The following is a 57,671-nucleotide window of genomic DNA, read 5'->3' on the forward strand; positions in this document are numbered from 1 at the left end:
GGTGTATGAAATAATGTTTTTAGACACAAAAATATCCCAGTGACTATGATATGATTGAAATACTTAACCAAGTTTACTCAATCATCCACCCTACAAGGAGGTCATAGTCAATGAGACTACTTAATAGTAAACAAGGTTTAAGAAGAAGTCAATTCGCAAAAGAACTTAAAGGTGCTGATTTAGAAAAGGTATTACTTGTTCCAATTGATGTTTCAAAGGTTTTACAGAAATCCATGATCTTAAATTACTTTGGTGAAGTGATTCAGACATCATTTTCCTTCATGGTTAATCATACTGGAATGAAGTATCTTATCCAAAAGATTGAAGATGCCAAACATTCATGCCGTGCTGAGAAAGTATTTGTTGGTATAGAAGCAACTGGCCACCACTTATCTTTCAAAAAAAACTAAAAACAGCACCCCGCGAGGTGCTGTTTTTATGTTTTCAAATGACTTGCTGATTAACGATCAACGACAACAATGAACTCATAAATCGTTTTGCTTGTTGTTGGGTCATTGTACACATTTAAGATATCGCCATCGCTTAGATCACTAAGTTTTAGAATCTTCTTCGCTGGATCTGCTAAATGGGAGATATCGATATCATAATAGTAGGAATCTGCACCATAACGGTCTACATTGATGAAGAAGGTTGGGTCAACATCCTCATCTCCACCAGCTGCCATTACTTCAATGACACCGTTCTTCGCATCAACACCACTGCTTACGATTTCTAACTTATCCCATGTAAATGTGACATCATATCCAGATGTTACTGCAAAATCTTGTTTAACAAGTTTACCAACTAATACGTTATCAATACCATCCGTAAACTTACCATCAGCATTTGCATCCACATATAATTCCATCGTGTCACTTGAAACCTCATTGGTAACAAAGTCTACATCACCATAAACATCACTGGTTACAGCAATGGAAGCATTGTTAAATGCAGCTGTGGTTAATTTAGATGGATTGACGGCATTAAAGGATTCTTTTGCAACCGGAGTTGCTTTGTCAATCTCATTACCACTAATTGTGATGATGAATAACTTGCCTTCTTTTAGATCATTTTTGTTTGATAGATCGCCAGCATATAGTTCAACAGCTTGATCCTCAATTGCCATCGTTACATATAAGCCATCACTCTTCACAGTACGTTTAAGTACTAAACCATAATCAGATTTGCCTAAGGAAACATCACCATCATGGATAACCACAAGTGCTTCTAATTCATTATCATCCACTTTGGCAACGACATCAAAGTCGCCACTAATGTCTTCTAAAGAGTTCCAATCAGTAGCTTCAAGGAACTTCTGATCGTAAATAGCTGTATCTTCTGTCACATAATAACCCTTACCATCGATTTCAATGATATCATAATCATCATCGATATCTGCTTGAGTTAAACCAGTATCTGCAACTGTACCAGATTGAGTTCCATCTAATACATCGATTGAAGCAACAGAGCCATCACTATTAAATTCAACATCAACCAATGTTCCTGGAGTTAATAGAGATTGAACTTCTGTCAAATCTGCTGCTTTATCTAGTTCTTTAAGAGCACCATTAAATTCAGTATCATCCTCAGTTAATTCATAGGCCACTTCTTCATTGTTTGCATTTACAAATTCAATATAGTATTCTGTTGAAGCGGTTCTGGATACCCATGGTGCTTCTGTCACCATTAATGGTATATCTTCGCTGCTTCCTACACCATTTACGATATGACGGCCATAGTTCCAACCATCTGTAGCATCTTGATATTTACCTAAGTAAACCGTAACCTCTGTTCCAACCATGTCCTCAAGATCCGTTAGGTTTGCACTTGGAACATCATCCTCAGGTGTACCTAACAAGGTAACCTCATCGTTTTCATCAAGGCTATAAGTAAAGTTAGGTCCTACATAGATTGTTTTGCCATCGACAACTAATGAGTAATCCCAGTATTTGTTCGAATCAGCATCAATGGATTCTAATTCACCAGTGATTTTGCCATTATAAGCAGCTAGGACATATTCTCCACCTTCTGCTTCCCAGAAGTATAGAACATCATCCTTGTCCAAATCTTCTAAACTAGCCATTTCATCATTTTTCATGATGACATAAGTTTCGCCATCAAGTCTCAATGTTGACTCATTTTCACTATCTCTGAAATACTTCACTTTCTCATCATCAACATTTACACTTGTAACTACAACTGGATCATCATAGTTTCTTTGATCCATAAAGACGATCTCATCGTCATCATTTAAGATTACGCGTCCGGCAACTTCTCCTAAATAACCATAGCCAACGCCTTTTTCGCTAGAAGCCATTCTTTCAAGATTACTAACTCGCTCGTAGTTGTAGTAAACAACCGCATTGTCGGCTAATTTGAACGTATCATCGGCTTCATCTAAGGAGACTTCGATGTCATCTTTACCAATGTCTAACCCTACACCGCCCTGAATATCAACGATATAATCCCACTCGATGATATCCTTCTTGTCAGTTGTTACGCCTACATAAAGAACGGTTTCGTCATCTTCTAATTTTCCATCATTGTCTAAATCCTTGACAAAGATTGTCGCTTCATATCCCAAGAATTGGTCAATTGCCAGTTTATCATTAACTGTGAAGGTGTATTCTTTTCCACCATCTTCTTCAGATAATTTTACAACGACTTCATCGTTGTCTAAATCAGTAAGGGAATAAGCTGGAGTTTCTGCAACAACCACTTCATCATACTCGAATACGTTTAAGTATTCGGAAAGTAAGGTTTCCCCTTTTTGCTCTTCAAATTCTAAATCGTCACCATATTTAACTCTTTCCATCAAATCGATATCTAAAGAGTTATTGATCAAAATGGCAACATCTCCGCGCAATGCAGGCTTACTTTGATTAAATTGAAGATTTCCTGTAATGCCGATCTCTGCGCCCTTTAATAAGTAATTAGAAGGCCAATTTGTTCCTTCAACAGCTGGCTCATAGCCTAATACGCGAACAAGCATGGTAATTGCTTCACCATAGGTTACTTTATCCGTTGGCTTAAATGTACCATCGCCATGTCCCTTAATAATTCCCTTTGCCGTTGCAAGGTTGATATAGCCACTATACCATTGGTTAGCCGCTACATCAGGGAACTTGGTTGCGCCACCTGAAGACTTGGCTGTAGCATCAAGGCCAATTGCTCGAATCGCCATCGCTGCAAATTCAGCTCTCGTAATATCTTGTTCTGGTTTGAATGTTCCATCATTGAATCCTGTCATAATACCTAATGCAACTAATCTGTCAACCGCTTCAGCATATTGTGTTCCTTCTACATCACTAAGTTCAGCAGCAAAGGTTGGTGTCACTATAGAGAATATCATCATCAGTGATAAAACTAGTGACAAAACTTTTTTTCTACTCATCCATTGTTTCCTCCTCTTTAATTCTTCTTTCTTGTGTTCAGTTGAATCGACTTTTGAAATAGAATCACCCCCAAAAAATTTCTTTTATATAAACACTTGGTCTTTTAAAGAATCCAAGATGTTTGAAAGGGAATCGGGTAACGTTTTACTCCTCTATCGAATAAATCATGAAAAGAAAGCATTGCTTTCTTCTTTAGCTTTTAAAAAGCCCCCCCTTTAGGTTTAAAGGGGGATTAAAGAGGAGAAACAAAGGTCACGAAAGCAAATACCAAGGTTATGAGTAAGCACTTACTTATTTGTGACCGTTGTTTAAAGCAATCACCGTAGTGATTACTTACTACTATAAAATACCACTATTTTCTTCTTGCTGTCAATCTAAAAAATAATCTTTTTCTAAACTTTTTAAAAGATGTAGGGTAACCCCTTCAAAATCCTTTAAATCGTCCCATTCATCAAAGAACTGCGCTAGATCATCAAATAGCAAATCAGAGACTTTTAAAGTATGAATAAATAGAAAAGTTACTAGAATTGAAATCGCTAGACTGATTTGTTCCTGATCTAGCTGTTTTTTTACGTCTGAGTGAAAAAATCTTTTTTCAAGCATGACCTTCAACATTTGATAATTGAGTCCTATTTCTTGATTGACCATCGAATTTCTCCTCTATTTTTGTTCTCTCAAATAATGAATAGATCACAGGGATGACAATCAGTGTTAACAAGGTGGATACAGTTAATCCACCAACTACCACTGTCGCCATCGGCGCATGGGTTTCCGCCCCTTCCCCAATCCCTAATGCCAATGGAAACAACCCTAGTACAGTTGTCAATGTCGTCATTAAGATCGGGTGTAATCGAGTTGGGCCGGCCTTTAATAAGGCTTCATAGACAGACATTCCCTCTTTTCGAAGCTGATTAGTATATTCAATCAGTACAATCGCATTACTCACTACAATTCCAACCAGCATAATAATCCCTAGTAAAGCGGGAACACTGATTGCCCTTCCTGTAAGCACTAAGCTTAGGGATACACCAAATAAGGTTAATGGCAATGTGAACATAATGACAAAAGGATGCTTGTATGATTCAAATTCTGCAGCCATAACCATATAGATTAAGACGACAGCTAAGATAAAGGCGAACCCTAAATCCCCAAAGGACTCTTCCATGTCCTTACTTTCCCCACCAAATTCAATTGAAAAGTCAGAAGGAATATTTAATGAGTCAATTTTTGCCATAATGTCACTGTTGATGCCTTTTAAATCTCGGCCATAAATGGCAGCCGTAATGTAAGACATCCTTACCTTATCCTCACGATTGATTGAGGTTGGCCCTTGTGATTTTTCAATATCGACTAATTCACTTAATGGGATTTGCCGTCCTACCTTCGGTGAGAATACATAGATTTGGTTTAAGTCATTTAACCTCTGAATGTCGTTTTCACGATATTGGACGCGAATATCCATCTCTTGCCCATTAGAGCGATAAACACTTACCACTTCCCCATTCACCGCTGTTCTTAACGTTTTGCTGATACTAAATATATCAAGCCCGTAATCCTTTAATTTTTCCCGTTGGAAAGTTAATTGAGCTTCCGGTTTCCCTTGACTAAAGCTGCTTTTTGCATCCCTTGTACCAGGTACGCTTCTCACGATTCCTAATACATCATCGGTTATCCTTTTTAAGGTTTCTTGATCATTTCCTTTAATCGAAATAAAAACAGGATCGGCAGAAAATAAACTTGATGCAATAAAGCCTTTTTCTTGCACCTTAATATCGACACCAGGAAGATTAAATTTGGCGCGTAGACCATCAACAATTTCTGCAGTCGATTGTGTTCGCTCTGCCATATCAACCAAGGTTACATCGATGATTGCATAATCTGGTAAATCAATTTGCACATTGGCATTTTTACTCGTTCCCATCGTAACAAGGGTCATGTCTACCTCTGGGATTTCCTCTAACTGGCTTAGGATTCCTTTCACCACTTGATCGGTTTCCTCTACTTGAGAGCCACTAGGCATTTCGATTTCAATACTAAACTCCCCACTATCCATTTTAGGCATAAACTCCCCGCCAACAAATGGAACTAACGCTACCCCGAGTAAGAAGGTAATGAGGGCCACCGCTAATACCGATTTTCGATGGTGTAAAGACCATTTTAGTAGCCGTAGATAACCTTTTTCTAAGCGAGTAACATATTTGTTTACTATCTTAGCCATTCCTTCTAATCCATTTAACAGTCGTTTCCCTTTCCCTTGACTACCAGCCTTTTGTTTTAATAAAATTGATGAAAGCATTGGTGTCACGGTCAAGCTAACGGCTAAGGAGGATAAAAGAGCAAAAGTTACCGTTAATGCCAATGGATTAAAAATCTGTGCGGCAAGTCCTTCAACAAACATCATCGGTAAAAAGACGATTACCTTTGTAATGGTCGCAGCTATTACAGCCGTTCCAACTTCTTGAACCCCCAGCTTGGCTGCCTCAATAATTCCCCGCTTTTCTTCATGATAATGGCGATAGATATTTTGCATGACCACAACTGCATCATCCACCATCATCCCGATTCCCAAACCTAATGCACCTAATGTGATTAAGTTGATCGTAATTCCACTAAAGTACATCAGAGAAAAAGTGGTCACAATACTAATTGGAATCGCAATCGAAACAACCAATGTAGACGATATCTTTCCTAAAAATAGATAAAGAATCATAACCGCCAAAGTCGCACCAATCAAACCATCCTTTATTAGGTTTTTAATCGAGGCATTGATAAATTCAGCAGAATCGATGATTTTATTGATCGAAATATTTTCGGGTAATTCCTGCTTGAGCTCTTCCATTTTTGAATTGATCTGTTTAGAAATCTCTACTGTGTTGGCATCTTTCTGTTTATAAACAAAGATGCCGACAGCAGGTTTTCCATTAAAATAGGTTTGTTCACTGGTTTCAATATAGCCTACATCAACCGTTGCGAAATCCTTTAAATAAATCCGTCCGCCACTTGGGATCGTAAAGGTTAAATTTTTCAGTTCATCTAGGCTATTGATTTCTCCCTTGGCTCGAACAGATAATTCTCTACTACCTTCATCCAGTTTTCCTAATGCATAATTTCGGCTATCTTTAGAGATCGTTTCTAGGACAGCAGGAACAGATAAACCATAAGCTTTCATCTTTTCTGGATCTAGCTGAACCTTGATTTCATTCTCTCTTCCTCCAATGATCTCAACCTTGGAAACCCCTTTGATTTTTTCCAGCTCCGGTTTTAAATCGATTTCAGCGGTTTGATAAAGTGTTCCTAACAATTCTTCCCCAGAAAGAGAGTATTGTAGAACCGGTGTGGCAGTGGGGTCCATTTTTTCAACGATTGGATCCTCCAATAGGTCAGTTGGCAAATCATTTCGTACCAAGGCTACTTTATCCTTCACATCAATCGCCGCAATATCTAGGTCGGTTCCCCATTTAAATTGAATCATGATGGTAGATACATCCTGTGAGCTAGTAGATGAAATCGTATCAAGGTTATCTAATGATGCAAATTCATCCTCCAATATTTTTGTAATCTGTGTTTCGATTTCTTGCGGAGAAGCCCCTACGTATTTAGTGGTAACCGTCACAACAGGCATATCCATATCGGGAAAAAGATCAACAGGTAAGCGAAACAACATGGTGATTCCCAGAACGATGCTAATCATCATCACCATCGTGATGGCAACAGGGCGGTCAATGGACACATTGGCTATTTTCACAATGCTTCCCCACCTTTATTTACAAGATCACCGTTCTTCACCATATTCTGTCCTTTAATGATCAGTGAATCACCTTCTTTTAGCCCTTCTATGATCTCGACTTGTTTCCCATCTGTAATTCCTGTTTGAACCTGTGTCTTTACTGCCTTCCCATCTTTCACAAGATAGACATAATGCTCTCCCAATTCCTCAAAGGTAGCATCGACAGGAATCGCGATAATCTTTTCCTTTCGTTCCATTGTGAATAAAACATTAGCTGTCATCCCTGATTTGATCTTTCCATCCAGGTTATTGATTAGAATTTTGATTGGATAGACCTTTGTTTGTGGATCGATCGTTGGACTCACCTCTGTCACAACGCCAGTATAAGGCTCTATAGCAGCAGAAGGGATTTCAACCTGAACCTGAGCTTGAGGATGAACCGAGGAAATTTCCTTTTCAGAAACATCAACTAATGCTGTTACCATTTGGTCATCTAGCACTTGGACTACTGGATTTCCTTGCATCACGAATTCACCAGAATCGAATTTAACAAATCCCACTCTCCCATCAATCGGTGAATGGATCCGTGTATCATTTAGCTTGGCTTGTGCCATCTTCAAATTGGCTTGGGCTAAACCGACCTGTGCTTCAGCAGCACGGATCGTATCCTGACTTGCACCTTCTTCAACCAAGGAGAGTTTTTCAACCGCTGACTTATACGCAGCTTCAGCAAGCTGTAACCCGGAAAGAGCCTGATCATATTGCTGCTTAGAAACCGCATCTGCTTCAAATAATTCCTTCATCCGCTCAAAATTCGTCGTAGCTAGATCAAGCTGGATTTTGGCTTGATTTACCGCTTGGTTTGTTTGTTCTCTTTCTTGTGGCCTTGCCCCATTACGTATATTGGCTAAATTCGCTTGAGCAATCGATAAACTTTTTTGGGCTTGCTCTACTGCTGCTTTTAAATCTTGATTTTCCAATTCAAAAAGCAAGTCTCCTGCTTTCACTGAATCCCCTACATTTACATACACTTTACTTATTTTCCCAGGAATTTTGGTGGATACCAAAACTTCATCGTTTGAGGTAATTTCGCCAACAAGCTTTGTTTGATTTGCCATGGTAGTTGGCTTAATCGTTACCGTTTGAACAGGTATAGCCTGTTGTTGAACGACCTCTTCCTTTGAACAACCAACTGTTGTGAAAAGAAGAGCAGGAATAACCATCATCATCAATAAACCTTTTAATTTTTGCATTTCTTCCCCACCCTAAGCTTATTTGTTACCAATCATATATCCGTACTCATATAGTGCTCGATTGTAATCTAGCTTTGCTTGAAGCTCATCAAGACTTGTTTGCTTCCATAATTGATCCGTATTGGCTAAATCTTGATAGGAAATCATTCCTGCTTTATATTGCTCCAGCATGATCCGATAGGTTTCCTCTACCTTTTCCACCTGCTGTTGCATGACCTGTACTTTTTCAAACAACGAATTGATTTTAATCTGTTGGCTTCGTATCCCTACCTCGACCTTTGACTTGGTTTCTTCAAGCATCGATTGTTTCACTAATTTGCTTGAATAGACCGACTGATAAGCATATGTATTCTCTGGGGAGTATCTTTTTGTCACCTCTAACAGTTTGTCAATCGATTGCAATTCCAAATCTAGCTTTTTAAGAGAAGGGCTATAGGCTAGTCCTTTTGTTAGTTCCTCTTCGTTTAGATTCGCTTTCACTTCGATCTCTTCATTAACAATCGTTAAAGGATTAAGTGGTGGCCGGTTCATCACTTGGTTAAGCTGCATTTTTTTCATTTCAAGATTATTCCTTACTTGTTCTAATTCGCTTTTTACCATCTCTAGCTGAACCTCTGATGATAAGACATCCACTTTTGTGATCGTTCCTACCTTATAATTGAGCTTTGCAATTTTCACTTGTTCTTCTGCCCGTTTGACACCACTTTCTAAAACCTGAATTGCTTGCTGCAAATATAGCGCATCTAAATAGGCATTCGTCGTCATGAGGGCAACATTGTTTTCTTGCTCCTCTTTATCTAATTTGGCAATCTCAAGTTGGATCTTTGCATCAAAGGGAAGAAAATATTTTGCCTTTCCCCCCTCGATAAAGCTTTCTTGTTTACTTGAAATTTGCTTTGAAGAATCCTGCCTTTCCCTAAGTTGAATCTGTTTGCTCTGAATCACATAATCCAATGATTTCAACAAACTATTGTTGGCGATCGATTCATTAATCGCTTCCTCTAATTGCATTTCCCGATCTTCCTTTACGGCCGCTGAAAAAGAATAACTACCCATTGCGAATTGAAGGATGATCATAATGGAAAGAATAATGAGTCCATTCATTTTCTTTCTTTTCAACATCTGACGCAACTCCTTTAGAAGTAATCACTTACTTACTGTATGGATAAATAAAAAATCGATCCGATTTAGAAACTCCTGAACATCCCTTTCAATCTCCCATTCATTTTCAATGGGAATAAATAAAAAGGAAGTCAACATCCCAATCGTCATTCGTAATAAAAGAGAATTTTGTTCCTCTGGGAGTCCAATTCGTCTAACCAATTCCTTTAACATCGTAAGATTTTGTTCAATGATATTGACCTGTTCTGATAGTTCATGATGCATTTCGCTTTCGATTAAAAGCAATTTAATGATCTCGCGATTATGGGCAATAAAAAAGATCCTTTCCTTTAAAAACTCCTTTAGTGCCCTGATCGGAGTATACCCCTGACCTTGAAGGACGAGTTCGATCGACTTTGCCATAATTGGACTAATGGTCGCTAAGAATAGTTCACTTTTCGACGGAAAATAGCGGAATAATGTGACCTCAGAGATGTTCGCTCGTTTGGCTAATTCTAGTGTTGTTGCACCCATATAGCCTCGTTCAATAAAAACCTCTTTGGCTGCCTGAATAATTTGTTCTTCTCTTTCTTCCTTTGTCATCCGTCTTTTCTCCATTTCATCACCACCTTCTTTATAAGTAATTACTTACTAACCATAGTTTATAACCATTCTATTTTTTTGGCAAGGGTTTTTTTTAAAAGAAAAAGACCCATACTCAGAAACGTATGGATCTAGCAAAAACTTTATTCTTTTTGTTCACTTATGACTTCATATTCCCCGCGAACCATGAATACAGCTGTGCCACTCACAATCTTAACACCACGACCATCGTTTCTAGGATAAATCAATTGATGGTTTAACGGGATTTTTGTACCATTCTTCAGATCCGTTGCGCCTGTTACATCAGGTATACCATTTGCATCTTTACTATAGGCTGTCGCTGTACCTGCACGCAGAATCATTTCTGTTCCTGTATTCCCTACTAACAAGTCACCTGCTTTTAAATTTAAGACAATAATCTGTGCAACTTTCACTGTTTCTTCCCCATCAGTAGGTTGTCCACTTGGTAATCCACTTTGCTTAAGTAAGTTGATTTGCTGATCGACATAACTTTTTGTTACGAGCGGATCCTCTTGCGATCCTGGTTCACTTGTTTCACCAGCCATAGCTGTGGTGACAATCGACCCAGCTAAAATCAAAGCACCAATACCTAAACCTAATTTCACCTTATTACTCATATTCAATCTCCTTTTAACAAGTTTGTATAGATTATTGATAGATTCGTACCGTTTTATTTGTTCCATCCCATTCCACCTTCGCATGAAAGGCTTCACTAATGAATCGAAGTGGAACCATGGTTTGACCATTATATAACATCGCTGGAGATTCTAAGGTGATCACTTGGTCTTGTTCCCTTACGTTTCGGTCATTGATCCGTAATTCTATAACTTCATATCCTTTTATAATAGTAATCGTTTGGGTCGTCCCATCCCAAAAAACATACGCTTGTAATTCTTGGCTCACGTATCTAACTGGTACCATAGTTAAACCGTTATTAATAAATGGCTTTTGCTCGGGGAAATTAACGAATTTACCATTCACATAAACGGTTGGCTGTACTAACGTATTCTCCTTCGCTGGTTGAATTTTGACTATTTTGTTAGCTGGATGAGAAGCTAAGATGGCTTCATGTAGTTTTTCTGGTGTAATGGTTGGGTTACCCGCATTGATTCTCGGAACTAAAAATGGATTTGTTCTTCGGTCTGCCATTCCTTTTCTCAATGTAAAGGCCAATTGATAGCCTACTTTTTTTAATGTAGAAACACTATCCTGATTATAAGCTCCAAAGGGATAAGCAAAGGCATATACATGTTTATTTGTAATATTTTCAATCACTTCTCGGTTTAATTCCAAATCATCCTGAATTCGCTTCTCATAGTCACTTTGTGACTCGATGTATTGATCGATAGATAATTTTGTTGTCAAAAAAGGCTTAGGATGATCTTCGCTCGTTTTTCTATGCAAACCATAACTATGACTTTGTAAATCTGCTAATGGATCTTTCGACAACTCTAGCATTTCCTCACTCGTCAATCGTGGTAATCCATTGGGTTTATCAATCCACTCGCCAATCACAAAATTAGTAGAGGGTATATTGTACTTTTTTAATATTTGATAAGCATAATTATAATAGCTTTCATATCCATCATCAAAAGTAATGAGTACACTATTAATTGGTATAGACTCTTTATTGTAAAGAAAATCCTCAAATTGTTGCATCGAAATGAAGTTATATCCTTGTTCTACAAGATACTCAATTTGACTTTGAAATAACTCAGGTGTAATGGTAGCACTACTTTTAAAGTTTGAATCAATATGATGGTACATAATGACCGCTACCCGGTCTCTATAATATTCTGTATTAGAAGCAAAGACAGATGACTGAAGATTGATAAATAGAATCAGTGACATGGCTACAATTAAGAAACTAGCTAAGAATTTCTTGTGTAAATATTTGTTACGATGGGTTCTCTTTCTTTGTTCCACCATTTTTTCCCCTTTGCAGTTTAATAGAATCACATAAACTAATCCTATTCTACCACCAAAATCATCTGCCTACTATACCCCTTCCAACATTTCAATATTAGGTTATTCTTTTTCTAAATCTATCAATTCACCGTAATACTTTGTGTTTTACTATCGTAGTAAATATATAATCCAAATCCCTCACTTAATGCACGAACAGGCAGCATCGTTCTTCCATTTCGAACAAATGGGGCTACATCTAATGCTTTTCGTTCTCCATTTTGGCTCATGTAGGATTGTTCCAACCAAAAATCAAGAACCTTATAATCGTTGATCGCTTCAGCCTTTTGTTCGGAGCTAAACCAATTTACCTGTCCACCTAATAATTCAGAAAAAGCACGGAGGGGTAAAAATGTTCTTCCATTTACAATGATCGGTGCTTGATCTAAGCTTTTTTTCTCATTTCCAACGAGTACTTGTTTTTGATTTAACGTAAATTTTAATGTAGGTTTCTCAGCGATTTCAGCTTTATTCCACTCTTTTATTTGTAAATTGGCAAAAGAGAGCTGTCCTTGGTTAGGCGTTTGATCCGTTGCATTTTCTTGATGAACAACATAGATACTTTTCAACGTAAGTGGATAAGCGACTCCCTTTGGCACAGGAACAGTTAAGGTTTTCCAACCTATCCAATCTACCTTTTTCGCTAGATCAACATAATAGACTTTTCCATTTTTATCCCTAATCTCAGTCCGGAGCCAATGGCCACTATTATCCCCTTTTACATCCAGTGTTAAGAATGCTGGTTCTCCCCTAACATACTTACCTACGGTTCCATACTGAAGATAGACAATACGAAGATCACTAGAATTACCAAAATCATAAGTAAATATTCCTGATTTAAAAGAACCTGTGCCAATCCCCTTTAATCCTTGAATTAAATAAATACCAGGTTGGTCAAACTGATCAATCACTTTTCCTTCTGTTTGAGTACCAATCACTACAGGTACAGCTGTACTAAACCCTTGATAGCTTGCTATCAGCATTCCTACTGATGCTTCGGAGCCCGTGACAGTACCATCTGCTTGTACACTACCTTTTGCTCCAATTAACTGCCATTTTAATAGCTTGGTATCTACGGAGCGTTTAGAACCGTCAGTGAAGCTCATGGTTACAGTTGGTTTCAAGGATTCACCTGTATTGATACGGATTATATCTTGATCAATCTTAATTAGCTTTAGGTCTTCCTTACTATAAACTTTTATCTGATGGGTTTGTGTGGTTTGTCCAAGGGATGATTTGATATTAAATGTCCCTTGTTGGTTAAAGATAAAGTTAAACGGATTCTCTTTATTTTGCTGAACACCTGTTGCTACATCCCACTGAACGCTTACTTCTTTTGGATCGATTGGATTGTAATATTCATCATAAGCACGAGTGATCTGGGCGGTAAGGGTTTCACCCTGCAAAGCGCCCTTTGGTAAGGAAACCTGCCCACCTAATAACTTTCCTTTTGGTGCTGTACTAAATATAGCTAAGGCATTAGGAACCTCTCTCTCAACCCCATATTGAGGAATAGTAACATCTGATAGATTAAAAGTACCTAAACCACGAGCAACCATTGTTGTCGAGCCGCCACCATCTAGATTGACCGCTTTCCAGACACCACGGTGGATTAAAAAGGTACTCAGTTCATCTAATGTCATCCCAACACTGTTTTTGCTTTTTTCTGCTGTAACCAGATATAGATAGCGCTTATCTTGGGAATAACCAACTGCTGTACGTGCGTGGTTTCCTTTAATCTCATAAGTGATTTTTGCCTTTTGTCCTTCATCTACTAATAGAGTTGAACCATCAATTGCTGTTAACCATTTTTGATCAGGATTAAGCTTAAAATCTACTTGGATCGTTTCACCTATACGAACATGCTGTTTTAAAAAGACTTGAGCCTCACCATGTCCTAATAATAAGTAGGCACCATTTGGGATTTCATCAACAGCCTGATTATCTAGCATTTGCGTTACTATTCCGTTCTCGACTAATACAATCGTATACTCGCCTAAAGCATCACCTACCCAATTCTTCATATTCCATTTATCTGTGTACATATGAAGTCGATTTTGGTGGCTATTACCACTAAAACGGAAGCCTGAGTTATATTGGGTTTTGTTCACTCCATACAATTGAAACTTACTTCCATCTTCTGTTGTTACTTCTGCATCAAAATCTAAACGGTCAATAAAAGGAACTCCATTTTGATCAATCATCAATGCATTTTTGGAATGAATATAGCCTGGAGATGTAATCATTTGTCCATTTTGAATCGTCGCACCAAACGGAGCACCCTCTGCGGCAAGTGTAAAAAAGTCGCCATTCACCGCTGCAACGGCCCCAGTTTCTTTGGCCATATTGATCGGGCGTTGCTTATTACCGGTCATCCCCTCTATACCTACCATCGTATCTACTTTAATATAAGGATTCTTCAAATCTACTTCGATCAGATTGATTTTAACATTACCTGTAGAGTCTTCCAATTCCACTTCTCTAGTTTTGCCCCAGCAGTAATCCATTCCGAAGATACTAGATTTCCACTTGGGACACTCTCAGCTGCTATTGCTCCATGAATAGAAGGAAACATGGATAGTAGCATAGCCAGTACAGTGGTTACTTTAGCTAAGATTTGCAACCGTTTTTTCATTTTTTGCTACCTCTCCCTACCTTTTTTAGAATTTCTCTACCATATAGACGTACAAAAAAATGAAAAGTTGCTAGGAAAAAAAGTAGCAATAACAAAAAAGAAAGCCTTTCTTTGATGAAAGGCCCTCTAATTCTTCATTTTTATTTAGGTAATTTTTTTAGCTTTTGCATTAAGCGGTATGAGATGGTCGCTGCTTCAGCCCGAGACATGAATGATCTTGGATTAAAGACAATACTATCTCCTAATTGACTACCACTCATGACTTTTGCTTTAATCACCGCTTCAATATAGGGTGCAGCATAAAGGTTGATACTTTCTCCGTCAGCAAACATTTTTGCTAAATTTAATTTAGAACGTTCTGCATTAGAAGTAATCTTTAAATTGGCTGCACGAGCGATCATCGTTGCCGCTTGTTCCCGGGTTAAATAGCCGTCTGGGTTAAAGAGTCCATCACTTTCACCACGAATAATTCCTGCCCGAGCAGCTGTTTCAATATATTCATAAGAATAAAACTCTGGATCTGGATCCAATAATGGACTGACATCTTTAAATGTTGGGTTAATCGGTCTTCCTCTTTCATCATATGGACCTGCATCGATTGGAATATCTAATGCTTTAACAAGAAGTGTTGCTAGTTCTCCTCTTGTAGTTAATAGGTCAGCACCAAAACGATTACGTTCTGCAGGAATCATTAATCCCTTAGAATACATGGTTTGTAGATAGTTTGCTGCCCAAGGATGTTTAACAATATCGTTAAAACTTCCTCTTTTTGCCATTACTGTATAATATCCAAATTCATTAATCGGTGCTGTTACTGTTTTTGCTTTTGTATTCACGACCCCACCTAAATTTACCCACTCTCTTTTCTCAGGATCAAAATGGTAGATCGCTAACAAGTTTTGCGCATCATCACGAATACTTTGATCAAATTGAATCGTTATTTCCCCTTGGTTATTAGGAACCAGCCCTGCATCCACATTAGTAAGATCTCCGTTTGCCTCAATCCAATACAATTGACCTGCATACCCTGTATTATCTGGTGGGAGAATATAATATTTCATATATCTATCCCAAATCCCATTAAAATCTTCAAAGGTATACTCGTCACCATCCCAAATAATTCGTTGTCCTGTTTTTCGATTAACAATACTAAAATCTAAATACTCATCAGCCTTATAATCTACGATTGAAGAGCTTCCTTTTTCAATCAACCAGGTATTCTTTGGAAATTCAAGCAGCACCTTTTTATCAAAGACATCCATTTTTCCTTTACCTGTGAAAACTTCTTTATACCTGGCTCCTTCTTTCGGTGTGGCTGCATAATAAATCTCAAACTGATATTTACTACTATTTCCATTTCTAACTACAGTATAGGTAATTTTATTCTTACCGTTCTTTAAGAAAACGTCAGCTTTAAACTGTTTTGCCTCACTATCACTAATTGGTTCAGCTACTGCTTCAGTTTTATCTATGATCACTTGCTCAGCTTCTGCTTCAATGATCACTTCAATAAAGTTACTATTCACTACTTTTTGGTCAGGTAAAACGGGTTGAATCAATTTCACCGGTTGTGGTGAGCGAGTAACATATATTTTGGCACTTTTTGAAGATCCATCTTGACTAATTGCTTCAATTTCAAAGGTATTCGCCCCATCATTTAGACGTATGGATCGATCAGTTACTACCTTGTTGTTTGTTAAGTCTAACTTAAGATAAATGTCATTACCAGTTGCTTCTGGATAGACTTTATCATTTTGTACATCAATATATACTGCTCGTTGACCATTGTAATAGAAGACCAATTCCTTTGCATTATTAAAGTTCATCGTCAAGTCAATATACCTAGAATCAGTCTCAAAGATATTGGTGTCTGTTTCAGTCAGCGTATATCGACTACTTACACTTGGAGTAATATCAACAAATGGGCCATCACCTTTAAAGTAGAATAAAGTTAGCTTCGTCTTTGTTCTTACCGCTCCATCTGTTACCTCAATCGTAATTTCATTGGCTCCTACACCTAAATCTGTGAGGCTAAACGAAAAGGTTCCATTTGTTTTATCGATTGTTAAAAGAGCGCTTTGATTTGTATAAACCGTGCTTCCATACGCATTTTCAACAGTAATGGTCATATTGTCCATTTCAGTTGTAGGAATATTGATAAATTCCCCTATCATGGTATCAATATTTAAACCATCCGTTCCCCCGATTCGATCTCCATTTACTAAGTTGGTAATCTTAACGTCTGGAGTACTTACATATTGAACAGTATAGATTTCCATATTTTCTGATTCTGGCGCTGCTGGATATACCTCAAAAAAGTTATCGCCTGGTTGAAGATCAACAGTCACTTTATAGGTTGGTGCTTTCGTTGCATCGATATTGGCAACTGGAACAGCATTTGTTTGTCTTGTGCCATTTCCATCCACATAAACATGATTGATGAACTGATCTAAATCAGTAACCGTATTACTTGTTGTAATATAAAAGGTTAGGGTTCGAATCGTTGCTGTATCAGAAAGCCCAGATGTACTTACCACATAATTTGAAGACGTATTTAAATATTTTAATTTATAGGTTTGTGGTTGATAGGTTGTCCCATCTGCCAGTGTAAACGTAAAAGAAAGATCATTGATATCAGGATGTTTAATTGTATCAAATTCAAGGGTAAAAGAATCCGCCCCTTCATTGGTTAATGTGTAATTCGTTGTTTGTCCGTCATTTGTAGCGATCGATCCACTAATCGTAGTTTGACTATCAAAATCATTTCTTGTGATAATAAAACTTCCACCATTATAAGTCACCTTCAACTGATCATTTGCATCATTAAAGTTATAAACGTCGCCACTAACAGTTAATGGTTTAGTAGAAAAATTCATAGATGGAAGTAAATCTTGGCCATCTATTTGTCCAAGAATATAGGGTACTCCTTGTGGTTCATAATAAACATCCAATGTGAGTGGATAAGTTTTCGTTTGATTCTCTGCTTGAATGGTGATGGAATTCTTCCCTAATTGTAAAGGAAGATCAGTAAAGGCAAATTCATCCTGGAGTTTCATTAACAGTCCATCGTATTCAACCCCATTAACAACAGCTACGATCGAATCAGCATTATATACCTTACCTGTTAGCATCACTTGATTATTATTATAGGTTAAATCATCTGTAATCCTGTTATCTTGTCTTAAATCTTGTGAATCATTATATAAAACTGAAGTGATAAATGGTAGATTCGTATATTCAACATATTTCGTATCTGATACTGTTTGGCCTTGATAAATACCATATACTTTAATTCCATTTAATCCTTCATATAACTGAACATCGTTAAAGGTAAAATTAGATCCTGAGATATCAGGCTTATCTGCCCCATCTTTATGTTTAATCTCAATAAGTCTCCCATTATCTATTCTATATTGGGTGATGGTATAACCTAAATCGGTAACACCATAGGCACTACCGGAGATATTGATTGTTGGCTTATTAACCTGTGTCGGTTGTTGTTCTGTACCCAATGGATCTGTAATTACAATTGGTGCTCTCTCCTCTGCTTTGACAAAAGCAGTGAAAGGAACTAACGAAATGACAAGTGCTAATGCAATAAAAAGACTTAACCATTTCTTAAATGCATAATTCATCATATCCTCTCCCTCGTCTAATTGGTCTTCTATATATATCGGAAGAATAGCAGTAAACTTTAACCCTTTTTAGAAAAAAGAGTCTCTGCACACTCTATTCTTCCTTTCACTGATCTGTCCAAACTTGTACTTTTACCAAAGGGTCTTCTGGTGAACGATCGTAAAGGTAAAGCTTGTCGTTTGTTATGACCACCATATACTTTTTCTTCGGGTCTAAGGGGATCTTTTGCCCTTTAAATGTAATACTTTCTATCCCTTTCATCCAGTGGTAAGCACCAAAGGTCGTATAGGCCAGTTCTGCATCATTTGCCGCTTTTACTTCTAATGGATAGGATAAAAATAGGTCCCCTTTTTCACCATGGGATTGATCAAATTTTTCAAAAAGGTGATTTAGATGCAAGTGAGATTCATATTCTGGTGACTGGATTTGATCTAAGTAGTTTCCCTTCTGTGCAAATAGTTTAGTAATCATTGAATCGTCTTCACCTGAATAACGTAAAATTCCTTGAGTTGTAAATAAATCCATATAAGTAATATTCACGTAATCTTCACCATAATACTTTCCAGCTGGACTTAATGCGTAATAAAGGTCGCCATCTTCATTCACCCAATGATCTGCACTATTTTCTATAAACGTGAGCATTTCATCTGCCAACTGTTTTGCCTCTTCATCTTGCAGCCAATGATAAAGAGCATATAAATAATTGATTTCATATAAGGCATGGTTTAAAGAAACCAAGGTCTTACCCCGTTGCTGTTCTGAGTAATAGTCGGGATACAAATAACCACCATTAAGCTGATAAACAATTCCTATTTCTTTTAATTGTTTAAAATAGTTTTTAAACTGCATCCCTTTTTCAAGCGCTTCTTGATCATCATACATCAATCCATAGCGTATTAAGAATAAGGAGGCATCGACTGACATTCTGGTATCAATATAATTGGGACCTAGTCCGTAGGCTCGATTCAAATAAGCCGCATTTACCCCTGCACGCCAAAAACCGTCTTCCCTTTGCATCTTGATCAGTGTAAACTTTGCATTATCTACAAAGTCCTCTAATAATCGGTTTGGTTTGATTTGTAAGGTTTCGATCAATAGCATGGGCACTGATGCCTGTAAACTGATATTTTTATTATGATACTCTTCTTTATCTTGATATTCTATCGGAGTATAGCGGTGAGTTCCCTCCGCTGTAACCCAAGTATTCGTCTTATGATAATTTTCACTCATCTCCCATGCTCTTTTGACAAAAGGATCCTCTAATTCTAGTTTCTCTTTACTTAAGATAACCCATTGATCTAGAGACTCCCCAGCCTTAATCTCTAAAGTAGCTTGAGGTTGGTATGCTTCCTCTGAAAGCCAGGTATGTAATTGATCATGATCGATATAATGATAGGCACGGCTTCCATACACTTGCTTATTCTCCTCGATGTTTACTTTTAGTTGTTGATCTCCTTTAGGGGAATAGGCTTTAATAAAAAAGATTTGGTCTCCAGTTGGCAGCTTTCTTTGCGTAATCACCAATTGACTGATGGTTTGATTTAGCTGATAAAATGCTACAAAACGGAATTCTTCCATATTCATTTGTTTCGTATTTCCAATCAACCGAAAATCTGTTAAGTCTCCATTCAGACTCCAACTTGCTTGAGGTAAATCTTCGCTTTTAAATTGAATCTGATTCCCTATTACATCTAGCCCTTGATAAGGTAGATCATTATTTATGGATTGTCCTAATTGTTGATAGGCATACATATAGATAAATAATGTTTTTGTTTCTTCATCCCATTGATATTTTCGTTCAATTAAGGGGCTTAATTCATTTAGAGATATATATGTAGTCCCTTTGAATAGAACAATGTCTAATTTTCTCCATAAACCTTCTTTGTAAAATTGCTTTGACTTTACTTTAATGTTTACTTTTCTTTGGTCAGGATAAAAAAGTGTAATTGTATTCGTTCCACTATTCCATCTAGATGTGATTTCAAGTTTCTTTGCAATTGCACTTAGGGGTAGATATACCTTATGATTGTTAAATAGATAATCCATATCTTGACGAATACCATCTACTTCAATCATCCCTTTTTGTAGAGAAGGGTTTGCAAAAGAAAGTTGAGGAGTAAAACTAAATACGATCATGATGACAAAAATGAGAGTAAACCACTTTTTATTCATATAGCTAAATCCTTTCTACAATAACTTTTATGAATAGTATATCCGATTTAATAGGAGAGATATTTATTGATGAGAAAAACATCGACTCTTGTCATCTTTTGGGCACTTATCATCATTTTTACATTTTTCGGTTGTGTTAACAATAACCAAACTACAAAAAAACCAATAAATATAACAACATCACCTGTGCAATATGAGTATGATGTGATCGTAATTGGTGCTGAACCAGAAGGGATAGCTGCTGCTATTGCTTCAGCTCGAAATGGTGCAGATACCTTATTGATTGAAAAAAGGGATGGGCTTGGTGGTTTATTCACCTATGGCATGTTAAATCAACTAGATCTTGGTTATGACAAAGATGGCAATCTTGCAAACCAAGGTATTTTTAAAGAATGGCATCAAATCGTAAATAACAGAGGTGCTTTCGATATCGAAGGGGCAAAAGAAGCTTTTATTCATCTTATCGGTAAAGAGAAAAATCTTACCGTTTTACTCCAAGCCAATGTACAAAAGGTTATAAAAAACGGTAATCAATTGGTTGGCTTAGAAGTGCAGGATCAAACCGGTTTACATACCTATCAAGCTAAACATTTCATTGATTCAACAGCAGATGCAGATATTGCCGCTATGGCTGGGGTTCCCTACTTCCTAGGTCAGGAGGATATTGGGTTAAAAGATACAAGAATGGCCGATACCCTTGTACTTGTGCTAAAAAATGTGGATTGGAATCGAATGAAAATGGCTGCTGAAAATGGTGTACTTGGTGGAGCAGAGGTTTATGAAAATATGGCTTGGGGATTCACTGATGTCATCAATCAATACAAACCCATTGAAGCAAATACTCGCTTACGTGCGCTTAATATTGCTAAACAATTCAACAATGGCCTTGTGACGATCAATGCTTTGCAGATTTTTAGCGAAGACGGTTTAAGTGATGAGTCAAGAAAAGAAGCGATGGAACGGGGAAAAAGAGAGTCGATCAATGTCTTAAAGTTCCTTAGACAAGAACTACCTGGCTTTGAACAAGCAGAAATTGCCCTCTATCCACCAGAGTTATATATCCGCGAAACAAGACATATCCTTGCTGAATATCAATTAACGATTAACGATATCTGGATGAATCGAGATAAATGGGATAGCATTGGTTTTGGAGCTTACCCTGTAGATTTACAAGCAACTTCTGTAAAAGGAGAAGGGGGTTATGAGAAGGTGATTACAAGACCGATCCAGTATGCGATCCCTTTTCGCTCACTCGTTCCTAATGAGATAGAGGGACTATTAGTAGCTAGTAAAGCTGCAGGCTATACATCCCTTACAGCAGGAAGTGCGAGAACTGTCCCAATTGGCATGACTGCTGGGCAAGCTGCTGGAACAGCAGCAGCTATATCAATCCAGCTTCATACAGACTTCCGGAAAATGGTTAAAGATCGTGTTCCAATCAGTGAATTACAAAGGCGACTCAAGTTGCAAGGGGCTCTTCTTTATCATTTCACCCTTTCCTATCCGTTTGAGGGGGAATGGTTTGATCAATCGATTCAACAATTATTGCCCTATGGTGTGATTCAAGCAGGCTATGAGAATGATCTATATGTCAATGAACCGATCACAAAAATAGATTTTATTGAGCTATTAAGCACAACAATAAAAAGAAGCCACCCTGAACTGTACGGGCAGCTTATAGAAGATCATCAAGATTTGATCAACAACATTCTTCAAGATGATGTATCACCCTATTTAACTAGAGATCAAATGGCAACCTTATTATTAACCATCTTCAATCACATGAAGGTCTCCCAAAGTCCATGGGAACAACTGATGAAATTGAAGTTAGTTGATAAGGAATTGGAGGCAAGACTATCTTCTAACCGTGAGGTTTTAAGAAGTGAAGGGATTTATATGGTTGCTTTTATATTGAATAGATTATCCAATGTTTCTAGTTATAAAGTTTATTAAAAAGATCCGTGCTGTAATCTCTGATGTCAGATATATTAAGCATACCATGCTTTGACTTAATCTCGTTAAAGTATTTAGCTATTAATTCCTTATCTATTATCCGATCCGATCCTTCGTTGTCATTTAAGCCCGTTCTAGTAACCCGCCATGGCTCCTCAGCATGAGTCATTTTTTCTAAAACCTTGCCACTATAACAGCCAAAATTTCTAACAATGCTATCTAAAAGCTCTTTTTCTACTGTTGTTAATTTTATCTCCCCGTACTCATAATCCTCTTCTTCAATCGGATTATAGCCATGATCTTTGTATTTATAATATATACTTCTAAATACAGGGCCATGCACCCAAGCTTCACAGTTATTGTGAAATAAATATACCCCTGTAAAGGCTTTATAAAAGCCCTGCGAATAATACAATAGCTTTTGTAGAGCTAGTGGTGTTATATCAACTGAGTTTGTTAGTAAATATTTAACAACATAATCTATTTTATCTTCCATTTCAACGGTAGTGCCTATTGAAGTTTCATTATTTTCTAAAGCATTACTTATGCGTCTATACGCTACATCTGTAATGTTATTTTTATTTTGAACTAATATCTCTTTGAGATAATTGGGGTCATTAAGGATTTTTTTAGTATATCAGAGTATTGTTTTGTGGGAATATCTCCATCTAAATACCTGGTTAATGTACCTTCTCCCCAACCTAATAACAAGGACAAAGGCCTTTTCCCTACATCATATTTTTCTAATATCAGTTTCATTTCTGATACTGAAATCAATCCTTCTTTTTCTCTATATGTTTTATCTAACATAGCTAAATTATGATCACGAATTTCAGACACAAATATTTCACTTCCACATTTGTTGCAATAAGCTTCTTTTCCTATATATTCAACAATTTTACCTTTGATGTTTTTTTGTTTTTTCTCTTCTTTAATAGAGTAATCAACCATTTCATGACATCTTTCACAAAACCCTATCATTCAGGTTTCCTCCCTTTATAATAATCTTTCATTTGATATTATCAAATCATTTACTTGAACAGATATTTAATCGGCTTATTTCTTTTATGAAAAGAGACCACTATGGTAAAGTCATCTCCTTTTCTTGTCTGAGTCATGTTTATTTTTATATATATATCAACAGATTCTAAAGTGCCCCAGTAATCTAACTCATGACACTTACTGAATATGTACAATTTCTCATGGGCAAATTCTTCTTTTTCGTTATCAACAGCGTAGCAAAAATCGTCATATTGAATTCCTAATAATATTTCCTTTTCCTTTTTTGTATCAATTCTATAGTCCTCAATAAAATTGATGTTTTCATGTCTATTTTGATTTTTAGAAATGATATACTTTCCATCTAATATTGCTTTTCTAAACTTTTCAAGATACATTTTTATTTCATCAGGAGTAAAATCTGTATATTTACATATTTTTCTTTGGCTAGAGCTCAAATTTTAGCCACTCCTCTTCCTCTATTATATTCAAATTATACACTATCTATTCCAAACTGAAAATAAAAATGTACTAATTGATACATTTAATTAAAATGTTAATTATTATAATCCTATGTCCATAATATTTATGATACGAATATATGTTCCTATTATAGCAAATATTCATAATTATACAAGTATTTTCGAGAAATTTACTTATAATTTTTAAAAATTCTAAATAACCTTTAAATACTATAATAAAAAAGGAGGTGTAGATTACCTACAACCTCCTTTTTAATTTACGGGCGAGTCTTCGCATCATATTCTTCATCTTCTGCACTAATTTTACTTTCAATAATACTATGGATAATTAACCATTTCCCCGTTTCTTCGGAATAAAATATCTCATTATCTGAAAAATATCCGGATGGGTCTTCGTTAACGATTTCTTCAAACGCCACAGTAAAATTAATATCCTCTTCCGGATAAATAGAATATAGGATGTAAGACATTGCTTCTACCCATAACCCTAGATCCTCTTCATTTTTATCATAGTTTGTATTATATGTCTTGTAATTTTCTCCTGAAATAACACCATGAACTTGAATGGTTCCTTTGCTATCTCTGTTTGCCCTGTAAAAATCAAGTTGAATTGTCCCGCTTTCAAACTCAATCGTTAGAAAATCTTCAGTATTCAATTGTTTTTCTAAATATTCTAAAGGTAAAGGTCCATCATTTGGTACATCTTCTAGATTAAATGATGCTTTTATATTCTCATATTCTTGAGCAAGAGTACCTTCGAGCCAATGTGAAATATGGTCAATTGAAACTGCAAAATTAAGATTTCCTTCTCTAGATGCCTTTGATGTAATTCCGATTACTTCACCTTTTTGATTGAATAAGGCTCCACCAGAGCTTCCGTGTGTAATAGGAGCCGTGATTTGTACAAACTGAATACCAAAATACTCTCTAAATCCACTGATTATTCCTTCAGAGATGGTATTTTGAAAGCCTTCAGGATTACCAATGGTTACAATCTTTTCACCACTTTTTGCAGTCTTTGGAGAGTTTATCTCAATAGGTTCAATATTAAATTTTTCCGTCGATTTAATGACAGCTAAATCTGTGTTTTTATTAAATACTACAATTCCTTCAATCTGATATTTTTTTCCTTCTGAGGTAGTGATTGTCCCAGCAGTCATGCCTTCTATTACATGGTAATTGGTTAAAACCAATCCATCCTTTATAATCACTCCACTTCCTAACAAACCTGCATCTGTTTTGATCAATACAACTTTCTTGTTATTAAGTTCAAATAGTTCCTGAGGGGTAAGATTCTTCTTTTCTTTAGATTTGGTAATGATGACTGTTTTTGTATTACCATCCCACGTTACTTTTGCACCTAAAGCTTCACTGACAAACCTTAATGGAACCATCGTACTTTTGTTGATAATTTTCGCTTTCTGTTCTAACTTCACTGATTTACCATTCACTAAAGCAAAGTCGTTTCCTACCACTAAGATAATAGTAGTATCTTCTTTTTGACCAATCACTGTCTTTGTATTGCCATCCCAGATAATCGTAGCTCCAAGGCTTTCAAAGATCCCTCTCATTGGTACTAAAGTTGATCCATTATCAATTACAGGAGGCTGCTGATAGGATTGAACTTCCCCATTTATTTTTACTACAATATTTGATGCAGCATCAACTTGCATAGAAAAAGCAAAGGTGAATACAAGAGTTATAAATAATAACGATAACTTTTTCATTCTTTCCCCCCATTTTACGTTTGTTCTTAATCTAAAAACCATTCGACATAAAGGACAATATTCCTTTATTATTCTTAAAATTTTGGAAAAATAGGGGATAATTATTTACTTTTTGTCGATATATGTATGATATCTAATTATAGATGTAGAATATTTGTTTAATTTACAAAAAAGCACCCAAGGATTAACCCTTAGGTGCTTTAATTTAATAACATCTAATTACTCATTATCAATAACAATTAAATCTACTAAGCCTTTAGTATTTGTATGAACATATACTTTAGAATAGTTAGTAAGTGTTTGCTCCTCAGACTTAATAGAAGCATAGGTTGTAGCAGTTACTACATCATCAGTTGTATTGTAATTGTAAACATATACTGTATCAGCTAAGTTATATGCAAAACCACCAACAACAATAGTTGTATCAGATTTAGCATCAACTTTTGTACCTGTTTTAGCACTTGCATCATAGTTAACAACTGGTACACTATCAATTTCGCCTTTAGAGTTGTATGTTACTTCAATAACATCTCCTCTAGCAGCAGAAACAACTACACCGTTTTCAGCCAACACAGTTACAGCCTTACCGTCAACAAATCCATAAACTTTGTTAACAGTATCGCCATCAGCATTAAGCACACTTGTAACTTTGTCGACCACGATTAATTGAGCATCAGATGAAGGTGTAGCAAAGCTTGCATCACTAATAAATACTACTTCAGCGTATTTTGTAGAAGAAACACCATATGCGACAGTAGTATATGATTCAGCATCTTTTAAATCAGCACCAGTAAATACTCCAGTATCACCAGTATATGGATCAACAGCATCGTTATCATAGAAGTATACTACTGTATTGCTGTTTACTACATATCCACCTAATTTAGATGCATCTTTATCATAAATTAATGCGGTAGCAGCAGCATCAGGATTTAATACTTCTAATGAATCAACTTGACCTTCAGCATTTAACTCATATTTAACCATTTTATCTTTGACACTATTTAAAACAACGAAATCATCTTTTAATGTATATGTTGCTGTAGTTACGCTATCTGTATAAACTACTTTACTTGCAACATCAAATACTTTAGTAGTACCATCAGTTAACCAAAGTTTGTATTGAAGGCCTTTTGTTCCCGCAAACGTGTCAGAAGTATCTTTAGTATCTTTTACATAAGCGTAGTTATCTGCATTGTTTTCTACTGCTTTTGCAACAAATTCAAAGATCTTACCATCATTATCAAGATAGAAAGTACCTTCTTTACCTAGTACACTGTTATCAAATGTTAGACCTGTAGTCTCATCTGCAGCTACTGAATAAGTTGTACCGCCAATTACAACTTTAGATGAAGTTACAACTTCCTCAATTTTACCATCTACTGTACTATCTAATACATTAATTGTATATAGAGTATTAGTTGCATCAGCACCAACTTGAACTTCAATTACATCATATTTGTTTAGGTCACTTAAACCAATTTCTTTGCCATCTTTTTTGATTACTACAGTGTAATTTTCATCACTTAAATCTAAACTAGTACCACTTGTAGTGTCAATTTGTTTGTCTTCTACCCATACTTTTTGAACTAAAAAAGTATCATAATCAGTAGTAAATACAAAATCATAAACTTTATCAGCATCATTATCTACTAATACTACATTACCTGAATCCGGTTCAACTTTAGAAACAGAATTCAATGTATCTTTTTGACCATTGAATACTAACTCTGCCCCAGTAATATCTAAAGTTTTAGCAATACCGTCTAAATCATATTTAAAAGCATAAGTTGTAGTATTAACTGTATCAATGTCAGAAGCTGGAACAGTCACTACAGTATTTGAACCATCTTCAACAATTACTAGATCATCATCATTAGCAAAGAATGAAACTTTATGACCTAATAATGTTGCTGCATCAGTATCATTAGCATTAAATACTACAGTAGAATCTACTGTACCATCAGCTTTTAAGACATCAATTGCAACTTGGCCATCTAATAGTTCTTTATCAGAAAAATTAACTGCTTTAGATCCAACTACAATACCTGTTTTCTTAGCAACTTTTAAATTGTCTGTTAAAAGTGTTTTACCAACTGCAACTGCATATGTTGGTTGACCGTTGAATGTACCTGTTTGAACGTATTTATCAACAAATAATGCATTATCTGCAAATTTGAAAACATCACCACGTTTTGCTGGTGCATAAGCAGATACATTGTCAACCCCATCAGTTAATCCTAATTCGATAGCTTTAACGATATAATTAGTTGGCCATCCTTCTTTAGCTACAGCTGGATCATACCCTAAAGCACGAACTAACATAGCAAGAGCTTGAGCTTGAGTTACTGGATCTTTCTCACCGAATCTTCCATCAGCGTAACCTGTAACAATACCTTGTTGTACAGCAACATTAACATAACCGCTTGCCCAATCAGCTACACCATCTTTAAATGGAGTTGCACCAGCAGAAGCTTTAGCAACAGCTTCTAATCCAAGAAGACGAACTGCCATTGCAGCAAATTCTGCACGAGTAATTGTTGAGTCAACTTTAAATGTACCGTCACCGTTTCCAGTAAGTACTTTAAGAGCAGATAGACGGTTAACTGCGTATGCATAGTCACCAAGGTCTTCTGTTGTACTTGCAGCAAACGCAGGTGTAACCATTGTAAGTACAAGTGCGAATACTAAGAATGCGTTTAATAGTTTTCTCATAACCTTTGTTTCTCCTCCTCTAATTCTGTTTGGTTGAGAGTTATTTAGTCTTTTATAGCTCTGTTCTCTCATGTCCCGACACCCCTCTCCTGAGTTGAGCACTAATCTCTATTTATATTTTTATGTCTACGGCGGTTAAACCGTAGAAACTTGTTAATATCGTCATTGGTACAATCTTCTAGAAAACTACTTAATTGATTATACAATGGGTTTTCTAGTTCGTAAAGGGTAAAGTTTCCATAAATAGTTTATCTTATATACTTCACGATTATGGGTTTTGTTTTGTCTGACTTGCTGAATATATGGTATGAATTTCCTATACAACATATTAGACGTATATTTAGCAAAAAAGTTTCACCTTTTTTTTAAAATTTTTTTTTGTCGTTTTAGCAACATGTTTTAGTATACATGGAGATAGCAAACTTTGCATTACTACCTTTGTACTAAACTGCCCAATGTTCTAAAAATGGAACCATATTTATGAGTATGCTACAATACTCTATGTGAGGTGTACTATATGTTAAAACGATATTTAACAACCAATGACTACGGGGAAAAGTCCATTACAATTCGCAAATCAGAATTTATTGGCTATGTGAAACATGCAACATCTGAAGAAGAGGCAAATGCTTTTATTGAGTCGATTAAGAAGAAGCATTGGGATGCAACTCATAATTGTTCTGCTTATGTGATTGGGGAGCATGACCAATTTCAAAAAGCGAATGATGACGGGGAACCTAGTGGAACAGCAGGTAAACCTATCTTAGAAGTAATAAAAAAAATGGGTCTAAAAGATACAGTTGTGGTAGTTACCCGGTATTTTGGCGGGATTCTGCTTGGTGCTGGTGGTTTGATTCGTGCCTATGGCAAGGCCGCAAAGGAAGGTATTTTGGCTGCAGGGGTGATCGAGAGAATCCTTTATCGACAGGTACATGTTACGATCGATTACACTTGGTATGGCAAAATGGAAAATGAGATGAAGAATCGTGGCATCACTGTACATGATGTACAGTTTCTTGAGAATGTGATGATGACTCTATTAGCGGTTGATGGGGAAGAAGATCAGCTGGTAAATATGGTTACGAATCTTACTAATGGACAAGCGAACCTCTCTATCGGGGATTCTCTCTATGTAGATAAAGCTTATCATTTATATGGAGAAGAAGAGGACGAAGAAGAGGAAATTGAGTAACAATGAAGGGTTTGTATATTCCATAAGCAACGACCTTTGGGAGTATTTCTTACCTTATTATTTATTCGAAGAAATACACGGACGACGGAGTGCGTTGGAATATACAAACCCATTTCTTTATCAACACTATCCCATCTTATCTACTCTTTATAACCCTCCACAAGAACTTAGGTAAGTTCATCATCCGACCGGCACGTGTTGGCTGTTTGATTAGACGATGAAGCCATTCTAAACCAAGCTTTTGCATCCAGACTGGCGCCCGTTTAACATTGCCTGTCAGCACGTCAAAGGTTCCGCCAACGCCCATCACGTATTGAACGGGAAGTTGATCCAAATACTTGGCAATCCACTTCTCTTGCCGTGGTGAACCTAAGGCCACAAAGAGATAGTCTGGTTCTGCTTGTTGAATTTTCCTTACAATCTTCTCATGATCCTTTTCATAGCCATCTTGAGTACCTACGACATGTAGATTTGGATAGCGTTGTTGTAGGATTTCTTCTGCCTTTTGCACAACATCAGGTGCAGCGCCATAAAGGAAGATCTTCTTCCCTTCTTGATCCGCCACTTTCACCATCTCTTCAAACAAGCCAACCCCTGTGACACGAGGAATCGGGGGTAAATCTAATATCTTGCCAGCTACCACCAATCCGACGCCATCTGCAATCAATAGGGTCGCTTTTTTTTCAATAATCGATGACAGTTCTTCATCTTGCAAAGATTTCATGATCTTTTCAGGATTTTGAGCAATCACAAATTGCTTCTTCCCTTTTTTCATTTGCTCTCGAAGATAATTAACAGCTTGCTGCATATTTACTAGATTGACAGGTTTGCCTAATATTCTAACCTTTCTTAATTCCATCAATTCTTGTGTATCCATCGTTATCCCCTTATAGGTTCACTTACTTTTTAGACATGAGATTGCTTTAAATTGCAAAATAATCAAAGCCTAGTTCTTTGACCGTTGCTTTATCAAATAAATGCTTGGTATCGATTAAGATCGGTTGCTGTTCCATTTTTTCTTTGATCCAGTTGAGATCAAGATTGTCAAATTCCATTTGTTTTGCTAAAACAATCAACGCATCGGCATGATCAACGGATTGTTCTAATGAATCGACTGCATAGGAAACATGGGAATGGGTTGCAGGATCAAATGCTTTTACATTTGCCCCTCTGTCTACTAGAATTTTGCAAACATCATGAGCAGGGCTGATCCGATCGTCGTTAGAATAATCCTTCATTGCTAAGCCTAAGACACTCACTTCTGCACCTTGTAATGTTTTTCCTTGCTTCTCCAACATGTATTCTAGCATATCTACAATTCGATGAGGGACTTGATCATTGATCATTCTTGCCATTTGTAACAAGGATAGATCAATATTTAATTCTTCTTTCTTAGGACGTAGATAATAGTAAGCGTTTGGTAAACAGTAACCACCTACACCTGGACCAGGAATAAGTAGATTGACTCGTTTATGGGTATTGGCCATCCGGAAAGTTTCCATGGTATCGATACCTAGTGCTTGGCAGAATTGAGCAAATTGGTTTGCCATCGCAATATTAACATCACGAGATACGTTCTCAAACACTTTTGCTGCTTCAACGATTTTCATATCAGAAGCGATATGGATTTCTGCTTTAGAAATGAGGCGTAAGACCTCTTTTGCTTTTTCCGCACTTTCTGGCGTGATTCCAGCCACTACAGTTGGCATGTTTTCAAATTCTTCAAAAGCTTTACCTTCCGCAATACGCTCTGAAGCATAGGCAAGGTAAAAATCTTTACCAGCAATTAGTCCACTTTGTTTTTCTAAAATAGGTTTGGCAATTTCTTCTGTTGTGCTAGGTACAACGGTGCTACGAATAATGACGACATCACCTTGTTTTAAGCCTTTACCAAGGTCCATCATAGCTGATTCAAAATAATCATATACAGGCATGCCTTCTTTTACAGGAAGGCCTACGGTCACAATATAAGCATAAGATTCTGCAAAGGCTTCGTTATAGTCTGTTGTTGCTTTAAATGTACCTACAGTTAATGCATCCTTCAAGATGTCTTGGATGGGTTTTCCGTTATATTGTTCTAAGTGATAAGTCACCCCGTTATTCAAATCTTCAATTAAGGATTGATTTACATCTAAGCCAATCACATCATAGCCACGCATGGCAAAGCTTAAAGATAAGGGTAACCCTACAAAACCTAAGCCAATCACTGTAATTTTTTTTCTTTCCATGAATATTCCCTTCTTTACTTATTTATAAGTACTACATGATATAAGTTTGTATATACAAACCCAAAATGATAAGTAATTTAAACTCTATATTTAAACATTATTTAAGCAACTGTTTGGCAATCTCAGCATTGGTTAAAGCGATTTTTTTCATTTCTTCAACAGGTCGTTTCATCTGTTCGCTTATCTCATGGCGATTAGCCATCCAGTCTTTCAATCGCTGAGTAAAATCTTGTTCCTTTTCCTTGATTCTTTCGATCGGCCAGCTGTATTGGTCGATCTTTGCCCTCTCCATAAACCGAAAGACCTTTGGATCATAAACAAGGCCAAAGGAAGGAACATGAGATATGGCACTTAAGATAATGGCATGTAAACGCATGGCGATGACGCCATCCATTTCCTTTAACATCGCTGCCATTTGTTCTGGGGTATAGGTGCCTTTTACAAGATAGGCTTCTTCACTTCCTAGTTCATTTAAGATCTGTTGGCTAATCCTTTCATCTTCGCCAAATTGAAAAGGAAAAAAGATGATCTGTACATCATACTCTTCTTGCAACTGTTTTAAGGAACGAACAAGAGTTGGGATATATTGATGGTCTCCATCCCAGGAACGTAAGGAGATGCCTAGCTTGATCTTTTCCTGATTGATTGGAATCTCTGCCTGCTTGAGTAGTGCTAATCCATCTGATTCAATCTGAATCCCTAAAGCAGGATCTGCTGTTACTTCTGTAGGTGGACGATTTACACCAACTTCCTTTAATAACGCTAATGAGGGTTGATCACGAACCGTAATCCATTCCACACGATTGGAGATCAAACGAACTAAACGTTGTGCTTTACTGGTTCGTAATGGTCCAATTCCTTGGGCATAGTACATCACAGGCGTGCCTGCTAATAAAGCAATCATCACTCGGCTTAACCAATAAGGAACGACTCGACTAGAATAGTCTTGTAGTAAACCACCACCACCAAGGATAAAAAGTTGGCTTTTGCGAAATTGCCGATAGATGGCACCTAAGCCATCAAAACGACGACCAATATAAAGGCTATTGACCCCATGAATCTGTTTGGTTTGTTCTGGATCACGGCTAAGAACGGTAATATCTATCATTCCTTGCTGTTTGAGGGCATGAATCATGCCGGTGAGAATCGCTTCATCTCCTGTATTGTTCGCCCCAAAATAGCCTGCGATCGTAACACCTTTCCTCATGATTCCACCTCTTTTTTTCTCGCAGATTTTTTTCCAACTTGTACTTCTTTATATACTTCGATTGTATTCTTAATAAATTGTTCGGCAGTAAAATGTTTTAATAATGTTTGATAACCATTTACCGCTAGCTTTTGTTTTAATTCAGGTTGGACCAAAATCTCCTGAATTCGAGCAGCAAATTGTTCAATATCTCCACTTGGTACATAAAAACCATTTCTTGCTAGTTGAATCACTTCTGACATGCCTCCTACATCAGTTACAACGACAGGAGTATGAGATGCCATCGATTCTAGCAATGTAATCGGTAAACCCTCCATATTGGAAGTTAATAAGAACAAATCTGCTTCTGATAATAGAGGGTAAATATCTTTGCGAAAGCCAAGAAAGCTAACCTGTTGTTCAATATTTAGTGAATGAGCCATTTCCTTTAGTTCAGCATGTAGTGGCCCATCGCCAACGATCACACCATGAAAGGGGATGCCATTTTGTTTTAATACGGCAAAAACCCGTAATAGCATCGTCTGATTTTTAACCCTTTCCAAACGGCCAATGGTCATTAAGATCGGAATATCCTCTTTAAGACCTAGTTCCTTTCTTAAAAAAGGTTCTGGTTTTGTGCCGATTGGAAAATCTGGGGATAATCCATTGTATACCACCTTGATTTTTTCAGGACATATCCCATCTTGTTCTAACTCTTTTTTTAAAGAGCCTGCAACAGCGATGAATTTCTTGGTAAAAGACCTTGTTAATTTTTCAATCCGATGATAAAAAAGCTTCTTTAATGGATGAGCATAATCATGATAAATCGAGCTATGGATGGTCGTAAGTACCGGTATTCCTGTCATTCGCGTTGCTAATCGACCGATAAAATTAGCCCGAACCCCATGGGTATGCACGATATGTGGTTTTTTCTTCTTGATATATTTATGAAGCTGTTGAATGGCACGCAAATCTAAGATATGCTTCATCGGGAAAATGGTGACTGGAATCGAATGGGCTCGTGCTGATTCTGCAACCACATCATCAATAAAACAAACGATTTCCACTTGGATTCCCTTTTTTAGTAATTCTTTTGAAAGGGTAATGATGTGATTCCGGGAGCCCCCTTTTTCCCCACCACCAATCACTTGCATGATTTTCATAGATTACACTTACCTTTCGGAAGTGTTAGATATTCTAACGCGCTCCGTTGTTCGCGGTTTTCCATGATTAAAAAAGAAGGAGGGAAAACTCGCTCTCAAAGGTCGCTGCTTTTAGAATATCTAACACTTAGAGATTTTATAGGTAAGAAAGCCTACGCTTTCTTTTTTGTTTTCCAATGTAGGGCGAAGAGCATTCCGATAAAGGCATAGAAGTAAACGGCATCGGTTAATGCCTCTAAGATGCTTGCCGTTACGTTTTCGATCGCCATGGTCATGATGGCACCAGCAATCCCCATCAAATACACCTTTTGTTTCACTTCTGTTGCCTTGCCATACATGATATGAGCAACGAGCATAATGCTAAGAATTAAAGCGATAAAAGCAATTGCGCCCAGAATCCCCATTTCTGCTCCAAGTTTAATATAATGATTATCTACCCAAGTGGCAAATGGAATATTATGCCTTTGGGGAACAGAATCGCCAAACATCCCTAACCCCACACCAAAAATAGGGTTTTCTTTTATTTTTTCAAAGGCAGCCATCCAAAAGGCTATCCGTCCATATTCACTGCTCATCTGATAATAAGTAGGGTCAAATAATTTCGCAAAACGATTGATGACACTCTCTGGCATGACAAAAGGTGTGATCGCTCCTACCACAGGTAAGGCAAGTAACCACCACTTGTTCCATCTAAAAACAAAGAATATAGCCATCACAAAGAAAGCAATCCAAGCACTTCTTGAAAAAGTAAGGAGTAAAGCAATTAAAATTGGAATCGTAGCTAGAAAGTAAAAGATTTTCTGTTTCTTATCCTTTAAAAATAAGAAGGATGCGACAGTAAAGGAAAGAATCATATTAAAATACCCAGCTAAGGCATTGGGATTGCTAAAGATGGATACGATACGAAACTGTTCCGCATCTTTTTTATGTTCCCAACGTACGCTGTCAATTTTAAAAATATATTGGATGATACCAGCAATCGCAATCAATACCGTACTAATCACTAAAATCTGAATAAAACGGTCGATCATTTCTTCATCATCTAAGGTATATAAGGTAAGTAGAGCAAATAGCATGGGCTCAAAGACCACTCTACCCGCATCAATACTTACAGATAGCGGAACCACATTGACAATTATCGATCCGATAGAAAAGAATAAAAAGGTATAAAAAGGCCATTGAACATATTTTGGAATCGCTACATATCTTGGTTCATTTCGTTTTTCAAACCATACTGCAACGATGATTAATAGTAAGAAAAGATCATCCCATACACTTCCAATAAACGAGGGTAGACCCAATCGTATCCCGAAATCTAACCAAGGGTAGATTGCGAGAATCCATAACAAACGGTGTAAATTCTTCATAATGTCGGTTTTCCCGCCTTTCTTTAATTCTTACGCAGTAATTTCTTAGCACGTGTTTTTAACCAGTCTACTTCCGGAGTATCCATTTTAAATGTAAGGAAAATATACAGCAAACCGCCAATGGCTAGACTTACAAAGGTACGAAGCCAAAGTTCTATACCCATCGGCTTTGACCAAATCAAGAGAAGCCCTTGATAACTCCCCCAAGTGATAGCGGTAAAAATCAAAGCATTGCGCCAAATTTTCCACCAAATTTTCCTCTCTTGTGTGACGTCTAATGTTCCAATCTTTTTCACTAGCTTACGTCTTAAACGAATGTAAGCAATAATCGAGGAAATGGAAGTTGAACCAGCAACAGCGATCATCCCTAATCTTGGCACAAAGATCACCATTAACGCTACATTGATCGCTACTAATATAACACTATTAACCACAGGTGTCCAAGTATCTTGCAATGAATATAAGGCCCTTGTAATCACATCACGCATAGCAAAGGGCAGGATCGTAAAGGAATAGGCAGCCAAGGCAATTGCTGTTAATTGAGCAGCATCTGCATCAAATTGTCCCCTTTGAAACAAGATCGAGATAATCGGTTCTGCTAAAGCCACAAAAACACCAATCACAGGCAATAGTAGAATGCCTAATAGATGATAGCTCCGTGATAATAATTCCTTTGTCCCTTCGATATCCTGCTTGGAGATCTTATCTGCAATCATGGGGAATAAAGGTAAAACCATCGAACCAACAAACAAACTAAGTGGCAGCTGTGTTACCCGATTGGCATAGTTTAATGCGGCTAGACTTCCTTCTGGTAAGGTAGATGCCAACATTCGATCGGCAATCGTATTTAATTGAAAGGCACCAATACCAATAAAGATAGGAAGAATTAGCTCCCCCACTTGCTTAATATCTTCATTCCACCATATTCTTGGTTGAAAGGAAATCCCCTTCTTGATCGTAACAAAAAGTGCTAGAATTAACTGCAACCCAATCCCGACCGCCATCCCGATGATTAAACTTTTGACCCCATAAGACTTGGCAAAAAATACAGTAGCAATTATCACCCCTGTACTATAAAAAAATCGGCCCAAGACTAGGGATGAGAAAGTGCTGATAGGCATTAAGGATCGATGAAAACAAACTGATTAAGCCAATCGCAATCAGTGCTGGGATAATGATTTGGATCATTTCAACCGTTAGATTTTTTGCTTCTTCACCAAACCCCATTACATAAACCCCTGCAAACTCTTCAACAAAGAGGAAAAGCAAGGAAGCAAGCCCGATCATTACAAGACTTGTTAAGGTAAACGTACTACTAACCAGTTTTTTTAAACGTTCGGTTTCTTTTTGGTTCCTTAAGCGAATAATCAAAGGAATTAAAGCGGCAGATAAAGCTCCACCAGTAATGGTTAATAGCAAATTGGGAATTGTCGATACCGCTACAAAAATATCTGCTTGGTGGCTTGTCCCAAACTCTGCAGCAATAAATACTTCTCGTAAAAAGCCAATGATTTTACTTAAAAAGGTAACGCCCATTAAAAGAATCGTTGCACCTAGTATCTTCTTAGCTTGTGACATATGTTCTGTTCTCCTCAGCTTGTCCCTCTTCAATATATTTAACCGCTTGTTGCCATCTTGCATCCCAGGAATTGGCTTTGCCAATCTCTTGTCTTTTTTCGATTCTTTGCTTTTCTTTTTCACTGGATTGAATGGTTCGGCGAATCGCTTCGATCATTTCCTCGTCATTTCCGGCAATCTCTACCACCTCTTGATAAGCAACAACTTCTGGTAAAGGTGTAGAAACCACTGGTTTTCCTGCAGATAAGTATTCAAATAGTTTAATTGGATTGACGCTTTCTGTAAGTTTGTTAATCTTAAACGGAATCAAACAAGTATCAAAATGAGCAATATATTCAGGCAGCTGCTGATAAGGTTTAGCCCCTAGCATCGTCACATTGGGCAATTGTTTTAATTCATCCACATTAGTTGCAACAGGACCAATAAAGACAAAAGAAATGTTTGACATTTGCTTTGCTACGCTTGTTACAAGGGGAATATCGATCCAGTCACTAATTCCTCCGACAAAGCCAACGATCGGATGAGGAACTTGCTGTAACTCTTCTGGAATTTCGACTATGCCAGCATCTGTGCCTTTTCCTTCTCCTTTTGCTTTTCCTTCTCTGGCAAAATGCTCATATTCTGCTCCATTTGGAATCAAGTAAAAATGTTTGCTCCAATCTTTGCGATCTTCCATCAATTGTTTTGCAGTGGCAAAACAAAGATCTGCTTGTCCCATTAATTCCTTTTCCATTTGGTAAACTAGGTCTGCATTGATTAACCCTGTAAAAGCACCATGATCATCGACACAATCATATATGACTTTACGGAAATTAAAATAAGGGAGAAGGTCTACTGCATTGGGTAAAAAAGCATACAAATCGATTTGAATAGGTTCTTGATTCCCATCGGAAAATTTTGTTTTCAATGCCCGTTTGATCGTTTTCGCTATCCACCATTGATTGATTTTGTTAATCACACGAATTTTATTGCCAAAGGGTAAGGTAGGAGGTGGTGCCAACAAATAGACTCCATCTTCTACATAGCGTAATCCTTTTAACCAATTCCTCCAACGATTTAACATCTGTTTATTTTTCAATGGTGCAATCAATGTTGCAGGTGGTTCTAGATAAATCACTGTCCACCCAGTCTTTGCACTTCTTCTCATGAAATGGTGGGGACGGTGCTGAATTCCTTCCCATTCCCCTGCTGAGATGGCAAGCATGATTTTTTCCATCCTCTTACCCCTTTCGTTAAGTTTGTATATTCTAACGCGCTCCGTTGTCCATGTATTTCATACAAACCCCATGCATTATTCTTAAAGATTTTGTGTTTGCAGTTATAGAAAAATCTTTCCCTAAAGGGAAAGAAGAATCTACAACATTATTGAACGAGATTACTCAAATTGTTTTACACTGCTATATTTATCTAAATGTTCCAAAACCTTTTGTTTGTCTTCCTCATCATAGTAATAATACCAGAGATTGTCCCGTGAAGATCTCCCTGGCGTTCCACTTAAGGTCATTGGATGCCAATCTGCCTTGGAAAAACTATGATAAGTTTTCATAATTGAGAATAAGTCCTGTTTAGATAAATCAGTACTAATATGTTCGCCTAAAATATCTAAAAGCTTTGGTGCCTTCAGAATCGTTTTTGCACTGACAGCTTTTTCTGCTAAAGCTCGAATTACATACTGTTGCCTCTTAATCCGACCAAAATCCCCTTCTGCATCATGACGATAACGAACATAGCCTAATAATTCCTCGCCATTCAAATGGTGAAATCCGGGGGTTAACTCTACTTGAATATCACTGGCAATATAGTACATACTAGATGGCGTATAAACTTCTAAGCCACCCAAGGCATCGACAATTTCTGTAAATGCAACAAAATCTATCGCAATATAGTTGTCAATCGTGATCCCAAAGTTTTCTTCAATCGTTGCTTCTAATAACGGTATCCCACCATAAGCCATCGAGTGGTTAATTTTTTGATATCCGTATTTAGGAATACGTACATAAGTATCCCTTGGAAAAGAAACAGTTGCTACTTGCTTTGTCTTTGGATCAATCCTCATCACCATGATCGTATCTGACCTAGCCCCTTCAAAAGACTGATCTTCTCTGGCATCTACCCCTAATACAAGTACATTCAGTGGCCGATCAAAGGAATTGGTAAACAGATCAGAAATCCCAAATTCATTATCCTGTGTTTGATCTGGTTTTTCCCCTTGTGCATTGCGAAAGATGCTTGAACCAAATTGATTAAATGTATAAAAAAGATATCCCCCTAATAAAAGGGATAAAACCAAAAAAGAAAGAAGGGAAATCTTTATTCCCTTTTTCCACTTATTTTTATTTTCTTTTCTTTGATTCCATCTGTCTGTTCTCTTTAAGTGATTATTCATCTAATTCATCCTTTACGCATTAACCTCGGATATGAGGCTTATTGACTGCAATCCCAAATAACCAACTACCCACTCCTACAATAAAACGAGTCACTGGTTTTTTTGTTTCACCAAGGATTCCTGTCCATTCCACCCCAATTAAGACGAAAAGAACAAGAATGGTCATCACAATAATCCCGATCCATACCGTGGTTTGCGATAAAAAGATGGCTGCCAAGCTAAACAAGATATTGATTCCATAAATAATCAGCACTGTTTTACGATGGGAAAAGCCCATATCGATTAAGCAATGATGAAGATGTTTTTTATCTGGTGCCGTAATTGGTAATTTTAAGCGAAAACGGCGAATGATCGCAAAGATCGTATCAAAGATCGGCACTCCTAAAATGACAATCGGAATCAAGTAAGAAACGACGGTAATGTTTTTAAAACCTAAAATCGACAAGGTCGAAAGGAAAAATCCCAGATATAATGAACCGGAGTCTCCCATGAAAATTTGCGCCGGATAAAAGTTAAAGAATAAGAAACCGATGGTAGCACCTAATAAGACTAATGTGATGATTGCAACCATAGTATTTCCCATTATTAAAGACATAATAAATATTGTTGATAAAGCAATGGAAGAAACACCTGCAGCTAATCCGTCTAATCCATCAATCAGATTTAAGGCATTGGTGATACCCACAATCCAAAGGATAGAGACCAACCAGCTCCATTCACCTAAATAGATGATTTTATAAAAGACTGGAACAGTAATAAATTGAATTTTTACCCCACCAGATACAACAATCGCTGCAGCGATGATTTGAAAGACTAATTTCGTTTTTGCAGACAAAGGCTTAATATCATCGATGATTCCTGTGATCACGATCACAAGACTACCTAAAAGTATCCATAACAACGGTTCCTCGGTTTCATGTGCAAAAAGAATTAAGCCAATTGTCGTTGCTAGAAAGATGGCTACCCCACCCATTCGAGGCATCACCTTTGTATGCACCTTTCTTGCATTTGGATGGTCAACTGCACCTATTTTTATCGCTATTTTTTTTATAATCGGTGTCAATAGTATGGACAATACTAACGGAACTCCAAAAATGAAGAACCAAGTCATGATTGATCCCCTTCTTTATCTTTCTTTTTTTAAAAAACACTAGATTTAATCCAAACTTGATTGTATTATAAAAATCGTACACAAGACAAGAGCTATTTTTCTTGAAATTGTAAATACGAGCAGAAAGGAACATACATAATGAAAAAAATTTGGCTTCTTTCTTCGATTGCCGCAGTTATTCTCTCTCTTTATATTGGAATGGCCATTCGAACAGAACACCCAATGAATCAGTTATATGATTCAGTCATAGACAAAATCAATCATACTCATGTAGTGAACTTTAAATCTGGTTTTGCAGTGAATCAATATAACAATGGCCAAATTACCGAACAATGGCAGATGAAGCGGGAAGGAACCTATGATGCCTGGAGTAAATATCTAAACTTCCGTAATGTCTTACAATTTACAAATATAGATCAGCAAGACAAAGAAGAAGTAGAGGAAAAGACCTCTTTATCCCAAGATCCAAAGGGAAATATGATTTTACTCCCGATACAAGAGACCTTTTTTAAAAACGGGCTTTATCTCACCCAAAATCGAGAAACAGGCCTTTGGACTTCTCAATCAAAAGATTCGTTTCAATTGTTAGAATTATTGCCGTTGAATGCGGAATTGTTAAATCGTTATGCCAAACACTATAAATCAGAAAACCGTGGTAAATTCGTCGTCTTCTTTTTCTCAGTCGATCCGAATTATTTATCAAGGACATTTCCAACGATTTTAGAATCAGATAACCTTTCCTTCCCAATGCGTTTTAAAGAAGGAACGATCAAAATGTTAGCTTACCCTGATTCCTTATTACCAAGAAGAGTCTATTCGATCTACAAAATCGAAAACCTTGAAACCGGTGAAGTGTTTGAATATAACATCGACACCTATTTTAGTGAAAATGAAGATTATCAAGATCTGGAAGAACCAGCTATTCCTCAGGATGTTTTAGAGCGAGCGAAAGCGATCAAGTAAATACAGATTTGTATATTCCAACACGCTCCGTTGTCGATACACTCCAAAAGTCGCTACTTATGGAATAATTCATATCCTAGTATCTAAATAGTCAATGTAGAAGAAGAGCTAGATATTGATTCTTGGCTCTTTTTTTCTTTGGTGTCAGTAACCATATTCATTGTTGTCAAAATTGATATCGTTAGCCTTGAATCGTCTGTTTAAGTCCTTCGGCTAAGGAAGTGTTGGCTTGCCAATGTAAGGCTTTAGCTGCTTTTGTCGGATTTAAACAACTGTAGACAATATCTCCTTCTCTTTCAGGACCATGAACAAATTCTACCTGTTTTTCAAAGGCTGCTTCTAATTGTTGAATAAGCTCTAATAAAGATGTTTCTTTACCCATGCTAATATTGACGATCGCTTGACTACCTTCTGTCATCGCTGCAAGATTGGCTTTGGCAACATCGCCAACATAGATATAATCCCTTGTGTGCCTTCCATCGCCATTGATCGTAAGCGTTTCTCCCTTTTTCAACTTATCAACAAAGATAGAAACCACTCCACCCTCTCCTTCTGGTGTTTGTCGTGGGCCATAGATATTAGCATAACGTAAAATCGTATAATCGATGCCATACATGCGATGGTAAAGCATGATATATTGCTCTGCAATCCACTTGGATAATCCATAAGGGGAAACGGGTTGAATCGGATGCTCCTCGTTAATGGGTAATGACACGGGATTCCCATAGATGGCCGCTGAGGAAGAATAGATGATTTTCTTAGAGCCCACCTTCTTCATTAAATCTAAAATGTGAAGCGTTCCTGCCACATTCACCGACTCATCATATAGTGGATCCTTGATCGATGGGGGAACCACCGATTGTGCCGCCAGATGATAAATGATCTCTGGTTTTTCTTGTTCAAATACCTGATCTAGTTCATGTGAACGAATATCTACTTGATAAAAACGAGCCTTGGGGTTAAGGTTTTCCTTTTTCCCAGACGTCAAATTATCTACAATACTCACTTCATGTTGTTGTTCAATCAATAAATCTACAATATGGGAACCGACAAACCCGGCTCCACCTGTTACTAATACTTTCATGACTTCACCTCAATAAATTAGACGTGTCTTATGCAGATAAAGTTTCAAATTCTTCTCTATTTTACATCCGATTTTGTTATACGTCATTAGGTTTTAACAAAAAGAAAAAAGGATACCAAAATGCCAAACTTTTGTTTCTTCCTGCTCCAATTTTTCATATAACTTAGAAGAATAAAGAAGGCTTAAAGAAAAGGGGGCTTGGGCAATGAGCGATGAATACCACCAATCTTTAACCGGATATAGTGATAGCCGCTGGTCTGGATTCAAATTGAAAGCATAAAAAGACCTGCTACCTGCAGGTCTTTAAATCTTAGTGATTATTTATATACGTCACCACGGTTGTCAATCGTCAGAATATATACTCCTCCCACGACACAAATTCTAAGTTATTCTTTAGTTGGCGTTTTTCTTCTTCACTTAAATCGATTTCTTCCAGTTCCATTTATAAGCTCAGCAGGAAAAGGATCTGAAATCTGATTGTCAGGGATTGCTGTCTGACCCTCCAGTCTCTTTTTTCCCTATCCGTTCTTTCAGCACACTAATCACTTCCTCGTCAGTGATATAGCTTCCTTCTAACCCGAGTTCATGGGCAATTTGAGTAACAGATGGTTGTTCTAAGTGTGCTTTTTGGAGTTTTTCTTTTTGGGCAAAAATATCTTTACTTGATCCATCCATGAGTACGTTTCCTTGGTTGAAGACAATGATCCGTTCAAAAATTTCCGCGGCAAAATCCATGTCATGAAGAATACATAGGACGATCTTTCCTTGCTCATGAAGTTCTCGAATGATTTTTTTAATATTTGTTTTCCTGCATGATCTTGCCCCATAGTGGGTTCATCGAATATGACTACATCCGTGTCCATTGCGAGTATGGATGCAATGGTAATCATTTTTCTCTCAGATAAGCTTAAATCATAAGGATTCGTTTCTATGTATTGTTCTAGATGAACCTTTTTAAGGGCTTGAAAAGCATTATTTTTTGCTTGCAGTTCATCCTGTCCAATATTTAAGGGGCCAAACATCACTTCACTAATGACCGTGTTCTTAAAAATTTGATCATTTGGATTTTGGAATACTAAACCGATATGTTTTGCAAGACTAGCCACTGTATAGTCCTTCGTATTTCTCCCGTCAAAAATGATTTCACCTTCTGTAGGTTTTAATAAGCCTTTGAGCAATTTTACAAAAGTAGACTTTCCAGCACCATTTTGTCCAATGATTGCTGTAGGTTCGCTACCTAGATGTAAATTGATTCCTTTTAAAACCTCATTTTCAGGTGTATAGGAAAAATGAAGATTCTTAATTTCTAGTGATTTCATAGTTTATCACCAATTTCATGATAGAGTTCTTGAATCGTAATGGGATAATGACCTGTTTGTTTATTTTTAATCCCTAGAGCCCTACTAATCCTAGTAACAGCTGGGGCGACGATTCCATGGGCCTCTAAATCATCACGGGAGAACACCTTAGCTGGAATATCAAAATCGATTAATTTTCCATCATTCATCAATAAAATTCGATCTGCATATTGTGCCATCTTCTCAATCTTATGCTCTGCCATAATGATGGTAATTCCTTCTTTCGTAAGGTTTTCCACCACTTTAAACACTTCATCAGACCCTTGTGGATCTAATTGTGATGTCGGTTCATCGAGAATGAGAATGTTTGGTTTCATCGCAATGACACTGGCAATAGCTACTCTTTGCATTTGTCCTCCAGATAGATCAAAAGGATTTTTGTCTTTAATAGCGGAAATATCCAGTAATTCAAGACTTTCCTCAATTCTATCTAAGATAACATCTCTTTCTATTCCTATATTTTCCAATCCAAAAGCGATTTCTTCAAAAACGGTATATTTTGATCCCGTCATTTGAGAAAAAGGATTTTCAAACACAAGTCCTACATGAGCAGCAATTTCTCCTACTTCATGCAGCTTGACTTCTAGTCCATTTACGATAACATTTCCCCCGTATGCCCCTTTAAAAAAGTGAGGAACAAGGCCAGAAAGTGCAAAGCAAAGAGATGATTTCCCTGCTGTATTTCTGCCAATTAAACCAATAAATTCTCCCTGTTTGACTTGAAAAGTGATATCATCCAATGCAAGGTGATCGGTGTCAGGATATTTATATTTTAATCCTTCTACTTGAATGATGCTCATGATAAGATCCTCCAAACGATAGCAGCGATAAGAGCTGTCCATAATATAACCTGAATTGTTTTTTGATAACTATACTTTTTCGTTTCGTTTAAAAAGGTCTTTTTGATTCCTGTATTAAAGCCTCTCACTTCAAGTGCTATGGCCCGTTCACGCGTACTGTTTAAGGAATTGAGTACAACGGGTCCAATAAGCGGGAAAAATGCTTTCATACGCACGAGTAGATTCCCTTCTGTTTCCATTCCTCTTGAACGTTGGGCATCGGTTATTTTTTCCATTGTTCCACGCATTTGGGGGATCAGTTGTAAAACAGATAAAAAGACATACCCGATTTTAGGAGAGAGTCCCTTTTTGATCATGTCTTCTACCATTTCATCATGCTTGGTTGTCAGAATTAAGATCCCAAATGACATAATCATATTCATCACACGTAACGTGATGAGTGCTGCAATGCTTAATCCTTCCTTAAAAAAGGTTACAGCACCGATTGAAAATAGAACGGTTTGGTTTTCAGGATGGAAAAAACCTTGGACAACGATAATTGAGATAATTAAGATCATACTAAGTCCTAAGGCCGGCAAAATTTTTCGAAACACTTTTCCTAAGATAAGAATAAGTAAACTTGTCATCGCAACGGATAGAACAAATTCAAGTTCTGGAATAATGTATGTGATGGCGATACTCACCATCACATACAGGACTTTCGTAAGCGGAGCTACTTTGTGTATGACTGAATCTTTTTCTACGTACAGGGTCATCGAGCTCATCTATATCATCCTTTTATAGTTCTTCGATTTTCTCACTGCCTCGAAAAATTGTATTAAAATTCTTTGGTAAGCCTTTGAAAATAAAATAACTAATAATAACAGTTGCAACCTTATCTGGTACATCAACGACTACGCTGTCGCCAAAGGATGCTAGCCACATTGGGAGATCATAGGATACGAGAAACGCATAAAATGCATCTCCCCATACGTTACCTGTTTGGCCTCCCCAGAAGATAATATTCAATGGAGTGGAAACGACTGCAGCAACTAAACCAACGACTAAACCCATCATAGTTACAGACTTTAAGTTTTTAAGCCACCCTTTGTAAGCCATGATCCCAACAACTAAACCGATTGCACCGCTTGTGACTGCATATACGGTTGAAATAGGGTCGACCGTTATACCAAATATAATATTATTAATGATTCCAGATAAAGCTCCAATAATTGGCCCTGCTAACATACTTGCTAAGATGGTACCAATTGAGTCTAGCCATAATGGTAGTTTTAACAAACCTGCAAATAATTTCCCTAAATAGTTGATCCCTATTGCTGCTGGGATCAGCGCAATCGCAGCAGTTGAAAGCTTTATTGTCCACATACTGTTTTTACCCATAGCTTAATCCTCCTCTTTATTTAGATTTATTGTGAATGGAAGCAATTGCCTCCAAGGCCACCTTGATTTGATTTTGTTCCCCTTGTGCAGATAGCTTTTCTCCCTCAACAAGGTTGTTAATGCCTGTTTGTAGATTCCCTTTTGACGGGACGACAACATTTAATACAGAGGCGGTTTGTATTCCTCGCAATGCTCCTAAGACAAATAATGTAGACGTTTCCATATCAGATCCTAATAGTCCTCTTCTAGACCAGTATTCATCAATATTGTCCTCTTGGTCTGTATAAAAACTATCATGGCTTCGTATAATCCCCATATGGTACGGAATATTTTGGATTTCTGCCACTTGCCTTAATGCAGCTACTAGATGATGGTTAGCTATGGCTGGAAAAATAGATTCAATATAAGCTTTCGAAGTTCCCTCATCGCGAACGGATCCTGTAGCAATAATTAAATCACCTAGATTAATATAATCTTGTAATGCACCACTACTCCCAATTCGTATGAGTGTGCTTACCCCAATATTCGCTAGTTCTTCAATGGCAATGCCTGTTGAAGGCCCACCAATTCCTGTGGACACCACTAGGATGGGAATATCCTTATAGTAGCCTAAAATACTCTTATACTCTCGATTGTAAGCTAAATCTTGAACATGTTGTAGATGTTGTTTAACCTTATCCACTCTTTTCGGGTCTCCTGGAAGTAATGCGTATTTTGCTTTTATTTCACTTGTTAACTGAATATGTGGTTGTAACTCAGTGGACATGTTATTTCTCCCTTCTTATTCCAACATACTATTTTCCCTTTCTTGCTTTAGACGATCAATATCGAGAATCTTAATCCCATCGTTTATGAATTGGATAATCTTTTTTTCTCTTAACTCACGCAATATACGATTTACGCTTCTTAAGGTGACCGCAAGTTGTTCGCTTATCTGATTTTTGCTGATACGGATGATCTGTTTGTTTTTACGGTTGGGTTCCAATTCCTTTAATAAAAGATTGCACAAGCGATATTTTAGTGGATATAAACTATCTACACCCGACTTTGTAGCTAGGTTATATAAATATTTTGCAAGACTACGATTAAAATAATAGCTCATATGGTTATCGATATTCAGCCACTCAAGGAAATCTTCAACCTTAATTCCAATTAAAGTAAGGTTCGATAGAGCTTTTACGTTTGAGACAGAAGGATATCGGTCAAAAATTTCTATTTCACCGATAAAGTCTCCACTTTGATAAATGGCTTGAGAATAGACTCTTCCATTTTCGGACATTACATAAATGTTAGCAGTTCCTTCAACAATGATATAAAATCGATCAATCACCTCACCTTGATTGATCACAACATCTCCTTGTTGAAAGTGATAAACATCCATCTGTTTTAAAATTCGAAAAGGACAGTTTTTCAAAATTTCATATAAATGTTTATTTTCTTCAATTAATTTGATAATCTTTTCCAAATTCATCTTTCTCCTTAATTTTAAAAGATATGTACGATGGAGGGATAGGACATGTGTCCTATATGTCTCCATTTTATTTAATAATTCTGATCACTAGCGTTGCATTAATTAAATCTGATGATTCAAAATAATAGCAATCTTCAAAAATTATATGTCCATACAACAAAAAAATCCTTTACAATGGAAGTACAGGTGATTCCTGTCCAAATCCAATAGTAAAGGAATTCATGTTATGGACAAGAATACACTAATTTCGTCATTTGGTAAATGGGTTTCACCCATAAATTTTAAAAAAATTTTTGAACATGTTGAAAATGGTAAACAAGATTACTACATCAAGAAACTTACAACAGAGGCTTTTATTAAACTTCTGCTTTTTGCTCAGCTGCATGAAACCGAGAGTTTACAAGCCATGAGTGATGCACTACTTAATGTGTTTGACCGCGGGTATGTTGACTATGAACGTTTTAATCGAATGACAGATGATGGTTACTTCTTTGTATCAAGGCTAAAGAAAAATGCCGTCATACGAGAAATCGAACGTTTTACTCTTCCCGAAGGTAGCAAGGTTTTAGCTGATAAAATGGTCTACATCGGGACACCACAAAAACGGGCAGAAAATATCTTTCGCCTTCTTGAGGTGATCGATACAAAGGGGAATAACCTTCGGTTAATCACGAACCGATTTGATTTGAGCGCCGAAGAAATCAGTGAAATTTACCGATCACGCTGGACAATTGAACTATTCTTTTAATGGCTCAAGCAGCATGTTGAGATCAAACATTTTTATGGAATGAGTGAAACGGCAATACAAAATCAAATCTACTTAGCACTAATTACTTATTGCTTAAATGTTCTCGTGCAACTTGAGATGAAGAGTAAGAAATCTTTACTTCAAATCACTCGCTGGTTAAAGGCTGCGATTTGTAAGCCAGCATATATTTGGTTACGTCGGTTTGACGAACGATCTAGCACATAAATAAAAGCATGATTCCTGTCACTCCAGTATTTAAATGTATATATTTACCAAATGGACAGAATCACCTTTTCTTTTTTACTGAAAATTTTGACTATATTTATGCAACGCTAGTGAATTCTGATTAAATAATATAACATTTTAGGATAAATGTCTTAGGGGTATGAAAATATATCCCATAAATGTTGCCATATTGTAAGAGTCAAACAGACCACACGGAAATAAAAAAATGGCAAAATAAAAGCAAAAAAGACCTACTACCTGCAGGTCTTTTTTCTTAGTGATTATTTATATACATCACCACGATTGTCAATTGTCAGAATATATACTCCTCCCACGACACAAATTCTGAGTTATTCTTTAGTTGGCGTTCTTCTTCTTCACTTAAATCGATTTCTTCTGGTTCCATTTCTAATATTTCATCTCAATCTGGACATTTATGAGTTAGGGACAGAAATTTCAGGTAATCATAAGCTGATTTTTTAGCAGATTCAGGAAGGTTTCGGATCAATTTAACTAATTCATCATTATTAATTGTCATTATACAAACCCCCTTTAATTTTCTGTGTAAAAACAATTCTTTAGATAATATTATACTTTTTTAATCGATTTGATCTCAACAACAATTTATTTTTTTAAAAAACCACCTGTTTAAAGAAAGAACCCTATCTTATAAAAAATAGATAAGGTTCTTTCCATGTTCATGGTCTTATTTCTTTATGCCATGAGCGATGAATACCACCAATCGTTAACTGAATTTCGTGTTGGGCACTAGTCAGATGTGGCGATTGACAGTATAGGGTTCGTTATTGCATTAGTAAGCTATTGGTTGTTTCAACTAAAGGTGAAAGGAGAATATCAAAATGGATTTAAAAATGCTCACGTTATTTTTGTTTCATGCTCTAGCTTCGGCAACGCAGGCATCTTCGAATAATTATTTCACTGGAACCATTACTTCATTTCTATTTTTAATTTCAATTGGTTCCAAAATTCTAAACTCATTTAAGATGTCTTCATATAAATTACCAGCGTATTTAGGAATATTGATGGTTACCACAACTGCATAATCAATTCTATTACTACTACCATTCCTACCCATTCCATGTAATACTAAAAATGGTCTCTCTAAGGAGTTAACTTTCATACGTTTCCATTTTTTGACGACAGTATCCCATTTTAAGTCATTTCTTCTTGCAAGCTCAGTTTGATAACGTTCAGGTGAATTAGTAGCTGGTAAACTACTTTTTTTATACCCTCCATTTAACAGCTCTTGAATTTTAATTTTATCCAGATCAATATTTAGGATTTTACTCTTATTGCCTTTTGTAAATTTATATTTCTTACTATGTGGATAGAAAGTATCCTCTATTGCCGATTCTGTATAATCTTCAATATGTAATGGGTTTACTTTTGATAAAGTTACAATTGTCCAAGAAAAATGTACATCTGATGAAATAGATATATTTAAAGGTAATGGTATTGGAAGTTTTGCTAAACCAGTAGGGTTCATCGAATTAGAATAGATAATGTGTACGCGATTTCGATCGCACCTTAGGATATCGTCTACGCTTTGATCAATTATTCCATAACCAATTTGTTCATCTACTAGATTTGGGTTTTTAGCAGAATGTATTAATAGCGCTCTAGCAACTAATGGAGTGAAACGATTACATCTTCCTATTATTTCTGCTGCTTTACTTGCAATTATCGGAGCTGAAAAGCTCGTACCAGCTGAAAGTAGTTTTGTTTTATCATCTGCAAAATTTAATAAATGAATAGGGAATCGACTATCTCCACCAAACGCACAAAGATCAGGTTTTACCTTGCACCCTTCTCTACCCCCACCTACGCAGCTATAACTTGCTCTTTTCCAATTTGTAGACTCGTAATCATAAGTATAAGCACCTACTCCAAGTCCATTAACTAGGTCTGCAGGGGATTGTATTCTATTATAAGGCGAAGGTCTTTCTCCATCATTTCCAACTGCAACCACAAAAAGTTTCCGATAGTTCCATGCCAATGTATCTAATGAATATGTAAATCTAGAAATTTCATCATCGAATATTGGACCAACAGGACCAAATGATAAATTATAAACATCAATATCATGTCTAGTCGGGACTACTTCTTCAATTAAATCAATAGCTTCATATAGATCTAAATCTGTTGGGTCACTCAATGGTAATACGCGAAAACTTTCCACAAAAACAACTGGATCTTCAATCCGGTTATTTGCCTCATATTGATTTAAATCTCCATATAGGGCTACACCAGCTACAGCTGTACCATGTTCTATACCTTCTTTAATTGCGACAGTATTTACAGATTTATTCTCTTTACTATATTTTGTTAAAAAAGGATGCGACGAATTAATCCCACCATCGAAAATCCCCAATTTTATTTGGGAAATCGCTTTTCCTATAGGGGGTAATAATAAATTGGTATCATTCGTTGAACCTCTTAGAGAAGGGAAAAAATTTAATCTTAAAGGATGAACAGTTCTCAAAGGATTAAAATCAGCAATATTTTTTATAACTTTAATATCCACCACTGCGCTAACAAACGTCGGCCCATCATCATACTCCCTTATTTTTATTGTGTTCTCTTGTACCCCTTGGTTTAACAGGTTTTCCTTAAATTTCCCAACCATTACATCATTTTCTTCATTATATGGGTGGAGTACAAATTCAACGGCCCCTTCCCTCCAATCATCATCAAAGCCCTGAATTACTTCGCTAACATCCAATAAGGAAAATTCTTCAATTTTCCTTATATCATTTTTAAAACTATCCGACAACAAAGCCTCGTCAGATGAAAGAATTTTATCAAATGAAGATAAACCCTCTTGATCAATTTTAACAAAGTGCATTTTACTATACTTCAATTCATCGTCTTTTTGAAATACCCATCTTCTTGATCCGATATTTTGCAATTGAGTTTGTCTAAATAGGGTTTCAGGTGTATATGATTTTGCAAGAAACTTTTCATTTAGCCTTAAAGTAATAACAACTTCTTTCATTCTTTTTTCTTCTGGAATTTTTTCTATTCGCAACTTTACCTCTTCTACTTGTTTTTTAACTCTATTTTTTGCTTCATTGTAACTTCTTGGATATACCGTTTCTCCTCCCCCATATGATTTCTGAATAGGTTCAATCATCTTTTCACCATTGCCTATTATCGGCATATAATCCTGTTTTGACCTGTCAGACATAACATTCTCCCCCCTTAACACTTTATTTAATACTTGACTTTAGATGATGATTCACTGTTGAAACACTAATACCTAATAAATTAGCAATCTTCGCTTGGGATATTTTCCCTTCATAAATTTCCTTTAATGCAAAAATTAAAATTTTATTAAAGTTTGAACGGTCATCATTATTCACTTCTCTTAATTTTTCAATTAGTACCTTTATGGGATCGGAACCATTAATGATAGTTTGACGAAGTACATATTGACTGATTTGTTTAATATCCGACGGACTAACATGATTAAACGCTTTAGCTATCGCTTTTATAATTATATCTTGAATTTCTATAGTTCCTTTGTTCATATTTAATTTCCATAACTTAAATCTTTGTTCTTCACCTGGTAATGGTATTTCAATTTTTAAATCAAATCTTCTCCAAATTGCCTTATCCAAGAATTCATGATGATTGGTTGCCCCAATTATAATTGAATGAGTTGGCCATTCTTCTAATTCCTTTAGTAGCACATTAACAATTCTTTTTAATTCCCCTAAGTCAGTTGGATCATCTCTTCTTTTTGCCACTGCATCGAATTCATCAAGGAGAAGTACCGATGGATTGTTTTTCCCATAATCTAGAACTTTCTTCAGGTTCTGCCCGGTTTTACCTAAATAGCTTGATATTGCAGACGATAAATCTAACGTTATTAAAGGCAATGATAAACTATGGGCTATAAACTTGGATAATAAAGTTTTCCCAACTCCTGGTGGTCCATAAAACAAAATACTATTAGGTGGTTTTAAATCATTAGCTATTAATTTTGAAATTTGTTTTCTTTCCGCTAAAAATTGTTTAATTAATCGTTCTACATGGTTATCTAAAACAACAATTTCATCAAATGTTGTTGAGTCGTTAACATTTACTAATGACATAAAAGATTCATTGTCAACCGGGGGAGGTGTAATACCTATTGACCTAGTGAGCGGCGCCCCAGCGCTATATGTAGAAATAATTTCTGCTAATTCCATCGATAATTTTGGGTCATCCTCTTTTATTTTTCTAATTATTGAAAGAGCAGACATTTCAACAGTTCTTATATCTCCTTCTAAAGAAGCCCGAATCAAGGATGGTAATTGTTTATAAACCGCATTCATTCGATACACACCTTTCATATTTACTTATCGAATAATAATATTATAAATATTACCACCTTTTTTAGTCAATATTATTCGAATATAACAGCAAACATAACTTTATCGAATGGAAATTTCCTTTAATAAACATAAATCTAAACTTAAAAAACCTCCTAGGAATAACATAATCCAAGGAGGACTTAACTTATTAGTTAACTCACAATAACTGCATAAATACAATAATACTTGACCAAGTCATTATAGCAGTAAATATGCAATCGGTGCTGTAATAACAATCGTTAGAATCGTTCTTTCTATCCAGATTACTAATAACTTAAGAATGCTGATGGGGATATCGGTCGACAAAATAACCGGCACGACGGCTGAAAAAAAGATAATAGCTGAAACACTAACCACACCAATAACAAATTTCGTTATTAATGTTGCTTCTGTAACTAATAAAGCAGGTAAAAACATTTCTGCAATTTCCATTGAAGCTGCTTTAGCAGCTAAAAATGGTTCAGGCAAACGAACAAGCCATGTAAAAGGATAAAAAATATAGCCAAGAATATCAAATACCGGAGTATATTCTGCGAGTACTAATCCTAATAAACCTATGGACATGATTGAAGGAAGGATTGCCATTGTCATCACTAATCCGTCTTTTAAGTTCATCCAAATATTTAATAATAGATTAGGTGCTTGTTCGGCCACATTCATTGCTTCCTTCCAAGCTACTTTTAAGCGATCCTTTTGAAATTTTTCTTCTGGCTGACCATCAATATCGTTATAATAACCATCACTCATTTTACTTAACGGCCATAAACGAACTGTAATGACTGTTACTAAAAACGTTACAATAAGTGTAACCCAGAAATAAATATTCCAAATGTCCATTAATCCAAGTGTTTTGGCTACAACAACCATAAATGTTGCCGAAACAGTCGAAAAACCAGTTGCGATTATTGCAGCTTCTTTAATTGTGTATTTCCCTTCTTTAAATACCCTGTTCGTAATTAACAGTCCAATTGAATAGCTTCCGACAAATGAGGCAACAGCATCAATCGCAGATCTTCCTGGTGTTTTCCATACAGGTCGCATAATAGGTTGCATGAGAACACCTATAAATTCTAATAACCCGTAACTAACGAGCATAGCTAGGAAAACTGCTCCAATCGGAACCAATATACCTACTGGAGTGACCAAACTATTAAATAGGAATGGTCCCATATCTGGTGTAAAAAGCCAAGCAGGGCCAAATTGAAAATTAATCATAAATGCTATAATTAAACCTAGGATTTTAAAAAAGGATAATACAATATTTACCTTATCCTTTTTCCAAGTTCCTTTTACAAATGGATAAATAGCACCCGATGCAATTATGATTAACAAATAATAAGGTACCAGATTAGGAACAAGATCACGAACAAAAGTAACGAGATGATCAAGCATAATGGAAGATTTGCCATTGATCGTAATTGGAATAAAGAACATAAAAATCCCAATTAAACTATAAACACTAAATTTTGCAATGTTTTTACTATTATTTGTCCTGATTTGTTTTATTTCAGGATTAACCGTTTCAATCTTACTCATAGACACACCTCTTCTCTAAAATTTTAAATATTCAGACTATTATTTTTTGAAACTTCCCCTAGCAAAATTTTTACTAGGGGTTATAAGGCTTAAAGAGTATGTTTAAATAACTATTTTCCCTTCTTTTACAACTAAAACTCCACTTTTGATCACTGTATCAATATGATTCATTCCATACTGATAGGAAAGAAATAAATAATTCGGTACATTAAAAATAGCGATGTCTGCTTTCTTCCCTGGCTCTAGGCTACCAATTTCTTTAGCACGTCCGATGGCATGGGCGGCATTAATCGTTGTAGCCGTAATTGTTTCCTCAGGTGTCATCCCCATTTGTAGACATCCCAAATTCATTATAAATTGAAGTGAAAATGTAGGAGAAGAGCCCGGGTTCGCGTCGGTAGATAAGGCAATTGGAATGCCACTATCAATCATCTTTCTTGCTGGAGCAAACTTGGCCATTAGGAAAAATGCCGTTCCTGGAAGAAGTACTCCTATTACTCCCTTTTCAGCCATCATTTTGATTCCTCTTTCAGACGCGTTTAATAGATGATCTGCTGAAATCGCTCCAACCTCTACCGCAAGTTCAGCCCCTCCATATGGTTCAATTTCATCAGCATGTATTTTGGGGATTAAACCAAACTGTTTTCCAGCCTCAAGAATGCGGCGGGATTGTTCAGGTGTAAAAACACCTTTCTCACAAAAAACATCATTAAATTCTGCTATTCGACTTTCAGCTACGGCAGGAATCATCTCCTGAATGATTTGATCTACAAAAAGATCCGGATTTGTTTTAAACATAGGTGATACAGCATGAGCACCCATAAATGTGGAGACAATATCGACTGCATGATCTTCATTTAATTGCTTTGCAACTTTTAATTGTTTTAATTCGTGCTCAAGACTTAAACCGTATCCACTCTTTATTTCGACTGTTGTAACTCCGTTCAATAAAAATACATCTAACCGCTTTGCTGTTTCCATATAAAGCTGTTCGAAGCTAGACTCTTGTGTTGCGCGTGTAGTAGCATGAATCCCTCCTCCCTCATTCATAATATCCATATAGGTTTTTCCTTGAAGTCTCATCACATACTCTTTTTCCCTTGAACCAGCATAGACGAGATGGGTATGCGGATCGATAAGTCCAGGTGTAACGATTTTATTTTCCGCTTTAATCACTTCAGCCTTATCTATTACCTCGTGAAATTGTTGTCGTATATCTTCGTCCTTGCCTACCGCTAAAATTTTATTTTCTTGAACCAAAACGCTCCCATTTTCGATTACATAAAGATTCTTCATTTGCTCTTTTATCGCTGGTGTATCTGAATGACCTTGCAATGTAATTAACTGTGCTGCTTTTTTAATGTATAACATTTTATAACCCTCTAGTCATTCAGCATTGGAATATGAATCCCATTTTCTTTTGCCGTTTTGATTGCTAACTCATACCCGGCGTCAACGTGTCGAACGACTCCCATCCCAGGATCAGTTGTAAGTACTCTTTCTAGGCGTTTTTCTGCTTCCTTAGTTCCATCAGCAACAACAACCATTCCTGCATGGATGGAGTAACCCATCCCAACACCACCACCATGATGAACACTAACCCAACTTGCACCTGCCACACTATTAATAAGCGCGTTTAATATAGGCCAATCCGCCACTGCATCACTGTCGTCTTTCATTGCCTCAGTTTCGCGGTTGGGTGAAGCCACAGATCCTGAGTCTAAGTGATCTCTGCCTATCACAATCGGTGCTTTTAGCTCTCCACTTGCAACCATATCATTGATCAATTTGCCAAATCTGGCTCGTTCTCCATAACCAAGCCAACAAATTCGTGCAGGATACCCTTGGAAACTAATTTTTTCACGTGCCATCCGAATCCAATTACATAATGGTTCATTATAACTAAATTCCCTTAAAATCACTTCATCTGTTTTATAAATGTCTTCTGGATCCCCGGATAATGCTACCCAGCGAAATGGTCCTTTTCCTTCACAAAATTGCGGGCGAATATAAGCAGGTACAAACCCAGGGAAATCAAAGGCTTGTTCAACTCCTTGATCCTTTGCCACTTGACGGATATTGTTGCCATAATCGAAGGTAATCGCACCTTTTTTCTGCATTTCTAACATTGCTTTAACATGTTCAGCAATACTTTTCTTCGCTAATTCAACATATTTTTCTTTGTCGTTTTTCCTTAGTTCAGATGCTTCAGCTAAAGTGAAGTTTGCAGGGATATAGCCATTTAGCGGATCGTGGGCTGAGGTTTGATCGGTTAATACATCAGGGATAAACCCTTTTTCCAACATTTGCGGCAATACTTCCGCGGCATTTCCTAGTAGGCCAATCGAAAGAGGGGTTCCTTCCTTTGCAGCTTGTCTTGCCATTTCAATTGCTTTATCCAAATCATCTGTGGATGTATCCAAATATTTCGTTTTAATACGCCTTTCCATTCGTTCAGGATCAACTTCAACTGCAATACAGATCCCTTTATTCATTGTAACCGCTAATGGCTGTGCTCCGCCCATTCCCCCAAGACCTGCTGTAAGGATGATCTTTCCTTGTAAAGTCCCTTTAAAATGTTGGCGAGCAAGTTCAGCAAAAGTTTCATAAGTTCCTTGTACAATTCCTTGACTTCCTATATAAATCCAGCTCCCAGCGGTCATTTGCCCATACATGATTAATCCCTTTTTCTCCAATTTGTTAAAATGTTCCCAATTGGCCCATGCAGGTACTAAATTGGAGTTCGCGATCAAAACCCTTGGCGCATCTTGATGAGTGCGGAAAACAGCTACTGGTTTCCCAGATTGAATAAGTAAGGTTTCGTCATTTTCTAACTGTTTTAATTCCCTCACAATTGCTTCGTAAGCCTCCCAATTGCGTGCGGCTTTGCCAATTCCACCATAAACAATTAATTCTGCTGGCTTTTCGGCTACTTCTGGATTTAAATTGTTATTTAGCATTCTTAAGGCAGCTTCTTGGATCCATCCTTTTGTATGCAATATGTTCCCTCTATATTGTTCAACCTTCTCTAATGACACACCAACCACTCCTTTCAAAAAATAAAACTCTTACAATTTATAATCAGACATACTCATCATCAATTCAGCTAGCAAATAAGCAGCTAACCGTGCT

At 36.7% G+C, this 57,671-nt stretch carries 46 protein-coding genes and 1 pseudogene (1 of these 47 running past the window's edge); 6 read left to right on the forward strand and 41 right to left on the reverse strand.

The features are described 5' to 3' along the window. Nucleotides 1-110: 110 nt before the first annotated feature. Nucleotides 111-410 carry a hypothetical protein gene (locus U473_RS11025; protein ID WP_068726323.1) on the forward strand — a complete coding sequence of 100 codons (300 nt, stop codon included), beginning with the start codon at nt 111-113 and terminating at the stop codon, nt 408-410. Between the two features lie 50 nt (nt 411-460). Here the strand turns inward: U473_RS11025 and U473_RS11030 are convergent, their stop codons facing one another. The 12 genes from U473_RS11030 to U473_RS11085 form a co-directional block, all read right to left on the reverse strand. Further along, nucleotides 461-3,394 (reverse strand): S-layer homology domain-containing protein, encoded by a 2,934-nt coding sequence (locus U473_RS11030; RefSeq protein WP_068726325.1) that lies wholly within the window; start codon nt 3,392-3,394, stop codon nt 461-463. A 370-nt stretch (nt 3,395-3,764) separates the two neighbouring features. Further along, a complete protein-coding gene (locus U473_RS11035; protein ID WP_068726327.1) occupies nt 3,765-4,043 on the reverse strand; it encodes a hypothetical protein in 279 nt (92 codons plus the stop codon). Continuing rightward, a complete protein-coding gene (locus tag U473_RS11040) occupies nt 3,991-7,140 on the reverse strand; it encodes an efflux RND transporter permease subunit (protein ID WP_068726330.1) in 3,150 nt (1,049 codons plus the stop codon). Before U473_RS11040 ends, U473_RS11035 begins: the two co-directional genes overlap by 53 nt. After that, a complete protein-coding gene (locus tag U473_RS11045) occupies nt 7,137-8,375 on the reverse strand; it encodes an efflux RND transporter periplasmic adaptor subunit (protein ID WP_068726332.1) in 1,239 nt (412 codons plus the stop codon). The genes U473_RS11040 and U473_RS11045 overlap by 4 nt, the downstream gene beginning before the upstream one ends. Nucleotides 8,376-8,393: 18 nt before the next feature. After that, on the reverse strand, nt 8,394-9,497 hold the full coding sequence (locus U473_RS11050; RefSeq protein WP_068726335.1) for a TolC family protein: 1,104 nt from the start codon (nt 9,495-9,497) through the stop codon (nt 8,394-8,396). Nucleotides 9,498-9,521: 24 nt separating this feature from the next. Beyond that, complete coding sequence (locus U473_RS11055; RefSeq protein ID WP_068726337.1) at nt 9,522-10,094, reverse strand: TetR/AcrR family transcriptional regulator; 573 nt, start codon at nt 10,092-10,094, stop codon at nt 9,522-9,524. A 128-nt stretch (nt 10,095-10,222) separates the two neighbouring features. Further along, nucleotides 10,223-10,717 carry a hypothetical protein gene (locus U473_RS11060; RefSeq protein WP_068726339.1) on the reverse strand — a complete coding sequence of 165 codons (495 nt, stop codon included), beginning with the start codon at nt 10,715-10,717 and terminating at the stop codon, nt 10,223-10,225. A gap of 31 nt (nt 10,718-10,748) precedes the next feature. Next, entirely contained in the window at nt 10,749-12,026 is a 1,278-nt protein-coding gene (locus tag U473_RS11065) for a stalk domain-containing protein (protein WP_068726341.1), read from the reverse strand. 122 nt (nt 12,027-12,148) lie between these two features. Beyond that, entirely contained in the window at nt 12,149-14,536 is a 2,388-nt protein-coding gene (locus U473_RS11070) for a stalk domain-containing protein (protein ID WP_068726343.1), read from the reverse strand. Further along, nucleotides 14,500-14,700 (reverse strand): hypothetical protein, encoded by a 201-nt coding sequence (locus tag U473_RS14830; RefSeq protein ID WP_068726345.1) that lies wholly within the window; start codon nt 14,698-14,700, stop codon nt 14,500-14,502. The genes U473_RS11070 and U473_RS14830 overlap by 37 nt, the downstream gene beginning before the upstream one ends. Before the next feature lie 140 nt (nt 14,701-14,840). Then, on the reverse strand, nt 14,841-18,335 hold the full coding sequence (locus tag U473_RS11080) for an S-layer homology domain-containing protein (RefSeq protein ID WP_068726347.1): 3,495 nt from the start codon (nt 18,333-18,335) through the stop codon (nt 14,841-14,843). 106 nt (nt 18,336-18,441) lie between these two features. Further along, complete coding sequence (locus tag U473_RS11085; protein ID WP_068726349.1) at nt 18,442-20,508, reverse strand: copper amine oxidase N-terminal domain-containing protein; 2,067 nt, start codon at nt 20,506-20,508, stop codon at nt 18,442-18,444. A 69-nt stretch (nt 20,509-20,577) separates the two neighbouring features. Here U473_RS11085 and U473_RS11090 point away from each other — a divergent pair, with 69 nt between their 5' ends. After that, complete coding sequence (locus U473_RS11090; protein ID WP_068726351.1) at nt 20,578-22,461, forward strand: FAD-dependent oxidoreductase; 1,884 nt, start codon at nt 20,578-20,580, stop codon at nt 22,459-22,461. Here the strand turns inward: U473_RS11090 and U473_RS15270 are convergent. The 5 genes from U473_RS15270 to U473_RS11110 form a co-directional block, all read right to left on the reverse strand. Further along, complete coding sequence (locus U473_RS15270; protein ID WP_235589108.1) at nt 22,442-22,957, reverse strand: Panacea domain-containing protein; 516 nt, start codon at nt 22,955-22,957, stop codon at nt 22,442-22,444. The genes U473_RS11090 and U473_RS15270 overlap by 20 nt on opposite strands. 92 nt (nt 22,958-23,049) lie before the next feature. Beyond that, on the reverse strand, nt 23,050-23,442 hold the full coding sequence (locus U473_RS15275; protein WP_235589109.1) for a hypothetical protein: 393 nt from the start codon (nt 23,440-23,442) through the stop codon (nt 23,050-23,052). Between the two features lie 50 nt (nt 23,443-23,492). Beyond that, nucleotides 23,493-23,918, reverse strand: a complete 426-nt coding sequence (locus U473_RS11100; protein WP_082732510.1) for a hypothetical protein — start codon at nt 23,916-23,918, stop codon at nt 23,493-23,495. Between the two features lie 281 nt (nt 23,919-24,199). Then, a complete protein-coding gene (locus U473_RS11105; protein WP_068726353.1) occupies nt 24,200-25,669 on the reverse strand; it encodes a stalk domain-containing protein in 1,470 nt (489 codons plus the stop codon). A gap of 219 nt (nt 25,670-25,888) precedes the next feature. After that, nucleotides 25,889-28,456: an S-layer homology domain-containing protein gene (locus U473_RS11110; protein WP_068726355.1), complete on the reverse strand. Its 2,568-nt coding sequence runs from the start codon at nt 28,454-28,456 to the stop codon at nt 25,889-25,891. Nucleotides 28,457-28,901: 445 nt separating this feature from the next. Here U473_RS11110 and U473_RS11115 point away from each other — a divergent pair, with 445 nt between their 5' ends. Then, the gene (locus U473_RS11115; protein WP_068726357.1) at nt 28,902-29,576 is read left to right on the forward strand and encodes a YigZ family protein; all 675 of its coding nucleotides are present in this window, start codon (nt 28,902-28,904) and stop codon (nt 29,574-29,576) included. A gap of 136 nt (nt 29,577-29,712) precedes the next feature. On the opposite strand, the gene U473_RS11120 is transcribed toward U473_RS11115, so the two are convergent. From U473_RS11120 to U473_RS11165, 10 genes are all read right to left on the reverse strand, one after another. Beyond that, entirely contained in the window at nt 29,713-30,453 is a 741-nt protein-coding gene (locus U473_RS11120; protein WP_082732512.1) for a WecB/TagA/CpsF family glycosyltransferase, read from the reverse strand. 46 nt (nt 30,454-30,499) lie between these two features. After that, the gene (locus tag U473_RS11125) at nt 30,500-31,804 is read right to left on the reverse strand and encodes a nucleotide sugar dehydrogenase (RefSeq protein ID WP_068726359.1); all 1,305 of its coding nucleotides are present in this window, start codon (nt 31,802-31,804) and stop codon (nt 30,500-30,502) included. A gap of 97 nt (nt 31,805-31,901) precedes the next feature. Next, the gene (gene csaB, locus U473_RS11130) at nt 31,902-33,011 is read right to left on the reverse strand and encodes a polysaccharide pyruvyl transferase CsaB (protein WP_068726362.1); all 1,110 of its coding nucleotides are present in this window, start codon (nt 33,009-33,011) and stop codon (nt 31,902-31,904) included. Then, on the reverse strand, nt 33,008-34,153 hold the full coding sequence (locus tag U473_RS11135) for a glycosyltransferase family 4 protein (RefSeq protein WP_068726364.1): 1,146 nt from the start codon (nt 34,151-34,153) through the stop codon (nt 33,008-33,010). The genes csaB and U473_RS11135 overlap by 4 nt, the downstream gene beginning before the upstream one ends. A 152-nt stretch (nt 34,154-34,305) precedes the next feature. Next, nucleotides 34,306-35,520 (reverse strand): O-antigen ligase family protein, encoded by a 1,215-nt coding sequence (locus U473_RS11140; RefSeq protein ID WP_068726367.1) that lies wholly within the window; start codon nt 35,518-35,520, stop codon nt 34,306-34,308. A gap of 23 nt (nt 35,521-35,543) precedes the next feature. Then, nucleotides 35,544-36,584 carry a murein biosynthesis integral membrane protein MurJ gene (gene murJ / locus U473_RS11145; RefSeq protein ID WP_161937329.1) on the reverse strand — a complete coding sequence of 347 codons (1,041 nt, stop codon included), beginning with the start codon at nt 36,582-36,584 and terminating at the stop codon, nt 35,544-35,546. A 7-nt stretch (nt 36,585-36,591) separates the two neighbouring features. Continuing rightward, nucleotides 36,592-37,098, reverse strand: coding sequence for a lipid II flippase MurJ (locus tag U473_RS11150; protein WP_068726371.1), 507 nt, complete (start codon nt 37,096-37,098; stop codon nt 36,592-36,594). Beyond that, nucleotides 37,085-38,314 carry a glycosyltransferase gene (locus U473_RS11155; protein ID WP_068726373.1) on the reverse strand — a complete coding sequence of 410 codons (1,230 nt, stop codon included), beginning with the start codon at nt 38,312-38,314 and terminating at the stop codon, nt 37,085-37,087. The genes U473_RS11150 and U473_RS11155 overlap by 14 nt, the downstream gene beginning before the upstream one ends. A gap of 159 nt (nt 38,315-38,473) precedes the next feature. Then, the gene (locus U473_RS11160) at nt 38,474-39,484 is read right to left on the reverse strand and encodes an LCP family protein (protein ID WP_068726375.1); all 1,011 of its coding nucleotides are present in this window, start codon (nt 39,482-39,484) and stop codon (nt 38,474-38,476) included. A gap of 19 nt (nt 39,485-39,503) precedes the next feature. Further along, entirely contained in the window at nt 39,504-40,595 is a 1,092-nt protein-coding gene (locus U473_RS11165; RefSeq protein WP_068726378.1) for an MraY family glycosyltransferase, read from the reverse strand. A 138-nt stretch (nt 40,596-40,733) separates the two neighbouring features. Here U473_RS11165 and U473_RS11170 point away from each other — a divergent pair, with 138 nt between their 5' ends. Next, nucleotides 40,734-41,558: a hypothetical protein gene (locus U473_RS11170; RefSeq protein WP_068726380.1), complete on the forward strand. Its 825-nt coding sequence runs from the start codon at nt 40,734-40,736 to the stop codon at nt 41,556-41,558. 181 nt (nt 41,559-41,739) lie between these two features. Here the strand turns inward: U473_RS11170 and U473_RS11175 are convergent, their stop codons facing one another. From U473_RS11175 to U473_RS11205, 8 genes are all read right to left on the reverse strand, one after another. Further along, entirely contained in the window at nt 41,740-42,642 is a 903-nt protein-coding gene (locus U473_RS11175) for an NAD-dependent epimerase/dehydratase family protein (RefSeq protein WP_068726382.1), read from the reverse strand. Nucleotides 42,643-43,122: 480 nt separating this feature from the next. Next, nucleotides 43,123-43,317 (reverse strand): hypothetical protein, encoded by a 195-nt coding sequence (locus tag U473_RS15280; protein ID WP_235589110.1) that lies wholly within the window; start codon nt 43,315-43,317, stop codon nt 43,123-43,125. After that, the gene (locus U473_RS11180; protein WP_235589111.1) at nt 43,257-43,961 is read right to left on the reverse strand and encodes an energy-coupling factor ABC transporter ATP-binding protein; all 705 of its coding nucleotides are present in this window, start codon (nt 43,959-43,961) and stop codon (nt 43,257-43,259) included. The genes U473_RS15280 and U473_RS11180 overlap by 61 nt, the downstream gene beginning before the upstream one ends. Further along, entirely contained in the window at nt 43,958-44,800 is an 843-nt protein-coding gene (locus U473_RS11185) for an energy-coupling factor ABC transporter ATP-binding protein (protein WP_068726385.1), read from the reverse strand. Before U473_RS11185 ends, U473_RS11180 begins: the two co-directional genes overlap by 4 nt. Beyond that, the gene (locus tag U473_RS11190) at nt 44,797-45,564 is read right to left on the reverse strand and encodes an energy-coupling factor transporter transmembrane component T family protein (protein ID WP_068726387.1); all 768 of its coding nucleotides are present in this window, start codon (nt 45,562-45,564) and stop codon (nt 44,797-44,799) included. Before U473_RS11190 ends, U473_RS11185 begins: the two co-directional genes overlap by 4 nt. 13 nt (nt 45,565-45,577) lie before the next feature. Then, nucleotides 45,578-46,180, reverse strand: a complete 603-nt coding sequence (locus tag U473_RS11195; RefSeq protein ID WP_068726389.1) for an ECF transporter S component — start codon at nt 46,178-46,180, stop codon at nt 45,578-45,580. Between the two features lie 16 nt (nt 46,181-46,196). Then, nucleotides 46,197-46,946, reverse strand: a complete 750-nt coding sequence (locus tag U473_RS11200; protein WP_068726391.1) for a nucleoside phosphorylase — start codon at nt 46,944-46,946, stop codon at nt 46,197-46,199. A 15-nt stretch (nt 46,947-46,961) separates the two neighbouring features. Then, the gene (locus U473_RS11205; protein WP_161937330.1) at nt 46,962-47,645 is read right to left on the reverse strand and encodes a Crp/Fnr family transcriptional regulator; all 684 of its coding nucleotides are present in this window, start codon (nt 47,643-47,645) and stop codon (nt 46,962-46,964) included. Nucleotides 47,646-47,877: 232 nt separating this feature from the next. Between U473_RS11205 and U473_RS11210 the strand changes: the two are divergent. Continuing rightward, a pseudogene (locus tag U473_RS11210) lies at nt 47,878-48,624 on the forward strand (IS4 family transposase). Nucleotides 48,625-49,318: 694 nt separating this feature from the next. Beyond that, entirely contained in the window at nt 49,319-49,396 is a 78-nt protein-coding gene (locus U473_RS15730; protein WP_201024221.1) for a VanZ family protein, read from the forward strand. A gap of 159 nt (nt 49,397-49,555) precedes the next feature. Here U473_RS15730 and U473_RS11220 read toward each other — a convergent pair whose 3' ends face one another. The 6 genes from U473_RS11220 to hutG form a co-directional block, all read right to left on the reverse strand. Then, a complete protein-coding gene (locus U473_RS11220; protein ID WP_068726400.1) occupies nt 49,556-51,832 on the reverse strand; it encodes a S8 family peptidase in 2,277 nt (758 codons plus the stop codon). A 22-nt stretch (nt 51,833-51,854) separates the two neighbouring features. Next, nucleotides 51,855-52,964 carry an ATP-binding protein gene (locus tag U473_RS11225; protein WP_068727654.1) on the reverse strand — a complete coding sequence of 370 codons (1,110 nt, stop codon included), beginning with the start codon at nt 52,962-52,964 and terminating at the stop codon, nt 51,855-51,857. 237 nt (nt 52,965-53,201) lie between these two features. Continuing rightward, nucleotides 53,202-54,539 (reverse strand): YjiH family protein, encoded by a 1,338-nt coding sequence (locus tag U473_RS11230; protein ID WP_068726402.1) that lies wholly within the window; start codon nt 54,537-54,539, stop codon nt 53,202-53,204. A gap of 102 nt (nt 54,540-54,641) precedes the next feature. Then, nucleotides 54,642-55,910: an imidazolonepropionase gene (gene hutI, locus U473_RS11235; RefSeq protein ID WP_068726404.1), complete on the reverse strand. Its 1,269-nt coding sequence runs from the start codon at nt 55,908-55,910 to the stop codon at nt 54,642-54,644. Nucleotides 55,911-55,921: 11 nt separating this feature from the next. Beyond that, nucleotides 55,922-57,577 carry a urocanate hydratase gene (gene hutU / locus U473_RS11240; RefSeq protein ID WP_068726406.1) on the reverse strand — a complete coding sequence of 552 codons (1,656 nt, stop codon included), beginning with the start codon at nt 57,575-57,577 and terminating at the stop codon, nt 55,922-55,924. Nucleotides 57,578-57,607: 30 nt separating this feature from the next. After that, a protein-coding gene (hutG, locus tag U473_RS11245; RefSeq protein WP_068726408.1) for a formimidoylglutamase crosses the window boundary here: on the reverse strand, nt 57,608-57,671 show its 3' portion. 890 nt of this gene lie beyond the right edge of the window; 64 of the gene's 954 nt are visible here — the last part of the coding sequence; its start codon lies off the right edge, out of view; it ends in the stop codon at nt 57,608-57,610.

Source organism: Tepidibacillus decaturensis (assembly GCF_001561915.1).
Lineage (GTDB): Bacteria > Bacillota > Bacilli > Tepidibacillales > Tepidibacillaceae > Tepidibacillus_B > Tepidibacillus_B infernus.

Excerpts from the sequence above, each read along its gene's own strand:
- U473_RS11060 (WP_068726339.1), bottom strand. The coding sequence starts at position 10,717 with ATGAGTAATAAGGTGAAATTAGGTTTAGGTATTGGTGCTTTGATTTTA.
- U473_RS11045 (WP_068726332.1), bottom strand. The coding sequence starts at position 8,375 with ATGCAAAAATTAAAAGGTTTATTGATGATGATGGTTATTCCTGCTCTT.
- U473_RS11085 (WP_068726349.1), bottom strand. The coding sequence starts at position 20,508 with ATGAATAAAAAGTGGTTTACTCTCATTTTTGTCATCATGATCGTATTT.
- U473_RS11080 (WP_068726347.1), bottom strand. The coding sequence starts at position 18,335 with ATGAATTATGCATTTAAGAAATGGTTAAGTCTTTTTATTGCATTAGCA.
- U473_RS11125 (WP_068726359.1), bottom strand. The coding sequence starts at position 31,804 with ATGGAAAGAAAAAAAATTACAGTGATTGGCTTAGGTTTTGTAGGGTTA.
- U473_RS11195 (WP_068726389.1), bottom strand. The coding sequence starts at position 46,180 with ATGGGTAAAAACAGTATGTGGACAATAAAGCTTTCAACTGCTGCGATT.
- U473_RS11230 (WP_068726402.1), bottom strand. The coding sequence starts at position 54,539 with ATGAGTAAGATTGAAACGGTTAATCCTGAAATAAAACAAATCAGGACA.
- U473_RS11225 (WP_068727654.1), bottom strand. The coding sequence starts at position 52,964 with ATGAATGCGGTTTATAAACAATTACCATCCTTGATTCGGGCTTCTTTA.
- U473_RS11175 (WP_068726382.1), bottom strand. The coding sequence starts at position 42,642 with ATGAAAGTATTAGTAACAGGTGGAGCCGGGTTTGTCGGTTCCCATATT.
- U473_RS14830 (WP_068726345.1), bottom strand. The coding sequence starts at position 14,700 with ATGAAAAAACGGTTGCAAATCTTAGCTAAAGTAACCACTGTACTGGCT.
- U473_RS11185 (WP_068726385.1), bottom strand. The coding sequence starts at position 44,800 with ATGAGCATCATTCAAGTAGAAGGATTAAAATATAAATATCCTGACACC.
- U473_RS11190 (WP_068726387.1), bottom strand. The coding sequence starts at position 45,564 with ATGAGCTCGATGACCCTGTACGTAGAAAAAGATTCAGTCATACACAAA.
- U473_RS11140 (WP_068726367.1), bottom strand. The coding sequence starts at position 35,520 with ATGAAGAATTTACACCGTTTGTTATGGATTCTCGCAATCTACCCTTGG.
- U473_RS15280 (WP_235589110.1), bottom strand. The coding sequence starts at position 43,317 with ATGGATGGATCAAGTAAAGATATTTTTGCCCAAAAAGAAAAACTCCAA.
- U473_RS11120 (WP_082732512.1), bottom strand. The coding sequence starts at position 30,453 with ATGGATACACAAGAATTGATGGAATTAAGAAAGGTTAGAATATTAGGC.
- U473_RS15270 (WP_235589108.1), bottom strand. The coding sequence starts at position 22,957 with ATGGAAGATAAAATAGATTATGTTGTTAAATATTTACTAACAAACTCA.
- U473_RS11115 (WP_068726357.1), top strand. The coding sequence starts at position 28,902 with ATGTTAAAACGATATTTAACAACCAATGACTACGGGGAAAAGTCCATT.
- U473_RS11030 (WP_068726325.1), bottom strand. The coding sequence starts at position 3,394 with ATGAGTAGAAAAAAAGTTTTGTCACTAGTTTTATCACTGATGATGATA.
- hutI (WP_068726404.1), bottom strand. The coding sequence starts at position 55,910 with ATGTTATACATTAAAAAAGCAGCACAGTTAATTACATTGCAAGGTCAT.
- U473_RS11090 (WP_068726351.1), top strand. The coding sequence starts at position 20,578 with ATGAGAAAAACATCGACTCTTGTCATCTTTTGGGCACTTATCATCATT.
- U473_RS11180 (WP_235589111.1), bottom strand. The coding sequence starts at position 43,961 with ATGAAATCACTAGAAATTAAGAATCTTCATTTTTCCTATACACCTGAA.
- U473_RS11035 (WP_068726327.1), bottom strand. The coding sequence starts at position 4,043 with ATGGTCAATCAAGAAATAGGACTCAATTATCAAATGTTGAAGGTCATG.
- U473_RS11165 (WP_068726378.1), bottom strand. The coding sequence starts at position 40,595 with ATGACTTGGTTCTTCATTTTTGGAGTTCCGTTAGTATTGTCCATACTA.
- U473_RS11150 (WP_068726371.1), bottom strand. The coding sequence starts at position 37,098 with ATGTCACAAGCTAAGAAGATACTAGGTGCAACGATTCTTTTAATGGGC.
- U473_RS11155 (WP_068726373.1), bottom strand. The coding sequence starts at position 38,314 with ATGGAAAAAATCATGCTTGCCATCTCAGCAGGGGAATGGGAAGGAATT.
- U473_RS11170 (WP_068726380.1), top strand. The coding sequence starts at position 40,734 with ATGAAAAAAATTTGGCTTCTTTCTTCGATTGCCGCAGTTATTCTCTCT.
- U473_RS11110 (WP_068726355.1), bottom strand. The coding sequence starts at position 28,456 with ATGAGAGAACAGAGCTATAAAAGACTAAATAACTCTCAACCAAACAGA.
- U473_RS11220 (WP_068726400.1), bottom strand. The coding sequence starts at position 51,832 with ATGTCTGACAGGTCAAAACAGGATTATATGCCGATAATAGGCAATGGT.
- csaB (WP_068726362.1), bottom strand. The coding sequence starts at position 33,011 with ATGAGGAAAGGTGTTACGATCGCAGGCTATTTTGGGGCGAACAATACA.
- U473_RS15275 (WP_235589109.1), bottom strand. The coding sequence starts at position 23,442 with ATGATAGGGTTTTGTGAAAGATGTCATGAAATGGTTGATTACTCTATT.
- U473_RS11160 (WP_068726375.1), bottom strand. The coding sequence starts at position 39,484 with ATGAATAATCACTTAAAGAGAACAGACAGATGGAATCAAAGAAAAGAA.
- U473_RS11200 (WP_068726391.1), bottom strand. The coding sequence starts at position 46,946 with ATGTCCACTGAGTTACAACCACATATTCAGTTAACAAGTGAAATAAAA.
- U473_RS11105 (WP_068726353.1), bottom strand. The coding sequence starts at position 25,669 with ATGAAAAAGTTATCGTTATTATTTATAACTCTTGTATTCACCTTTGCT.
- U473_RS11135 (WP_068726364.1), bottom strand. The coding sequence starts at position 34,153 with ATGAAAATCATGCAAGTGATTGGTGGTGGGGAAAAAGGGGGCTCCCGG.
- U473_RS11050 (WP_068726335.1), bottom strand. The coding sequence starts at position 9,497 with ATGTTGAAAAGAAAGAAAATGAATGGACTCATTATTCTTTCCATTATG.
- U473_RS11025 (WP_068726323.1), top strand. The coding sequence starts at position 111 with ATGAGACTACTTAATAGTAAACAAGGTTTAAGAAGAAGTCAATTCGCA.
- U473_RS15730 (WP_201024221.1), top strand. The coding sequence starts at position 49,319 with ATGTTCATGGTCTTATTTCTTTATGCCATGAGCGATGAATACCACCAA.
- U473_RS11055 (WP_068726337.1), bottom strand. The coding sequence starts at position 10,094 with ATGGAGAAAAGACGGATGACAAAGGAAGAAAGAGAAGAACAAATTATT.